The sequence below is a fragment of the Deltaproteobacteria bacterium genome, from assembly GCA_035063765.1.
Taxonomy (GTDB): Bacteria; Myxococcota_A; UBA9160; order UBA9160; family PR03; genus CAADGG01.
In genome coordinates, this window is the sequence record JAPSFT010000027.1 from 1 (window position 1) to 44,580 (window position 44,580).

At 72.9% G+C, this 44,580-nt stretch carries 42 protein-coding genes, 2 pseudogenes and 1 other annotated feature; of the genes and pseudogenes, 15 read left to right on the forward strand and 29 right to left on the reverse strand.

The genetic code is table 11. The features are described 5' to 3' along the window. The 7 genes and pseudogenes from OZ948_16990 to OZ948_17020 form a co-directional block, all read left to right on the forward strand. Window positions 1-383, forward strand: a 383-nt coding sequence (locus OZ948_16990) for a DUF1214 domain-containing protein (GenBank protein ID MEB2346424.1), incomplete at its 5' end; no start/stop codon positions are given. A gap of 239 nt (window positions 384-622) precedes the next feature. Further along, window positions 623-1,153 carry a hypothetical protein gene (locus OZ948_16995; GenBank protein MEB2346425.1) on the forward strand — a complete coding sequence of 177 codons (531 nt, stop codon included), beginning with the start codon at window positions 623-625 and terminating at the stop codon, window positions 1,151-1,153. Further along, a pseudogene (locus tag OZ948_17000) lies at window positions 1,146-1,409 on the forward strand (integrase core domain-containing protein). Before OZ948_16995 ends, OZ948_17000 begins: the two are co-directional and overlap by 8 nt. A gap of 237 nt (window positions 1,410-1,646) precedes the next feature. Continuing rightward, window positions 1,647-1,862, forward strand: a complete 216-nt coding sequence (locus tag OZ948_17005; protein ID MEB2346426.1) for a type II toxin-antitoxin system HicB family antitoxin — start codon at window positions 1,647-1,649, stop codon at window positions 1,860-1,862. After that, on the forward strand, window positions 1,859-2,050 hold the full coding sequence (locus tag OZ948_17010; protein ID MEB2346427.1) for an addiction module toxin, HicA family: 192 nt from the start codon (window positions 1,859-1,861) through the stop codon (window positions 2,048-2,050). The genes OZ948_17005 and OZ948_17010 overlap by 4 nt, the downstream gene beginning before the upstream one ends. A 307-nt stretch (window positions 2,051-2,357) precedes the next feature. After that, a pseudogene (locus OZ948_17015) lies at window positions 2,358-3,585 on the forward strand (IS3 family transposase). After that, window positions 2,636-2,752 (forward strand) — a sequence feature (AL1L pseudoknot). (Overlaps the previous pseudogene by 117 nt.) 30 nt (window positions 3,586-3,615) lie before the next feature. Next, window positions 3,616-4,341, forward strand: a complete 726-nt coding sequence (locus OZ948_17020; GenBank protein MEB2346428.1) for a class I SAM-dependent methyltransferase — start codon at window positions 3,616-3,618, stop codon at window positions 4,339-4,341. A 184-nt stretch (window positions 4,342-4,525) separates the two neighbouring features. Here the strand turns inward: OZ948_17020 and OZ948_17025 are convergent, their stop codons facing one another. The 11 genes from OZ948_17025 to OZ948_17075 form a co-directional block, all read right to left on the reverse strand. Beyond that, entirely contained in the window at window positions 4,526-5,299 is a 774-nt protein-coding gene (locus tag OZ948_17025) for an SDR family oxidoreductase (GenBank protein ID MEB2346429.1), read from the reverse strand. Between the two features lie 19 nt (window positions 5,300-5,318). Continuing rightward, window positions 5,319-6,464 (reverse strand): acyl-CoA/acyl-ACP dehydrogenase, encoded by a 1,146-nt coding sequence (locus OZ948_17030; protein ID MEB2346430.1) that lies wholly within the window; start codon window positions 6,462-6,464, stop codon window positions 5,319-5,321. Window positions 6,465-6,477: 13 nt separating this feature from the next. Next, window positions 6,478-7,383: an SDR family oxidoreductase gene (locus OZ948_17035; GenBank protein MEB2346431.1), complete on the reverse strand. Its 906-nt coding sequence runs from the start codon at window positions 7,381-7,383 to the stop codon at window positions 6,478-6,480. Next, window positions 7,383-8,537, reverse strand: coding sequence for an acetyl-CoA C-acetyltransferase (locus OZ948_17040; GenBank protein ID MEB2346432.1), 1,155 nt, complete (start codon window positions 8,535-8,537; stop codon window positions 7,383-7,385). Before OZ948_17040 ends, OZ948_17035 begins: the two co-directional genes overlap by 1 nt. Continuing rightward, window positions 8,537-9,595 (reverse strand): acyl-CoA/acyl-ACP dehydrogenase, encoded by a 1,059-nt coding sequence (locus tag OZ948_17045; protein ID MEB2346433.1) that lies wholly within the window; start codon window positions 9,593-9,595, stop codon window positions 8,537-8,539. The genes OZ948_17040 and OZ948_17045 overlap by 1 nt, the downstream gene beginning before the upstream one ends. 1 nt (window position 9,596) lies before the next feature. Continuing rightward, window positions 9,597-10,760, reverse strand: a complete 1,164-nt coding sequence (locus OZ948_17050) for an acyl-CoA dehydrogenase (GenBank protein ID MEB2346434.1) — start codon at window positions 10,758-10,760, stop codon at window positions 9,597-9,599. 96 nt (window positions 10,761-10,856) lie between these two features. Then, window positions 10,857-11,915 (reverse strand): esterase-like activity of phytase family protein, encoded by a 1,059-nt coding sequence (locus OZ948_17055; protein ID MEB2346435.1) that lies wholly within the window; start codon window positions 11,913-11,915, stop codon window positions 10,857-10,859. Between the two features lie 113 nt (window positions 11,916-12,028). After that, window positions 12,029-12,787 (reverse strand): enoyl-CoA hydratase family protein, encoded by a 759-nt coding sequence (locus tag OZ948_17060; protein MEB2346436.1) that lies wholly within the window; start codon window positions 12,785-12,787, stop codon window positions 12,029-12,031. Between the two features lie 10 nt (window positions 12,788-12,797). Beyond that, complete coding sequence (locus OZ948_17065) at window positions 12,798-13,856, reverse strand: nitronate monooxygenase (GenBank protein ID MEB2346437.1); 1,059 nt, start codon at window positions 13,854-13,856, stop codon at window positions 12,798-12,800. Window positions 13,857-13,858: 2 nt separating this feature from the next. Further along, window positions 13,859-14,644, reverse strand: a complete 786-nt coding sequence (locus OZ948_17070; GenBank protein ID MEB2346438.1) for a CoA-transferase — start codon at window positions 14,642-14,644, stop codon at window positions 13,859-13,861. Continuing rightward, window positions 14,641-15,498: an acyl CoA--acetate/3-ketoacid CoA transferase subunit alpha gene (locus tag OZ948_17075; protein ID MEB2346439.1), complete on the reverse strand. Its 858-nt coding sequence runs from the start codon at window positions 15,496-15,498 to the stop codon at window positions 14,641-14,643. Before OZ948_17075 ends, OZ948_17070 begins: the two co-directional genes overlap by 4 nt. A 423-nt stretch (window positions 15,499-15,921) precedes the next feature. On the opposite strand from OZ948_17075, the gene OZ948_17080 reads away from it, so the two are divergent. Beyond that, a complete protein-coding gene (locus tag OZ948_17080) occupies window positions 15,922-17,151 on the forward strand; it encodes a DEAD/DEAH box helicase (protein MEB2346440.1) in 1,230 nt (409 codons plus the stop codon). Here OZ948_17080 and OZ948_17085 read toward each other — a convergent pair. From OZ948_17085 to OZ948_17100, 4 genes are all read right to left on the reverse strand, one after another. Further along, window positions 17,148-17,516 (reverse strand): hypothetical protein, encoded by a 369-nt coding sequence (locus tag OZ948_17085; protein ID MEB2346441.1) that lies wholly within the window; start codon window positions 17,514-17,516, stop codon window positions 17,148-17,150. The genes OZ948_17080 and OZ948_17085 overlap by 4 nt on opposite strands. Before the next feature lie 68 nt (window positions 17,517-17,584). Next, a complete protein-coding gene (locus OZ948_17090; GenBank protein ID MEB2346442.1) occupies window positions 17,585-20,527 on the reverse strand; it encodes a hypothetical protein in 2,943 nt (980 codons plus the stop codon). Between the two features lie 18 nt (window positions 20,528-20,545). Further along, on the reverse strand, window positions 20,546-21,247 hold the full coding sequence (locus tag OZ948_17095) for a hypothetical protein (GenBank protein MEB2346443.1): 702 nt from the start codon (window positions 21,245-21,247) through the stop codon (window positions 20,546-20,548). A 207-nt stretch (window positions 21,248-21,454) separates the two neighbouring features. Then, window positions 21,455-22,081: a helix-turn-helix domain containing protein gene (locus tag OZ948_17100; protein MEB2346444.1), complete on the reverse strand. Its 627-nt coding sequence runs from the start codon at window positions 22,079-22,081 to the stop codon at window positions 21,455-21,457. A 124-nt stretch (window positions 22,082-22,205) separates the two neighbouring features. Between OZ948_17100 and OZ948_17105 the strand changes: the two genes are divergently transcribed. The 3 genes from OZ948_17105 to OZ948_17115 are packed head-to-tail and all read left to right on the forward strand — an operon-like array spanning window position 22,206 to window position 24,325. After that, window positions 22,206-22,658: an OB-fold domain-containing protein gene (locus OZ948_17105; GenBank protein MEB2346445.1), complete on the forward strand. Its 453-nt coding sequence runs from the start codon at window positions 22,206-22,208 to the stop codon at window positions 22,656-22,658. Beyond that, window positions 22,655-23,845 (forward strand): lipid-transfer protein, encoded by a 1,191-nt coding sequence (locus tag OZ948_17110; protein MEB2346446.1) that lies wholly within the window; start codon window positions 22,655-22,657, stop codon window positions 23,843-23,845. Before OZ948_17105 ends, OZ948_17110 begins: the two co-directional genes overlap by 4 nt. Window positions 23,846-23,860: 15 nt before the next feature. After that, window positions 23,861-24,325 (forward strand): nuclear transport factor 2 family protein, encoded by a 465-nt coding sequence (locus tag OZ948_17115; protein MEB2346447.1) that lies wholly within the window; start codon window positions 23,861-23,863, stop codon window positions 24,323-24,325. Between the two features lie 42 nt (window positions 24,326-24,367). Here OZ948_17115 and OZ948_17120 read toward each other — a convergent pair whose 3' ends face one another. The 7 genes from OZ948_17120 to OZ948_17150 all read right to left on the reverse strand — a co-directional run bounded on the left by OZ948_17120 (window position 24,368) and on the right by OZ948_17150 (window position 30,772). Further along, on the reverse strand, window positions 24,368-25,153 hold the full coding sequence (locus OZ948_17120; GenBank protein ID MEB2346448.1) for a nucleotidyltransferase domain-containing protein: 786 nt from the start codon (window positions 25,151-25,153) through the stop codon (window positions 24,368-24,370). A 46-nt stretch (window positions 25,154-25,199) separates the two neighbouring features. Then, window positions 25,200-25,622, reverse strand: coding sequence for a GFA family protein (locus tag OZ948_17125; protein ID MEB2346449.1), 423 nt, complete (start codon window positions 25,620-25,622; stop codon window positions 25,200-25,202). 258 nt (window positions 25,623-25,880) lie between these two features. After that, window positions 25,881-26,300 carry a cytochrome c gene (locus tag OZ948_17130; protein ID MEB2346450.1) on the reverse strand — a complete coding sequence of 140 codons (420 nt, stop codon included), beginning with the start codon at window positions 26,298-26,300 and terminating at the stop codon, window positions 25,881-25,883. Further along, entirely contained in the window at window positions 26,297-28,180 is a 1,884-nt protein-coding gene (locus OZ948_17135; GenBank protein MEB2346451.1) for a hypothetical protein, read from the reverse strand. The genes OZ948_17130 and OZ948_17135 overlap by 4 nt, the downstream gene beginning before the upstream one ends. Further along, complete coding sequence (locus OZ948_17140) at window positions 28,180-28,626, reverse strand: putative lipoprotein (protein ID MEB2346452.1); 447 nt, start codon at window positions 28,624-28,626, stop codon at window positions 28,180-28,182. Before OZ948_17140 ends, OZ948_17135 begins: the two co-directional genes overlap by 1 nt. A 54-nt stretch (window positions 28,627-28,680) precedes the next feature. Beyond that, the gene (locus OZ948_17145; GenBank protein MEB2346453.1) at window positions 28,681-29,151 is read right to left on the reverse strand and encodes a gluconate 2-dehydrogenase subunit 3 family protein; all 471 of its coding nucleotides are present in this window, start codon (window positions 29,149-29,151) and stop codon (window positions 28,681-28,683) included. Between the two features lie 13 nt (window positions 29,152-29,164). Next, on the reverse strand, window positions 29,165-30,772 hold the full coding sequence (locus tag OZ948_17150) for a GMC family oxidoreductase (GenBank protein ID MEB2346454.1): 1,608 nt from the start codon (window positions 30,770-30,772) through the stop codon (window positions 29,165-29,167). A 346-nt stretch (window positions 30,773-31,118) separates the two neighbouring features. On the opposite strand from OZ948_17150, the gene OZ948_17155 reads away from it, so the two are divergent. The 3 genes from OZ948_17155 to OZ948_17165 all read left to right on the forward strand — a co-directional run bounded on the left by OZ948_17155 (window position 31,119) and on the right by OZ948_17165 (window position 35,030). Then, window positions 31,119-32,378 (forward strand): hypothetical protein, encoded by a 1,260-nt coding sequence (locus OZ948_17155; protein MEB2346455.1) that lies wholly within the window; start codon window positions 31,119-31,121, stop codon window positions 32,376-32,378. A 5-nt stretch (window positions 32,379-32,383) separates the two neighbouring features. After that, window positions 32,384-33,667: a hypothetical protein gene (locus OZ948_17160; protein MEB2346456.1), complete on the forward strand. Its 1,284-nt coding sequence runs from the start codon at window positions 32,384-32,386 to the stop codon at window positions 33,665-33,667. Window positions 33,668-34,670: 1,003 nt separating this feature from the next. Continuing rightward, window positions 34,671-35,030, forward strand: coding sequence for a hypothetical protein (locus OZ948_17165; GenBank protein MEB2346457.1), 360 nt, complete (start codon window positions 34,671-34,673; stop codon window positions 35,028-35,030). 30 nt (window positions 35,031-35,060) lie between these two features. On the opposite strand, the gene OZ948_17170 is transcribed toward OZ948_17165, so the two are convergent. From OZ948_17170 to OZ948_17185, 4 genes are all read right to left on the reverse strand, one after another. After that, on the reverse strand, window positions 35,061-36,215 hold the full coding sequence (locus OZ948_17170) for a DUF4143 domain-containing protein (protein MEB2346458.1): 1,155 nt from the start codon (window positions 36,213-36,215) through the stop codon (window positions 35,061-35,063). Window positions 36,216-36,272: 57 nt separating this feature from the next. Further along, the gene (locus OZ948_17175) at window positions 36,273-38,147 is read right to left on the reverse strand and encodes a carboxylesterase family protein (GenBank protein ID MEB2346459.1); all 1,875 of its coding nucleotides are present in this window, start codon (window positions 38,145-38,147) and stop codon (window positions 36,273-36,275) included. Window positions 38,148-38,308: 161 nt separating this feature from the next. After that, the gene (locus OZ948_17180) at window positions 38,309-39,538 is read right to left on the reverse strand and encodes a cytochrome P450 (protein MEB2346460.1); all 1,230 of its coding nucleotides are present in this window, start codon (window positions 39,536-39,538) and stop codon (window positions 38,309-38,311) included. 10 nt (window positions 39,539-39,548) lie between these two features. Next, window positions 39,549-40,229: a TetR/AcrR family transcriptional regulator gene (locus OZ948_17185; protein ID MEB2346461.1), complete on the reverse strand. Its 681-nt coding sequence runs from the start codon at window positions 40,227-40,229 to the stop codon at window positions 39,549-39,551. Window positions 40,230-40,400: 171 nt separating this feature from the next. Between OZ948_17185 and OZ948_17190 the strand changes: the two genes are divergently transcribed. Beyond that, entirely contained in the window at window positions 40,401-40,907 is a 507-nt protein-coding gene (locus OZ948_17190; protein ID MEB2346462.1) for a hypothetical protein, read from the forward strand. A 14-nt stretch (window positions 40,908-40,921) separates the two neighbouring features. On the opposite strand, the gene OZ948_17195 is transcribed toward OZ948_17190, so the two are convergent. From OZ948_17195 to OZ948_17205, 3 genes are all read right to left on the reverse strand, one after another. Next, window positions 40,922-41,818, reverse strand: a complete 897-nt coding sequence (locus tag OZ948_17195; GenBank protein ID MEB2346463.1) for a zinc metallopeptidase — start codon at window positions 41,816-41,818, stop codon at window positions 40,922-40,924. Window positions 41,819-41,906: 88 nt separating this feature from the next. Further along, a complete protein-coding gene (locus OZ948_17200; protein MEB2346464.1) occupies window positions 41,907-43,748 on the reverse strand; it encodes a hypothetical protein in 1,842 nt (613 codons plus the stop codon). Next, a partial coding sequence (locus tag OZ948_17205; protein MEB2346465.1) for a tetratricopeptide repeat protein occupies window positions 43,745-44,580 on the reverse strand: 836 nt, incomplete at its 5' end. The genes OZ948_17205 and OZ948_17200, both read right to left, overlap by 4 nt.

Here is a 44,580-nt window from a genome sequence, read left to right on the forward strand (position 1 = left end):
ACCTGGCGAACGGCGAAGCGCTTGACGGTAGCAAGCACGGCTACACGCTGACCTTTGCCAAGGGCGATCTGCCGCCTGTGAACGCGTTCTGGTCGATCACCATGTATGAAGGCAAGACCCAGCTGCTGGTCGAGAACCCGATCAACCGCTACCTGGTCAACTCGCCGATGCTGCCGGGGATGAAGAAGAACGCGGACGGATCACTCACCCTCTACATCCAGAAGGATTCCCCGGGCAAGGACAAGGAGTCGAACTGGCTGCCCGCACCAGATGGTCCGATCTACATGGTGATGCGCCTGTATTGGCCAAGGACTGAGGCGCCGTCGATCCTGCCGGCCGGCAATGGCACGTGGCAGCCGCCGGCAATCGTGAAGGTCAAGTGACCAGCTAACAACCGGTTGCAGCGGACGGCGCTCCGCGCCGCCGCTGAACCGGAGCGTTAGGGGGACAGATGGACCCTCGTCACCTGCCCGTAGATAGTCGCCTGATTGGCCAGTGCGTCTTCTGTGGAGCCGACCCCGGCACGAGCGAGCATGTCCCCTCCAGGATCCTGTTGGACGATCCTCTGCCTAGGGATGCCCCGACGGTGGAGGCCTGCGCCGCCTGCAACGCTAGCTTCTCTTTGGACGAGGAGTACTTGGCATGCTTTCTGGAGTGTGTCTTCTGTGGCACCGCCGACGCGGCGGCCGTTTCGCGCGATAAGGTCTCCCGTGCGCTCTCGCACAACCCGCTGCTCGCTGCCCGGATCCGGCTCTCATTGCGAGAGGGTGACGATGGGTCGCTGGTCTGGTTGCCTGAAGAAAGTCGGGTGCGCAGGATCGCTGTAAAGCTTGCTCGGGGTCATGCAGCGTACGAGTTGAGCCTACCGCAGATCGAGGAGCCGATCGAAGTATCAATCCTTCCCTTTGTCGCAATGTCCGATTCAGTGCGTGCGAGCTTCGAGAACGCCGGTACCGGTGAATTTCGCGGGTGGCCGGAGATTGGAAGCCGCGCGTTCCACCGGGCAGCCGGGGCTCATCCCTACGCGACACAACCCGGCCCGTGGATCACCGTGCAGCAAGGGCGGTATCGTTACTCAGTCGATCAGCCCGGTGGCGTATGTGTTCGAATGGTCCTGAGCGAGTACCTTGCATGTACGGTCGAATGGGAGTGAGTACACCTCGATCGCGTTCGGCTTGCGCTGTCGCGAGGCGAACATCCGGCCGTCTATGGGGAGCGTCGGCGACGCCTACGACAACGCGATGGCGGAAAGCTTCTTCGCAACGCTCGAGTGTGAGCTGCTCGATCGCCGGCGCTTTGCCACCCAGACCGAGGCGCGCTTCGGTGTCCTCGACTGGATCGAGGCGTGGTACAATCCGCACCGACGACACTCGGCGCTCGGCTATCTCTCACCGATCGAGTTCGAACGAGCGCATCGTGACACAGGGAAGGGCGGGGGCTCCGCCCCCGCACCCCCGCAGAGGATTGAGGGCTGGATCTCAGAATCCGGAGGTCAGGAGAGTCCCGGTCTCGAAAGCGCGCAACTGTCCACCGAACCGGGGTAACTCCAGGTGCACGGCGGGCGGCAGGTGAGCCGCAAGCCGTTGGGCGGCGAGAAGACGGAGCTCACCTTCGCTATTCTGGACCCGGTCCCGAGGAGCGACGCCTTGCACAACGAGTTCACCGCAATCATCGAACGTGATGGCGATTGGTTCATCGCGTATTGCCCCGAGATTCCTGGAGCGAACGGTCAGGGTCGCACGCGCGAGGAGGCTCGAGAGAGTCTTGGAGGCGCGATCTCGCTGATCCTGACTGACCGAAGAGAAGACGCCCTTCGCGGAATTCCGTCGGACGCCGAAAAAGACACGGTGACGATCGAGTGAACCGGGGTGCCCTCCTTCGGCACCTTCGACGGCACGGCTGCTTCTTGAAGCGCGAGGGAGCCGCGCACTCGCTTTGGTGCAATCCAGCGACCGGAGTCGTCGAGGCCGTTCCGCGCCACACCGAGATCGCGAATCGATTGGCGCGAAAGATCTGCCGAAGCCTCTCCGTCCCGGAAATCGGTGGCTAGGTTCGCTCGCCGCCCAACACCTATGAGGCCCCCTCCCGTCAAAAGCGCTCTCCTCCGGCCGCGGTCCTGGGCCGCGGCATCCGGCTGTGATCTCGTCCTTTGCGCTCCAACTTCGCTTCACTCGTCGGTGCAGCATCCGCTGGACCCTGCACCCAACACCTATCGAGGCTCACGCCCGAGCGCAGTGCGATCGAGGCGGGGAGGCTCGTCGCGCCTCCACGTCCTAGAAGCTCATCCGTGCCCTCGTATCGGCCTCCTGAACCGCCCCGGGATTGCCGGAGGCTCCATTCGTTGGGAGGATGGAGTGATGGCAGCCCGAAGCAAGTATTCGCAGGAGGTCCGTGAGCGGGCGGTTCGGATGGTCTTCGAGCAGGAGGGTCGGTACGGCTCTCGCTGGGAGGCGGTCTGCTCGATCGCGGGGAAGATCGGTTGCTCGCCGGAGGCGCTGCGCAAGTGGGTGCAGCGAGCGGAGGTGGACAGCGGCAAGCGAGCTGGCGTGACGAGCGATGAGCGGGCGCGACTCAAGGAGCTCGAGCGCGAGGTGTTCGAGCTTCGGCGTGCGAACGAGATCCTGCGCAAGGCGTCCGCCTATTTCGCCCAGGCGGAGCTCGACCGCCGACCGAAGTGATGGTCCAGTTCATCGACGAGCATCGAGAGACGTACGGGGTCGAGCCGATCTGCGCGCAGCTGCCGATCGCTCCGTCGGTCTACTACGAGGCGAAGGCGCGGGAGAAGGATCCTGGCCGCAATCCAGCGCGGGTTGCGCGCGATGCCGAGCTTGCGAGGCGATCGAGCGGGTCTGGAAGGAGAACTTCGGAGTCTATGGAGCGCGGAAGGTGTGGCTGCAGCTGAAGCGAGAGGGCATTCGGGTGGCTCGTTGTACGGTGGCGCGCTTGATGCGCCGGATGGGCATCCGCGGCGTCGTCCGCGGGCGGAAGACCTGGACGACGATACCGGCCGATCTGGCCGAGCGGCCGCGCGATCTCGTGCAGCGTCAGTTCCAGGCGAGCGGCCCGAATCGGCTCTGGGTCGCGGACCTCACCTACGTCGTGACCTGGCGCGGATTCGTCTACGTGGCATTCGTCACCGATGTCTTCTCGCGCAAGATCGTCGGCTGGCGCGTGTCGCGCTCGCTGCGCAGCGATCTCGCGCTCGACGCTCTCGAGCAAGCGCTCCACGATCGCAAGGATCTCGAGAATCTCGTCCACCACAGCGATCGAGGGGTTCAGGATCTCTCGATCCGCTACACGGAGCGGCTCGCTGAGGCTGGAATCGAAGGATCTGTCGGCCGCATCGGCGACTCGTATGACAACGCCCTGGCCGAGACCATCAACGGCCTCTACAAGGCGGAGCTGATCCGCCCGAACGGGCCGTGGCGAGGCATCGAGGAGGTCGAGTTCGCCACGCTCGAATGGGTCGACTGGCTCAACGACCGGCGGCTCCTCAGCTCGATTGGAGACGTTCCGCCGGCAGAGTTCGAGAAGATGTATTGGTCTAGACAACAGAGTCAGATCACGGAGGTCGGACTCAACTAACCAAGCCTCCGGAGAACCCGGGGCGGTTCAATGGAACTCTACGACTCGATCGGCCACCGGTATGGCGAACGGCGGAGGCAAGACCCTCGGATCGCCGAGCGAATCACCTGGGCCCTGGGGAGGTCCGAGAGCGTCGTGAACGTCGGCGCAGGCACGGGCTCCTACGAGCCGCGCGACCGCAAGCTCATCGCGGTAGAGCCATCCATGGTGATGATTCGCCAGCGGTCCCCCGATGCGTCGCCAGCGATGCGTGCCTCAGCAACGAACCTCCCCTTCCGTGACGAGAGCTTCGACGCGTCGCTTGCGGTCCTCACACTCCACCATTGGCCCGACCTCTCGCACGGCATCGACGAACTGCGCCGCGTTGCCCGGAGGACCGTCGTCATCCTCACTTTCGACACGTCCGTGGGTGGTTTCTGGCTCACGGACTACTTCCCCGAGATCTTGGAGGTGGATCGCCGTACGATGCCGTCGCTGTCGGCAGTCCAGCAGCATCTCGGCACGTCGAGGGTCTTCGATGTTCCCATTCCGCATGACTGCACGGACGGCTTTCTCGGAGCGTACTGGCGGCGTCCGCATGCATATCTCGACGCTGGCGTTCGATCGGCGATCTCGGTCTTCTCCCGGATCGAAAGCCTGGAACCCGGCCTCTCCAAGCTTCGAGCGGATCTCGAGTCGGGTGCTTGGCGCCGTCGATACGGCCACGCCCTCGATCGCTCTGAGCTCGATCTGGGGTATCGCCTGGTGGTTGCGTAGTCGTACGCTTCCTGAGTTCCCCGAACTTGTCATTCGAGAAGTCATCGTCCGGCCGTATCGCTTCTTCTACCGCGTCAGCGGAGACTTCGTGTGGGTTGTGTCGGTCTGGCATGGGGCACAGGTACCAGGGAAGCCGAGGCCAGGAACACGCCGTCCAACAAAGGCTGCACCTGACGCGGGCGGCTCAGTCGCCGCGCACCGCGGCCAGGAACGGCGGGCGCTCGCCGCCGCCGTCGAGGAGGAGGACGGCGCCGCTCACGTAGCTGGCGAGCGGTGAGGCGAGGAACAGGCACGCGTCGGCGACGTCGCGCGGGGTTCCGAGGCGGCCGAGCGGCACGGTGGCGGCGACGCGCGTCTGGGCGGCGGCGTCGCCGTAGTGGAGCTCCACCTGCTCGGTGCGGATCATCCCGGCGGCGACGGCGTTGACGCGCACCTTCGGCGCCCACTCCATGGCGAGCGTGCGCGTGAGCGAGAGGAGCCCCGCCTTGGCGGCGCCGTAGGCCGCGGTGCCGGGCGAAGGCCGCAGCGCCGACACGCTCGCGACGTTGACGATCGCGCCCCCTTCGGGCTGCTCCTGCATCCGCGCGTTGGCCTGCTGCGCGAAGTGGAGGGGCGCCATCAGGTTGAGCGCCACGATCTTCTCCGAGAAGCGGGGCGAGGCGGTGGCGGCGGGCGCTGCGGGCGAGCCGCCGGCGTTGTTCACGAGCAGGTCGAGGCGCCCGAAGCGCTCGTGCGCGAAGGCGATCACGCGCGCGATCTGCTCCGTCTCGCGGACGTCGGCCGCGACGAAGGACGCACGCCGGCCACCCATCGCGGGCAGCGCCTCGGGCTGGCTGCGCCCGCAGACCACGACCTCGGCGCCGGCCTCGAGGAGGCGCTCGCTGATCCCGCGCCCGACGCCGCGCGCGCCGCCGGTCACGATGGCGACCCGGCCGGCGAGGTCGATCGCGATCGTCACGCGCGGGGGTCCCGCGGGCTCACGCCGGCGCTCCGAGCCCGATCGCCCCGGCGATGCGCTCGCGGTGCCAGGCCGGGGTCCCGAGCCACGCCTCCATCGAGCGCGCGCGCTTGAGATGGAGGTGGACGTCGTACTCCCAGGTGAAGCCGACCCCGCCGTGGACCTGGAGCGCGTCGGCCGCGCAGCGGAAGTAGGCCTCGGAGCACCAGGCCTTGGCGAGCGAGGCGGTGCGGGCGAGGTCGTCGTGCCCCTCGGCGGCGGCGCAGCCGGCGTAGTAGGCGGCCGAGCGCGCGGTCTCGACCTGCACCATCAGGTCGGCGCACTTGTGCTTGATCGCCTGGAAGGAGCCGATCGGGCGCCCGAACTGCACGCGCTCCTTCGCGTAGGCGACGGCCAGGTCGAGGCAGCGCTGCGCGCCGCCGGTCTGCTCGGCGGCGAGCGCCACGGCCGCGAGGTCGAGCGCGCGCGCGAGGAGCGCCGCCCCCTCGTCCTCGGCGCCCACGAGCGCCGCCGCCGGGACGCGCACGTCGCGCAGCTCGAGGGCCGCGAAGCGGCGCGTCTGGTCCATGGTCGCGAGCGCGCGCCGCTCGACACCCGGTGTCGCGGCCGGCAGCGCGAAGAGCGCGCGCGGACCGCCGGCCGTCGCGCTCTCGGCCGCCACGATCACGAGCTCCGCCGCGGCGCCGTCGAGCACGAAGCCCGCGCGGCCCGCGAGCACGAAGCCCCCGCCCTCGCGCCGCCAGCGGACCGCATCCGCTCCCGGCCCGCTGCGATCGGCCGCGGCGCCCGGCGCGAGGGTCGCGATCGTCCGGCCCTCCGCGATCGCCGGCAGCCAGGTGCGCGCCGCGGCGCCGTCCGGCGCGCCGAGCAGCGCCGGCGCCGCCAGGCACAGCGAGGCGAAGAAGGGCGCGGCGAGCAGCGCCTCGCCCATCGGCTCGAGCAGGGCCACCAGCTCGACCATGCCGAGCCCGGCGCCCCCCAGCTCCTCCGGGATCGCGACGCCGGTCCAGCCGAGCTCGCCGCCGAGGCGCTTCCAGACCTCCGGCTCGTAGCCCGCCTCGCTCGCCATCGCGCGCCGCACCGCCTCCGAGGAGGCGTGCTCGGCCAGGAAGGCGCGCGCCTGCGCGCGCAGCTCCTCCTGCTCCTCGGTGAACGCGAAGTGCATGCGTCCGTCCGTCCTAGGTGCCGTAGACCTTCTGCGCGGGCACGGCCTTGCGGCGCAGCTCGTGCACGGCGGCGCCGATCTCGTCGGGCTCCCAGCGCGCGCCCTTGTCGAGCTCGGGGCCCGTGCGCCAGCCGTCGGCCAGGCTGATCTTCCCGCCCGCCACCTCGAAGGTGCAGCCGCTCACGTCGCGCGACTCGGCGCTGCCGAGCCAGACGACCAGCGGCGACACGTTCGCGGGGTCCATCGCGTCGAAGCCCGTCTCGGGCTTCTTCATCATGTCGGCGAAGACGCCCTCGGTCATGCGCGTACGCGCCGAGGGCGCGATCGCGTTCGCCGTGATCCCGTAGCGCGCGAGCTCCACCGCCTGGATCAGGGTGAGCGCCGCGATCCCCGCCTTGGCGGCCGCGTACGCGCTCTGCCCGACGCTCCCCTGGAGCCCCGCGCCGCTGCTCGTGTTGACGATCCGCGCGTCCACGGCCCGCCCCGCCTTCGACTCGGCGCGCCAGTGGTCGCAGGCGTGGCGCGTGAGGCAGAAGTGGCCCTTCAGGTGCACGCGCAGGACCGCGTCCCACTCCTCCTCGCTGCACGAGACGAACATCCGGTCGCGCACGAAGCCGGCGTTGTTCACGACCACGTCGAGGCGCCCGAAGGCGTCGAGCGCGGCGCGCACGAGCCGCCCGGTCTGCTCCCAGTCGGCGACGTCGGCACCGTCGGCGATCGCCTGGCCGCCGGCGGCCCGGATCTCCTCGACCACCTCCGCGGCCGGACCCGTGCCCCCGCCGCGCCCGTCGTTCTCGACGCCGAGGTCGTTCACCACCACCTGCGCGCCGGCGCGCGCGAAGGCGAGCGCGTGGGCGCGCCCGAGGCCGCGCCCCGCACCGGTCACGATCACCACGCGCCCGTCGCAGATCCCCGCCATCAGCCGAGCCGCTCCAGGATCGTGACGTTCGCCTGGCCGCCGCCCTCGCACATGGTCTGGAGGCCGTAGCGGCCTCCGGTGCGCTCGAGCTCGTTCAGCAGGGTCGCCATGAGGCGCGTGCCGGTCGCGCCGATCGGGTGGCCGAGCGCGATCGCGCCGCCGTTCGGGTTCACGCGCGCCATGTCGGGATCGAGCTCCTTCTGCCAGGCGAGCACCACCGACGCGAAGGCCTCGTTGATCTCGATGGCGTCCATGTCGCTGATCTTCATGCCGGTCTTCTCGAGGGCGTAGCGGGTCGCCGGGATCGGCGCGGTCAGCATGAGGATGGGGTCGTCGGCGCGCACGCTGATGTGATGCACGCGCGCCCGCGGGCGCAGGCCGTGGGTCTTCAGCGCGCGCTCGCTCGCCACCAGCATCGCCGAGGCGCCGTCCGAGATCTGGCTCGACACCGCGGCCGTGAGCCGCCCGCCGGGCGAGAGCGGCTGGAGCTTCGCCATCCGCTCGAGGCTCGTGTCGCGGCGCGGGCCTTCGTCGGCGCGCACGTCGCCGAGCGGGACGATCTCGTTCCCGAAACGGCCCTCGTCGGTCGCGCGGATCGCGCGCTGGTGGCTCTCGAGGGCGAAGGCCTCCATGTCCTCGCGCGTGATGCCCCACTTCTCGGCGATCTTCTCGGCGCCGCTGAACTGCGACACCTCACCCGGGCCGTAGCGGGCCACCCAGCCCTGCGAGGTCGAGAAGGGGTCCGGGAAGCCGAGCGGCTGGGCGAGGGTCATCGCCGAGGAGATCGGGATCGCGCTCATGTTCTGCACGCCGCCGGCCACGATCAGGTCGGCGGTGCCGCTCAGCACGCCCTGCGCGGCGAAGTGCAGCGCCTGCTGCGAGGAGCCGCACTGGCGGTCGATCGTGACGCCGGGCACGTGCTCGGGCAGCCCGGCCGCGAGCCAGCAGGTGCGCGCGATGTCGCCCGACTGGGGCCCGATCGTGTCGCAGCAGCCGAAGACCACGTCCTCGACGGCGCCGGGGTCCACGCCCGTGCGGGCCATCAGGGCCCGGAGCACGTGCGCGCCGAGGTCGGCGGAGTGGACCTGCGAGAGCCCGCCGCCGCGCTTGCCGACCGGCGTCCGCACCGCGTCGATGATGTACGCCTCCGCCATCACGATCCTCCTTCGAAGGTCCGGCCGGGTCCGATCGGCGCGCCGTCCGCCAGGACGAAGTCCGACACGCGCGCCAGGTGGAGCGGGGGGTCTCCCCACTCGAGCGCGAGCGACCACGCGCGCCGCATCCACAGGTGCAGGTCCTGCTCCCACGTGTAGCCGATCGCGCCGTGCGCCTGGAGCGAGCGGCGCGCCGCCAGCGCGGCGGCCTCGCCGGCCGCGAGCTTCGCGTGCGAGACGTCGACCGGGCGGCTCGCCGCGCCGGTCGCGACCGCCCAGGCCGCCTTGTAGACCACCGGCCGCGCGTACTCGACGCGCACCTTGGCGTCGGCGAGCTGGTGCTGGACGGCCTGGAACGAGCCGATCGGGCGCCCGAACTGCTCGCGCTGGCTCGCGTAGGCGACCGCGAGCTCGAGCATGCGGTCCGCCGCGCCGAGCGCCTGCGCCGCGGCGGCCAGCGCGCCGCGGTCGAAGGCGGCGGCGAGCAGGCGCTCGGCCTCCGCGCCCGACGCCACGCGCGTTCCCGCGCCGGGCTCCCATTCGACGCCGTGGAGCCGCCGGCCCGGGTCGCTCGCCGGCTGGTGCACGAGGCGCACCGCCGCGCGCTCGACGGCGTGGAGCTCCGGGCCGCGCGCGAGGAGCAGCAGATCGGCCAGGTGCGCGTCGGTCACGAAGGGGTTCGCGGGGTGCCCGACGACCGCGATCGCGCGGCCCGCGCCGAGGGCCGCGAGCCAGCGCTCGGCCGTCGCGCCGCCGAGCTCGCGCACGAGCGGCGCCGCCACCGCCGCGCACGCCGCCACCGGGCCGGGGAGCGCCGCGCGCCCCACCTCCTCGAGGAGCAGGACCAGGTCGCGCTCGTCGAGCCCCATGCCGCCCTGCGCCTCGGGGACGAGAGCGCCCAGCACGCCGAGCTCCGCGAGCTGGGCCCAGAGGCCGGGCGCGTGGCCGCGCGCGTCGGCCCACAGCGCGCGCACGACCTCGGGCGTGCACTCCTTGCGCAGGAACTCGCGGACGGCGCCCTGCAGGAGCTGCTGGTCGTCGCTGAAGGCGAAGCGCACCTCAGCCGCTCCGCGGCAGGCCGAGGATGCGCTCGGCGATCAGGTTGCGCTGGATCTCGTTGGTGCCGGCGTAGATCGGCCCCGAGAGCGAGAAGAGATAGCCGTCGAGCCAGTCCCCGACGCCCGCGGCGGCGGGCGCCTCCGGGAGCAGGTCCGCGCGATGGCCGAGCAGGCGCAGGGCGGTCTCGTGCATGCGCACGTCGAGCTCGGACCAGAAGATCTTGTTGAGGCTCGCCTCGAAGCCGATCTTCCCGCCCGCGAGCAGCCGCGACACCGTGCGGTAGGTCTCGAGCGTGTAGGCCTCGGCGTCCATCCAGCAGCGCACGACCTCCTCGCGCAGCGCCTCGCTGGCCGTCGCGGGGTTCGCGCGGCACAGCTCGACGAGCCGGCGCGCGGTGCTCTGGAAGCGCGCGGGGCTGCGCAGCATGAGCCCGCGCTCGAAGCCGGCGGTCGCCATCGCCACCTTCCAGCCCTCGCCCTCGCCGGCCAGCCGGTTCGCCACCGGCACGCGGGCGTCGTCGAAGAACACCTCGGCGAAGCCGGTCTCGCCGTCGAGCTGCGCGATCGGGCGCACCGTCACGCCGGGGGTGTCGAGGGGCACGAGCAGGAAGGAGAGGCCCTTGTGGCGCTCGCTCGCCGGGTCGGTGCGGAACATCCCGAAGAGCCAGTCGGCGAAGGCGCCGCGCGAGGCCCAGGTCTTCTGGCCGCGCAGGACGTAGTGGTCGCCGTCGCGGCGCGCGCTCGCCTGGATCGCGGCCATGTCGGAGCCCGCGTTGGGCTCCGACCAGCCCTGGGCCCAGACGTCCTCGCTGGAGGCGATCCGGGGCAGGAAGCGCGCCTTCTGCTCGGGCGTGCCGAACTCCATGATCGTCGGGCCGAGCAGGAAGATCCCGTTCTGGTTGATCCGCTTCGGGGCGCCCGCCCGGTAGTACTCCTCCTCGAAGATCAGCCACTCGAGGAGGTCCGCGCCGCGGCCGCCGTACTCGACCGGCCAGGGCACCATCGCCCAGCCCCCGGCGTGCAGGCGCTTCTCCCAGGCGCGGTGCTCGGCCGCGCCCTCGGCGGTGTCGAAGCTGCCGAGCGGCGCGGGCGGCACGTTGGCCTCGAGCCAGGCGCGCGCCTCGGCCCGGAAGGCCTGCTGGGCGGGGGTGTAGACCAGCTCCATCGGGCCCAACGATAAACGATACGGGTCGTATCGTAAACAGGCGTCTCCGGGCCCGGAGGCCGACGCCCACCGACGAGGCCGAAGGACCGGCCCCGTTCAGGCGCGGCGGCGGAGGGCCAGGGCGGCCAGGGCGGCGGCCAGCAGCGGTCCGGCCCCCGGCTCCGGCACGAAGCTCACCCGCAGCGGGTAGAGCGCCTGCGCCGTCGAGCCGTTGTCGTCGGCCGCGAGGAGCAGGCTCCAGCTCCCGTCGTCGAGGCGGGGGCCGAGCGCCAGGCCTTCGAAGTTCGCGGCCTGGGCGGTGGGGCCCGAGGCCCAGAGGAGCGTCTTCGCCACCGGCGCGAAGGAGGCGCCGGCGAGGGCGGCGAGCGCGCTCGTGTCGGACGCGCCGGCGAAGTCGACCTGGTAGATCCGCGCCTGGAAGAGGATCGAGCTCAGGCTGCGCTCCATCACCAGGAGCTCCCCGCTCGGGAGCACGAGGAGATCGACGACGCCGCTCGTCTCGTAGCCCCCGATCGCAGCGCCGGGGATGGGATCTGCGGAATAGGCCCACTGCCCGTCCGGAAGGCCGGCGGCGTCGAAGCGCTGCAGGCGGACGACGCTGCCGGCGGCGAACGAGGTCACGGGCCCGTCGGAGAGCAGCGCGTCCTCGTTGGCGGTCCACAACGCCCCGGACGCGGGATCGCGCGCCAGCGACTCGAAGCTGCGGTTGGCGCGCACCCCCGCGAAGACCGGGGGGATCGCGAGCGACGAGAGCAGGGCTCCCGACACCGGATCGTGACGGCGGATCGCGGGCCCGACCTCGTCGCTCGCGTAGACGCTCCCGGTCGAGGGATCCCAGGCGACGCCCTCGAGGTCGACGCCGCCCGCGAGCGTGACGGACGGGCTCGCGGCGGCGCCGGTCACGGCGCCGGTCGCCGGGTCGACGCCGATCGCGAGCGGAACCAGCGGGGCCCCGGTGTCGCCGACCGCCAGGTACTGGTCGCCGGCGACGCGGGCGAGCCCCGAGAGCTCCCAGGGGCCGCCGGTGAAGGCGAAGGGCCCGAAGCCGGGGTCCGTGATCGAGGCCGCCGCGCCCGGCCGGGCCGGCGCAAGGAGCGCTCCGAGAGCGGCGGCGAGGAGCAGGAGCCGGCGGGGGGAAGGGCAGCGGGGGTCCATGCAGGGGGCGATTCTGCCACAGGCGCCGACGCGCGGCGCGCCGGGGCGGGCGAGCCCCTCCCGCGACGGCCCGGGCGCGGCCGTGCCGGCGCGGCCGGCCCCGGCCCCGGGGCTCAGCGCGGGGGCTCGAACTTCGCCTCGCGCTTCTCGACGAAGGCGTCGCGCGCCTCCTGCGAGTCCGGCGAGGTGTAGAGCTCGAGCGTGAAGCCCTGCTCGAAGCGGTAGCTCTTCTTGATGTCGAGGGTCTCGATGCCGTTCAGCGACCACTTGGCGAGCCGCATCGCCTTCGGGCTCTTGCCGGCGATCTTCGCCGCGAGCGCGCGGGCGGCCGCGCGCAGCCCGGCGCGCGGCACCACGGCCTCGAGCCCGCCGCAGCGGTAGGCCTCGGCGGCCGGGATCGGCTCGCCGGTGTAGAGCATGCGCCGGGTCTTCTGCATGCCGAAGAGGCGCATCAGGTGGGTGGCCGCGCCGAGCGCGCCGCGGTCGATCTCGGGGAGCCCGAAGCTCGCGTCCTCCGAGGCGATCACCACGTCCGAGGCGCCCGCGATCCCGATCCCGCCGCCCAGGCAGAAGCCGTGCACCGCGCTGATCACCGGCACCGCGCAGTCGTAGATGGCGGCGAAGGCGTCGTAGCAGCCGCGGTTCACGGCGACGATCTTCGTGCCGTCGGCCGCCAGCTCCTTCACGTCGACGCCCGCGCAGAAGCCGCGCCCCTCGGCGGCGATCACCACCACCCGGACCGCCTCGTCGCGGCCGAGCCCGGCCACCGTCTCGGCGAGCGTCGCCCAGCCGCGCGAGTCGAGGGCGTTGACCGGCGGGTGGTTCAGGAGCAGCAGGGCGATGCCGTCCTCGACCTGGACCTCGATCGACACGGAAGTCCTCCTAGCCGCCCGCGAGCGCGGCGAGCGTCCGTTCCGCCTCGCGCACGATGCGCTCCACCAGCTCCGCGCAGGTGGGCACGTCGTCGATCGCGCCGGCCACGGTGCCGGACGGCAGGTAGCCGTGCACGGGGTCGCCGTCGCTCATGGCGGTGCGGGCCAGGATCGGCGCGTTGGCGGCCATCAGCATCTGGCTGCGCGTGAGCCGCTCGTGCCGGCGCATGGCGAAGCCGGCGGCCAGGAGCTCGCGGAGCGAGGCGCCCGTCTCGCGGCGCAGGGCGAGCGCGCTGCGCAGGGCGAGCGCGAGCCCGCCCACGCGGCCGGTCGCCTCGAGGCGCCGGACCAGCTCGTTGCGCACCACGCGCTGGGGCAGGCCGTCGATCTCGCGGGTCACGATCACGTCGTCCACCGCGGCGTCGAGGTAGCGCCGCTTCGTCGCCTCGGGCACGGGGCTCTCGGCGGTCAGCAGGAAGCGCGTGCCCATCGCGACGCCCGCCGCGCCGAAGGCGAGCGCCGCCACCAGCCCGCGCCCGTCGCGGAAGCCGCCCGCCGCGATCACGGGCACCCGCACGCGATCGACCGTCTGCGAGACCAGCAGCGAGGTCGGGACACTCCCGGTGTGCCCGCCGCCCTCCCCGCCCTGCACGACGATCGCGTCGGCACCGAGCTTCTCGGCCTTCTCGGCGTGCTTCGGGTGCCCGCAGGTGGGCACGCAGGCGACCCCGGCCTCCTTGAGCCGCGCGATCCGCTTCGCGTCGGGCGCGCGGTTGTAGCCCGCCGCACGCACGCCGTGGCGCACGATCGCCTCGGCGATCACGTCGGCGCCCGGTGCGTCCATCAGGAAGTTCACGCCGAAGGGCCGGTCGGTGAGCGCGCGCGTCCGCACGATCGCGTCGCCGACCTCGTCGGGCGGGATCGTCGCCGCCGCCAGGAAACCGAAGCCGCCCGCGTTGCAGACCGCGGCCACCAGCTCCGGCGTCGCCACCCAGCCCATGCCGGTCTGCACGATCGGCACCGGCATCCCGAGCAGGTCGCAGAGCGGCGTGTGGAGGGCGGGGTGCATGGCTAGGACGGGACTTCGCGCTCGCGCAGGCCCTCGGGGTCGATCCGCTCGCGGATCAGGCGCAGCTCGTCGGCGCTCGGCGCGCGCGTCTCGGCGAGCTCGTCGGCGACGGCCAGCTCGAAGCCGCTGGCGGCGCGCACCTCGTCGAGCGAGACGCCCGGGTGCAGGGAGACCAGCCGCATGCGGCGGTCGGGCGTCGCGAAGTCGAAGACGCCGAGGTTCGAGACGACGCGGCGGATCTCGTGGAAGCGCTGCGCCGAGGGGCCGGCGGCCGCCGCGCGGTCGTAGCCGACCCCGGACACCACGTCCACGGTCTCGACGAACACCTTGGGCGTCTGCGCGGGCACCCAGTAGCTGGTCGGGTGGCTCACCGTGTTGCCGGGCGCGCCGCGCATGCCGAGGAGCTGCGCCTTCGGCTTCGCGTGCGGCCCGATGCAGGCGAAGTTGTGGTTGCCGAAGCGGTCGATCTGGCTCGCGATCATGATCACGTGCCGGCGCCCGGACCAGAGCAGGTCGAAGACCGAGCGGAACGGGAGCCAGCCTTCGGCGACGGGCGCGCTGCTGGCGCCCGGACCCGACACGGGAACGACGTCGGCGGCCAGGCTCGCGATCCCGTCGGTCATCATCAGGTCCGGCTCGAAGGTGAGCCGCGCGAGCCGCGCGCCGATCGCCGGGATCGTGCCGAAGCAGGACGCCAGGATCTCGCCGTCGCCGCGGAAGCACTCGGCGACCGCGACGGCGCAGACCTCGGCGCGCGTGGGCCCCGGGCTCGCGGCGGCGGCCGTCACTTCCCCCTCCAGGCCCGCAGCGCCTCGCGGTACTCGTCCTCGCCGGCGAGGTCGAGGAAGCGCGCGCGGAACGCGGTCCAGGCCTCCTCGCCCTTCGCCGCGGCCGCGTACTCGCGCTGGAAGGCCTCGTCGCGCCCGTAGTCGGGGGGGCACTCGGTGAAGTGCGCGCCGCCGGGGGTCTCGACGACGCCGTCCACGAGCCCGCGATGGATGCGCAGCGTGTGGAGGGAGCCGGACTTCGCGAAATCGGCGGTCTCGACGAGCTGCTCGCAGGAGACGAAGCGCCGGCGGGCCGCGCCCAGGAAGAGGTCGTCGAAGTAGAGGTCGGGGCCCAGGTACTGGGCGTTGCCGCGGGCGTCGGCGCGGTTCTGGTGCACGATCGCGACGTCGAGCGGGAGCGCGGGCATCGCCACGAGCTCCTCGCCGTCCGCGTAGGGCGAGCGCACCGTCCGCAGCTCCGGGTGCAGGCGCAGCACGTCGGAGCCGAGCCCCGCGCGCGTCGGCAGGAAGGGCAGCCGGATCGAGGCCGCGTAGAGCCCGAGCTGGAACATGCCCTCGTCGAACTCGACGGCCTCGATGGCGCCGGTCTCGCGGGCGCGCCGGAAGTGCGGGTCGAGCGGGATCGAGTCGAGCGAGACGAAGCCGTAGACGAGCTTGCGGACCTTCCCGGCGGCGCAGAGGAGCCCCACGTCCGGGCCGCCGTAGGACACGACGGTCAGGTCCTTCACCGGCGAGCGCAGGATCTCGCGCACCAGCGCCATCGGCTTGCGCCGCGAGCCCCAGCCGCCGATCCCGAGCGTCATCCCGTCGCGCAGCTCGGCCACGACGGCGGCGGCGGTGGTGCGCTTGTCCATCGACCCTCCCGCGGAGCCAGGCCGGGACGATAAACGATACGCAGCGTTCCGGAAAGCGGGCCGCGGGGGGCCGCGAGCGCCGGGCGCGGCCACCCGCTAAGGTGCGGCCGCTCGCAAGCCGATGCCGGCGACGAAGGTTCGCCGACGGGCCATGCCACCCAGTGACCACGTCACCAGGATGGCGAGGCCAGATCGGCCCCAGCAAGGCTTTCTCCGATCCGATCTCCTCGAGCCCCGACCCGGCCCATCCTGCCGGTCCCCCTTCGGGCCCCTCTTCCGGTCGATCGTTCCGTGGAATGCCGACGGACCCGGCGCCTCGAGCGCCGCCGGTCCGCGATCCGGGTGCCGCACGCGCCGGCCGGGTGGCCGGCGCGCAAGCCACCCCTGCAGCCTCGAACGGCTGCTCTCGAAAGAAGGACATCCTTGATCCGTTTCGAATCCCTTTCCCTCGACGCCGCGCTGCTCTCGGCGGTGCGCGACGCGGGCTACACCACGCCGACCGCCATCCAGGCGCAGGCGATCCCGCTGGTGCTCGCCGGCCGCGACGTGCTCGGCTGCGCCCAGACCGGCACCGGCAAGACGGCGGCCTTCGCCCTGCCGATCGTGCAGCGGCTGGCGGCCGCCCTCCCCGGTGCGGGCGCACGCCCGATCCGCGCCCTCGTGCTCTCGCCGACCCGCGAGCTGGCGACCCAGATCGGCGACGCCTTCGCCGCCTTCGGCGACCGCCTCGGCATCCGCCATGCGGTCGTGTATGGAGGCGTCTCGGACGCCCCCCAGCGGCGCGCGCTGCGGCGCGGGGCCGACGTGCTGGTGGCGACTCCCGGCCGCCTCGAGGATCTCGCCGGAGATCGCGAGGTCGACCTGCGCCGGGTCGAGGTGGTCGTGCTCGACGAGGCCGATCGCATGCTCGACCAGGGCTTCTGGCCCGCGGTGCGCCGCATCCTCGCCACGACCCCCCGCGCGCGCCAGACCCTGCTCTTCTCGGCGACCATGCCCGACGAGGTCCGCCGCCTCGCCGGCTCGCTGCAGCGCGATCCGGCCGAGATCCGGGTCGCTCCGGTGGCGACCCCGGCCGAGCGCGTCGAGCAGGCCGTCTTCTTCGTCGCGAAGCCCGACAAGCGCGAGCTGCTGGCCCACCTGCTCGCCGATCCCGCGGTGACCCGCGCGCTGGTCTTCACCCGCACCAAGCGGGGCGCGGACCGGATCGCGAAGCACCTGAGCGCCGGCGAGCCGGTGCACGCGATCCACGGCAACCGCTCCCAGGCCCAGCGCGAGCGCGCGCTCGAGAGCTTCCGGCGCGGGACGACGCGGGTGCTGGTGGCCACGGACCTGGCCGCCCGCGGCATCGACGTGGACGGCATCTCCCACGTCATCAACTTCGAGCTGCCCGACGACTCGGAGAGCTACGTGCACCGGATCGGCCGCACCGGGCGGGCGTCCGCCTCTGGTGTCGCCTACACGCTCTGCGACGCCGACGAGCGGCCCCAGCTCGCGCGCATCGAGCGGCTGATGCGGCAGGCGATCCCGGTACGCCACGAGCACCCCTGTGCGGGCCGCGCCGCCGGGAGCGCGCCCGCCCCCGCGAGGGGCCGCGGGCGGCCGCCGCGGCACCGCGGGCGCCCCGCCTTCGCCGTCGCGGAGCGCGGGCGCTAGCCGAGCGGCCGTCCGGGTCGCGGCCACCGCCGGGCAAGGAGCTCGGCGCCGGCCGCCGCGGCGGCGAGCAGCGCCACCGTCGCCGCGGCGTCGGCCGTGCCGCGCACCTCGAGGCGCGGCCATCCCCCGAGCGGGACCGTGAGGATCGGCAGCGCGAAGCAGGCCGAGAGGACGGCGGCGAGGGCGAGCGTTCCCCAGGCGGTGGCCTCGGTCCCGCGCCGGCGTCGCCAGAGCCGGCAGGCCGCGCCGGTCGCGATCAGCGCCGGGAGGACGCCGCGCGCGAACACGACCGCGGCGTGCACGGCGAGGCCGACCGCCTGATCGAGCGCGACGGGGCGCGACCAGCCCCCCGCCACGCCGAGCACGGCGCCGAGCAGGAGGTAGGCGAGCGTCGTTCCGACGAGCGCGTAGAGAGCCGCCAGCAGGAGCCGGATCAGCGCCGCCTCCGAAGCCTCGCGAGCAGCGGGAGGAGGAGGGCGAGCTCGGCGCCCAGGCCACAGCTCCCCTTCTCGCCGACGTCGTGCCAGGCCTTGGCGCAGTTCGGGTCGGGCACGGCGCCGCCGGCGCCGCCGTCCCAGTCGATCTTCCCGTCGCCGTCGTCGTCGAGATCGTTGTCGCAGGACGGATTCTCGCGGGTCGCGGCGGCGTTCTTGCAGCCCGGGTCGGCGAGATCCACGAGCCCGTCGCCGTCGCTGTCGATCCCGTCCGCGCAGGCGACCGGCAGCGTGCTCACCACGCGGAGCTGGAGCGTCCCGCCGAAGATCCCGCTGCGCACCACCGTGCGCGCGCCGGTGCCCGGGTCGACCTGGGCGACGAGGCCGCCGCTGCACGCACCCTCCGCGTCGCAGGTGCCGGAGTCGGCGACGTAGACCGCGCCCCCGGCGCCGACCGCGACGCTCTCGGGCCGGATCCAGGCCGCACCGGTGGAGAGCGCCGTCACCGCCCCGCTCGGCACGTCGATGCGGAAGACGCCTTCGCCGAGGGTGTAGTGGGTCCCGACCGCGAGCAGGCTGCTCGCCGACTCGCGGGCGAGGTCGCGCCAGAAGTGGGTGAGGTAGCCGGGGGTCACCTTCGCAACGCTCGGCGGCGGGGCCAGCTCGGCGCGGAAGACGCCGTCGCCGAGCAGCCCGACGCCGATCGTGTAGGCGGTGTCGTCGTCCTCGAGCACGAGCGAGTAGCCGAGGAAGATGTGGAGCTGGCCGGGGTTGCCGCCCACGGGCACTGTGAGCGGCGTCGTCGTGGTGCCCGTGCCGTTCGGGTTCCAGGTGACGCGATGGATGCCCGCCAGATCGAGCGCGAGCAGGTCGCCGGTCGAGGTGGCCACGAGCGGCAGTCCGCCGCCGGAGACGAAGCCGCCGCTGCTGCGGCGCGACTGCGCGCCGGTCGCGAGCGCCACCTCGAAGAGGCCCGCCGGGCTCGACAGCACGAGCCTGCCGTCCGGCCGCTGCGTGAGCCCTTCGGGCTGGACGAGCTGCGCGCCCTCGGAGAGCACCTGCTCGGCGCCGCTCACCGGGTCGATCGCGTAGAGCCGGGCCTGCGCGCGGTCCGCCACCAGGAGGTCGCCCACGGCGAGCTGCGCGGGCGCTTCGACGCTGTAGAGCGCGCCGGGGCACTGCGCGTCGGCCGGGAAGTCGGCCGCGAGGTCGCCGTCGTTGTCCACGCCGTCGCTGCACTCGGGGGCCTCGGCCACGTCGGCGCTGCTGCGGCAGCGCGGGTAGGCGGCGGGGTAGTCGGTGCGGCCGTCGCCGTCGTTGTCGACGAAGTCGAAGCAGGCGGGATCCTCGGACGCGTCGCTCGCGCTCGTGCAGTCGGGGTCGGCGGGGAAGTCGACGAGCCCGTCGCGGTCGTTGTCGGCGCCGTCGCCGCAGTCGAGGCCTTCGCTCGTGTCGCTCGCCGCGAGGCAGCCGGCGTCCGCGAGATCGATCGCGAGGTCCGAGTCGTTGTCGGTGCCGTCGTTGCAGGCAGGCACCTCGCTCTGGGACGCGGAGGTCTTGCAGCCCGGATCGGCCGGGTGGTCGAGGAGGCCGTCGCCGTCGTCGTCGATGCCGTTGCCACAGTCGGCGAGCTCGCTCAGGTCGGCGGCGCTCGTACAGTCGGGGTCGGAGGGGAAGTCGACCGGCCCGTCGCCGTCGTTGTCGAGACCGTCGGCGCAGTCGGCCTCCTCGGAGCGATCCCCGGGCGCGGTGCACTCCGGATCGGCGGGGTAGTCGACGAGCAGGTCTCCGTCGCCGTCGACGCCGTCGTTGCAGTCCGTGGGCGAGAGGATCGCAACGAAGCCTTCGGGGTCGCCCGCCGGGTTGGTCCCCGCGCCGACCACGGTGAACTCACCGAAGGCATTCACGCCGGAGATGCCGGTCGCCTCGTGGAGCTGCCAGCCGCCGAGCTCGAGGCCGTACTCGTCCGCCAGCACCTGCGCGAGCGAGCGCATGCCGTTCGTGGCATCCCACAGGAAGGCGACGTCCTCGCCTGCGAGGTTCCTCGTGGTGCCGACGACCAGGCTGCCGTCGGGCGTGACGTCGAGCGCCTGGCCGCGCGCGCTCGTCTGGCCCGGCAACGCGCCGAGGAGCTGGATCACGCCGTAGCTGCCCCCCGTCCAGCGCACCGGCTCCGGAGCGCTCGTGCTCCCGGGAGCGGTGTTGGCCTCGCCCACGATCGTCGTGGCGTCGTCGGAGATCGCGAGCGCGCTCGTGCGATAGGCCGCGCCGGGGACGCCCGGCAGGCCGTGCATCGAGCCGTTCCAGTAGAAGCCGGTCGGGCCCGCCGTGGCGTCGGTGTCGCCGACGATCACCGAGCCGCTCGTCGTGGCGTCCTGCGCCATCCCGGCCTGGCCACCACCCGGCAGATCCCCGAGATCGCTGATCCCGGTGCCCCCGCCGGCCCAGCGCGCGGCGTTGACGCGCGCCGAGCCGAAGAGCGGCACCTCGAGCCCCGACCCGACCACCACGAGGCCGTTGCCGGAGATCCCCTCGCCGGTGGCGGCGCCGCTGCAGAGCGAGCAGAAGAAGACGCCGAGCGTCTGGAAGCCGCCCGCCTCGGTCCAGCGGAACGCACGGCCGCCGTTGTTCGTGGTGGCAGTGCCGGCGATCACGGCGCCGTTCGCCGACACGCCGTTCGCCCGGCTGAAGGGAACGTCGGCGGCCGGCTGTCCGAGGCCCTGGAGGCCGCCCGCCTCCGTCCAACGCACCGCCTGGGTGCCCGTGGCTCCTTCCGCGTACCCCACGACGGTCGTGGCGTCGGTCGAGACCGCGGTGGCCGTGCTCCCGGCGCTGCCGCCGGGCAGATCGCCCAGCCCGTAGAAGGCGGGAGCGTTCTGCCCGGCGGCGGCGTGCGGCAGGGCCAGCGCCGCGCACAGCGCGACCCAGCGGGAGACCCTCATCGCCGGCGTCCGTGGCGCCTAGGGAAGACCCGCGATGTAGGCGACGCAGTCGTCCAGCAGCGGGTCGACCGGCGGCGTGTCGGTGCTGGCCAGGGTCAGCGTGCCCGTCACGTGGACCGTCCCGAGCACCGGTACGGGCCCGAAGGTCGCATCGACGTCCTGGCTGATGGCGAGGCCCCCACCGGTGCCGCCCATGATCGCGAGCATGTCGCTCAGGCTGATCGGGACGACGGCCGCGATCTCCTGGGTGAAGGCCTGCGGGCCGCCGAGCATGGCGTTGAAGGTCGGGTCCGTGAGGCCGAGCCGGGTGTTCAGCGACATCTCGAAGGCCGCCGTCCCGAGCAGCAGGTTGAAGGCCGCGGAGCCCGAGCTGGGCACTGCCGGATCCTGGAAGACGCAGACGGTCCCGGTGTTGACCAGCCCCCCGAAGACCGGGATGGCCGTACCGGCGATCAGGACGTCGTCGATCTGGATGTCGGCCGGGAGCGCCTGGCCCACCATCGCGCCGAGCAGCCGGAGCAACCCGAGATCGGCCACGATCGTGGTCTCGACGCCGCCGACGAGCGAGGTGCTCGCCGGACCTTCCGGCAACACGAGCGACAGCTCGCTCGGCTGCTCGAGCGCGAGATCGACGGGAATCGAGACGTCACCGCAGCCCGAGCCGAGCCCGATGAAGGCCAGCAGGGCGGCGAAACCGTACAAGGGGCGCACGCGTCGCATCTACGTTGTCCTCCGAAGGGTCGAAAGGCTTCCCCGCCGGCCCTTCTACTGCGAATCCGCCGGCAAATGGAAGATTTTCTTTTGCAAAATCCTTCGGAACGAGGATTCCTGCGGACGGCCAAGGGGTTGGAGAATTGGAACGGAAGCGTTCTGCCGGCTCCTGCGCGCGTGGTTTTCACGACAGGGGCGGCACAGAGCACGCGGCGATCAGGCCCACACCCGGCGCAGGAAGGCGCTGAGCCGCGGCTGGAGCGAGGCCAGCTCGTCCGCACGCCCCTCGGCGACGTAGCGCGAGGCGAGGCCGAGCAGCCCGAGCAGCAGCACCTCGATCACGAGGGGATCGGGCTCGCGGGGGATCACGCCCTCGCGCCACTCGCGGTCGAGCTCGCGCTCGACGCGCACCGAGACCTCACGCACGTAGTGGCGGAGCAGCTTCTGCACGCGACCGCTCGCGCTCTCGCCGAGCTTCTCGAGGTCGAGTGGCGTCCCCGCAAAGGCCGCCAGATACGCGCCGAGCCCCCGCTCCACCCGCGCGACCGGGTCCTGCTCGCAGGCGAACACCCGCTCGAGCTCGACGAGGATGTCGCGGCCGGTCTCGTGGATCAGCGCGAGCAGCAGGTCCTCCTTGGACTGGAAGTGGTCGTAGAAGGATCGCGACGACATGCCGGCGGCACGCACCACGTCGGAGACGCGCACGCTGCCGAAGTCGCTGCGGCGCAGCTCCGCGCGCGCGGCCTCGAGCAGGCGCTGGCGCTGCTGCTCGGGCGGAATCGGGGGCCGCCCGCGGCGACGGGCCGGCTCGGCGGGCGGCTGCTTGCGGCGCGAGGGGTCCACGACGCGAAGTGTTCGGGAGGGCCGCCGGCCGCGCCAACCGCCGGACCCATCCGTCCCGGGCTGGCGACGCGCCCGAGCGAGCGGGACACTCCGGCCTCCCGTCCTCCTGCTCGCGGAGATCCCCTTGCCCACACCCGAATCCGCCGGATCGAAGCCCCGCAAGCCCGCGCTTGCGGGCTGGCTCACCGAGGACCAGGACGCCCCGGCCCTGCTCGGCAGCCACTGCCGCGACTGCGGCGCCTGGTTCTTTCCGAAGGAGAGCTTCGCCTGTCGCAATCCCCGCTGCGGGTCCTCGCGGCTCGAGGAGGCCCCGCTCTCGCGGCGCGGGCGGCTCTGGTCGTTCACCGACAACCGCTATGCGCCGCCGCCGCCCTACCCGGCCGGCGATCCCTTCGAGCCCTACGCGATCGCCGCGGTCGAGCTCGAGCGCGAGAAGATGGTGGTGCTCGGCCAGGTGGTGCGCGGCGTCGGCGCCGACCAGCTCGAGGTCGGCCGGGAGATGGAGCTCGTGGTCGAGCCGCTCTTCGAGGATGCCGAGGCGCAGCACCTCGTCTGGAAGTGGAGGCCCGTGGCATGAGTCGGCACGAAGTCGCGGTCCTGGGCGTCGGGATGCATCCGTGGGGCAAGTGGGGGCGGAACTTCGTCGAGTACGGCGTGCACGCCGCGCGCGCCGCGCTGGCGGACGCCGGCCTCGCCTGGACCGACGTGCAGTTCGTGGCCGGCGGCGACACGATGCGCAACGGCTACCCGGGCTACGTCGCAGGAGCCAGCATCGCGCAGGCGCTCGGCTGGTCCGGCGCGCAGGTCGCGAGCACCTACGGCGCCTGCGCCACCGGCGCGCAGGCGATCGACGTGGCGCGCGCACGCATCCTGGCCGGCCTGTGCGACGTGGCGCTGGTCGTCGGCGCCGACACCACGCCGAAGGGCTTCTTCGCGCCGACCGGGGGCGAGCGCCAGCAGGACCCCGACTGGCTGCGCTTCCGCCTGCTCGGCGCCACGAACCCGGTCTACTTCGGCCTCTACGCGCGCCGGCGGATGGCACTCTACGGCGCGACGCGTGAGGACTTCGCGCGCGTCAAGGTGAAGAACGCCCGCCACGGGCTCGGCAACCCGAATGCGCGCTACCGCAAGGAGGTGACGATCGAGGAGGTGATGGCCTCGCCGGTCGTGTCGGACCCGCTGCGCCTGCTCGACATCTGCGCCACCAGCGACGGCGGCGCCGCGCTCGTGCTCACGAGCCTCGCCTTCGCGCGCCGCCACACGACCCGGCCGGTCACGATCGCCGGCGTCTCGACCGTCACGCCGCGCTATCCCAACACGGTGATCGAGATGCCGAACTTCGCGACCGACTCGGCCGTGGGCGTGGCGGCTCCCGACGTGCCGTTCCGCGACTCGATCGCACGCGGCGCCTACGAGCAGGCGGGCCTCGGCCCCGAGGACCTCGACCTCGCCGAGGTCTACGACCTCTCGACCGCGCTCGAGCTCGACTGGTACGAGAACGTCGGCCTGTGCAAGCCGGGCGGCGCCGAGGCGCTCGTGCGCGACGGTTCGACGGCGCTCGGCGGCCGCATCCCCGTGAACCCGAGCGGCGGCCTCGCGAGCTTCGGCGAGGCGGTGCCGGCGCAGGCGATCGCGCAGGTGTGCGAGCTGGCCTGGCAGGTGCGTGGCCAGGCGCAAGGCCGGCAGGTCGAGGGCGCTCGGGTCGGGCTTGCCGTCAACCAGGGCCTGTTCGGGCACGGCTCGTCGTTGCTGGTGAAGGCGTGAAGCCAGGAGCCTGCGATGGCGCAGCGCGACCTCTCGATCCGCGAGCTCTCCGATCGCCTCGCGATCCAGGACCTGCTGGTCCGCTACACGCGGGCGATCGACACGCGGGACTGGACGCTCCTCGACACCTGCTTCCTGCCCGACGCGAAGGTCGACTACACGGCGACCGGCGGGGTCGCGGGCTCCTACCCCGAGGTGCGCGCGTGGCTCGCGAAGGCGCTCGCGCCCTTTCCGATCACCGTCCACTACGTGACCAACTCGGAGGTCGAGCTCGACGGCGACCGCGCGCGTGCCCGCACGCGGGTCCTGAACCCGATGTTCTTCGCGAACGCGGACGGCTCGCTCCACGACTTCACGGTCGGCGCCACCTACGTCGACGAGCTGGTCTGGACCGATGGCGGCTGGCGCATCGCGAAGCGCTCCGAGGAGGCCGGCTACCTGCAGGGCCAGCTCCCGAAGGCGCTCCGGATTCCGCGCTAGCCGCTCGGACCCCGTGCCCTGCGCGCGACGAGCCGGGATCGCCTACAGGTCCTCGACGGAAACCGGGCCTTCCAGCCAGCCGAGCTCGCTGTCGCGCATGAACTGGACGTTCCAGGGCGTGTCGGATCCCTCCCAGACGCGGAAGTTCGTGATGCACGCCCAGAGGCCGAGAAGGCTCGCCTGCGAGGGCTCGACGTGCACGGCGGCGATCCGCTCGAAGAGGTCGCCCGGCCGATCGGGTACGGATCCGAGCACCCGCATCACCCACTTGTGGTACGGGTAGAGCCGTTCGTTGTGCGCGAGCAACATGCGCGCCGCGAAGAGCAGCGTGCGGGCGACGGCGGCGCCCAGGAGGTAGCGGTCGCCCTGCTTCAGAGCTTCGTGTGCGTACCAGTGCCACGCCTCGAACTGCGCGCGGAAGCGGCGAATGCGCGCAACCTTCTCCTCGACCGGATAGCGCGTGATGGCGGCGAGGCGCTCCCCGAGATCGCCCACCCGCGAGAAGAGCACCCGTGCGTCCTGGAAGGCGAAGCGCGCGGGCTCGCTCCCGCGCTGCGCCACCTGATCGAGGAAGGCCAGCGAGACGTACTTGCCCTCGGCGTAGCCGCCGGACCAGCCGCAGCCCTCGTCGGTCCAGTAGTGCACGCGGCCCTCGCGCTCGCGCGCCGCGTGCTCCGCGTCCGAGACCACGATCAGGAGATCGACGTCGGAGTCGGGCCGCTCGAAGCCGTGGGCGATCGAGCCGCCGAGGAGCAGCGCGTGCACCTCCGGCTCGGCGCGCAGGAGCTCCGTCACGTGTTCGACGGCGGCCTGGTGGTGCGGGTGCATCGCAGGCCGGTACTCCTCGGGGCCCGGGCAGCAGAGGGCGCTCCCGCTATTCGGGCAGCATCTCGCCCGAGCCACCGAACTCCTTCGGGAAGTCCCGGAACTTCGGCAGCCCGTCGCGCATCGCGACGACCTTCTCGCCGTAGTGGACGTGCATGGTCGGATGGAAGGCGACGCCCGGCAGCACGACCGAGGGCACGTCGGTCATGCCGATCGCCGGGTGCAGGACCAGGACGCGCCCGCCACAGCGGGTGCAGTGCTGGCGGTGGCTCGCCTCGGTCTTCTTGAAGGTGCCGAGCTCCCCGCGCAGCAGCTTCACGTTCGCGCTCGGCCACAGGGTGGCGCCGTGCACCGGCGCGCTGAGCCAGGTGCGGCAGGACTCGCAGTGGCAGAACACCATCACGGCAGGGGCGCCACTCGCTTCGATCTCGACGGCCTTGCAGAAGCAGGTTCCGCGATGGGTACCCGGCATCGGTTGCCCTCCTGTCGCACCGACCATACCGCGCTGCGGCCAGGAGGGAAGGCGCGGCGCCCGGGTGGATCGCTGGTGCAGCGTTCGCCTGCATTCGATCGCGGCTACGGGGCCGCTCGCCGCGTTGCGCTTCCTCCCCATGGCGACGGCCGTGGCTCTGCCGTGCGCCCTGCGAGCGGCCCGCAGGCGCGATCTCGGTGCACACCCCGGCGGCAGCGACGGCTCGAGACCTCGCCGGCGGACGTCCGACGCGGGACCCTAGCGCTGCAGCGTCTCCAGGTAGGTCAGGATCGCGAGGATCTCGCCGCGCGTCATCTCGTCGGGCTCGACGCCGGGAGCGATCGGCTGGCCGAGCCAGCGGCCCCAGACCGGCATCTCGCGGGTGCCGTGCGCCTCCGGCACGAAGCGGCCGTCGACGTAGGCGGCGATCTCGTCGCGCGGGAAGGTGCCGCCGCGGCGAGCGGCGATGCGAGTGAGGTTCGTGGGAGGGACCGTGAGCACGCCACGGAAGGGGCCGTCGCCGGTGGCGGAGCGGCCATGACACACGGCGCAGTGTCGGACGTAGAGCGCCTTGCCGGAGGCGGCGAGCGGCGACGCCGGCGGCGGCTGGTCGGCGGCGGCGGTGACCGCGGCGGCGAGCAGCGATACGGCAAGGGCAGCCAGGACCCGGAGCGTCACGGTGGCGAGCTTGCCGCAGCGCGCGGCCCGGCGAAAGCGGCGGCCGTCTCCGCCTGCGAGAACGTCGGCGCGCCGACCACCCGGGGGAGCGGCCCGTAGCGCATCCTGCCCTTGCGGAGGCTCACGAACCCAAGCTCGGGAAGGCTGTAGACCGCGCTCTCGAGGCCCTGGCGGAGCATGGCGCCGCGATCGAAGGGCAGCCGCACGATGCCGAGTGCGGACCAGCCGAGCGCGCCGGCGAGGTTGGCCGCGCCGAGCAGCGGCCGCAGCCACGGGGCGTCGTCGCTGAAGAAGAGGAAGAACCCGTCGTCGCGATCGCGCCGGTACAGGGTGGAGGTGAGCGTGTTGGACTCGCGTAGCCGGACGCGCAGATCGTTCTCGGCGGCGTAGAGCGCCGCGAGCCGGGCGCGCCGGTAGGCCGGCGCCTCCCACTGCGCGGCGACGGGCCAGCTCCCGAGCACCGCGTCGAAGGAGACGAAGGGCACGAAGCGCAGCGCGCCCGGCGGCGCAGCGGGGCCGCCCGCGCGGGCGAGCGTCGCGAAGAGCTCCGTCACGCAGTTGCGCGTCACGAGGTGGTAGGCGAAGGCTTCGCGCAGCGCGGCCCCGTAGGCACGCTCGCGCGCGCGGGCGGTGGCCACGGCGCGACGCAGCGAGGCGCTTCCGACCCGTGGCTCCGCGAGCCCTTCGAGCACGGCCGCCGGGGCCGGGATCCGCTCGCCCTCGTGGAGTCGGAGCGGCCGGCCGCGGGTCAGCGCGGCGTCGAGCTCGAGCCAGGCGTTGCCGGCCTCCTCCAGGGTGTCGTAACCGACCTCGTCGAGCGGCTCGGGCGCCGCGAGCCGCGCGCGAGCCCGCTCGAGCCGCAGCGCCGCGTGCGCGCGCAGCTCCTCGAGGTAGGGATCGCCCGCGCGTGCCACGTGGGCCTCGGCGCCGGCCGGAAGATCGTCGAGCAGGACGAGGCGCCCGGCGGCCAGGCTGCGGCGCACGGCGTCGAGCCGCGCCATCCCGACCAGGAGCGCGAGCCCACCGTCCACGCGCTTCGAAGCCACCAGCTCGACGAGCGAGGTTTCGAGCCGCCGGGCCCAGGCGACGAGGCCGGCCCTCTCGGCCGCATCGAGCACCGGCGCGCCGGCACCCTCGTCGCGCAGCACGCCATCACGCAGCGGCGCGGCGCGCGCGAGCGCGCGCAGCCCCGCGATCCACTGGACCAGGTCGCGCCGGCGCTCCGCGAAGCCGTACTCCCGGGCCGGCAGGCGCTCGGGGTCGACGAGCGGAGGCGGTGCGGGCCCGGGAGCGGGTGCGAGCGCAGCGAGGCGCGTCTCGAGCGCGTGCAGGCGCACGGCCAGGTAGCCCGGGCCGTAGCGCCTCGCGATGCGCTCGCGCAGGGCGCGCGTCGATGCCGACTCGCCCGCGCCTGCCTGCCCGGCGAACAGGCCCGTTCCCTCGATCGGCGGCAGCGCGGCCTCGGCCCTGCCCGCGCGGCGCGCCCGCAGCGCCTCCAGGAGCTCGCGGTCGGCCCGCAGCGCATCCCACACCTCGAAGTGACGATCCCAGGCGAAGAAGCGCGCATCGAAGCCGCGCCGGACGAGATCGAGGTCCGCGGGCTCGAGCTCGACGCGGGCGGCGTGGATCGTGCGGTTGCCGCGCACCGCCGTGCGGTAGCGGAACTCCGCCCAGTCGCTCCGGCGCAGCCGTAGGGTGTCGCCCTCGCCGTGCTGGAAGTCGAAGACCCGCTCGCCCAGACGCAGCGCCACGTGGCCGCCGCTCGACCCGCCGGTATTCGCCTCGACGTACAGGTAGTCGAGCGCGGCGGCACGCGATCGACCCGGGGCGGACAGCGCCAGGACCGCCGCGAGCGCGAGGGCGACCCGCCGCATCGGCATCAACGCGTGCTGTGGGATCCGAAGCCCTGCTCGAGGAGCGCGCGCCGGCGCGCATCCTGCGGCGCGAGCTGGCCGGACCACTCGCTGAAGCGCCGCTCGTCGAGGCCAGCCTGTGCGAAGCCCTTGCCCAGCTCGAGCCAGGTGCCGTCGTCGCGCTCCCAATCGAGCATTCCGTGGCTGCGCGCGAGCGCGCCGAGATCGCGCTCGAGCACTGCTACGTCGGTGCCGTCGCTGGCGAAGCTCGCGGCGTAGCTGCGCACGTCGCGGCGGAAGGCGGCCTGCCGCTCACCGCTCGAACGCGAGGAGCTCTCGGAGGAGTGTGCGATCGAGTCGGAGAGCGCGTTGCTCGAGCGCCCGATGCTGGTCGAGCTGTCGCTCAGGCTCGTGCAGCCCGCCGCGAGCACGAGCGAGCCGGCGACGGCGAGGATCGCGACGGTGGATTGCATGGTTCCCTCCGGGCCGCGGGATGGCGGCGGCGGCCGGAAGCTACCCGAAGCGGCTCAGCCGGCGCGATGGAAGGGCGGGCGCCCGCGCACCTTCGCGAGCAGCGCCGCGTCGAAGGGGGGCAGCTCGAAGCCCTGCGGGAAAGGCGGCCGGGCCTCGCGGCCGAGCGCTACGAGCACGCGTGGATCCTGGTAGTAGGCGGCGAAGCCGAGGAAGGCGAGCGTGGGCAGGCAGGCGGGCGCACGGGCGGCCAGCTCGTCGAGCACGGCACGCCGCTCGGCGGGCGGAAGCGCGCCGAGGGTCGCCGCAGCCCGCGCGCGCAGGCTCGCGGCGAGCGCCGCGAGGCCGGGCGCGATCGCGGGCCGCAGCTCGGGCTTCTCGCGCAGTGCACGCAGCAGCTCGTCCGCCAGCCCGAGCGCGCCCGCCCCGGGGAGCGTGCCGTCGGGGCGCGCCGGCAGGAGCTCGTCGAGCAGGCCCGGGAGGGCCGCCTCGGCCGCGGCGTCGAGCCCGCTTTCGTCCACGGTCATCGCGCAGGTCTCCTCAGTCGAAGAGGTTGCCGAGGTTCTTCTGGATCCGGTCCGCGACGTGGAGCGCGAGGCCCTGGATCGTGCAGGTCGGGTTCACGGCGCCGGCGGTGACGAAGATGCTGCCGTCGATCACGAAGAGATTGCGCACGTCGTGCGCGCGGCCCCACTCGTTCACGACCGAGCGCTCCGGGTCGGTACCCATCCGCGCGGTGCCCATCAGGTGCCAGCCCGCCACCCCGAGCGGCGCCTCGACGAAGGTGCGCCGCGCGCCCGCCGCGCGGAGCACCTCGGAGGCGCGCGCCGCCCCGAAGTCGAGCATGCGGCGGCTGTTCTCGCTGAGCTGGTACTCGATCCGGGGTGCCGGGATCCCGTGCGCGTCGCGGAGCTCGGGATCGAGGGTCACGCGGTTGTGGGGCTCGGGCAGGTCCTCGCAGATCGCGAGGAGGCCGGCCGTGTGGTCGAGCAGCTCCGCCTGCGCGCGGTGGTGGCCTTCGCCCCAGGGCACCAGGCCCTTCCCGAACCCCCAGAGCGCCGTCGACAGCGGACCGAGGCCGCGCATCAGCTCGAAGCTGAAGCCGCGCACGAAGCCGCGCGCGCGGTCGGTCTCGTAGAACTCGTGGCTCCACAGGCCACAGCCGGTGGGGCCGCGCGAGCTGTCGAGGTTCTCGTCGAAGACGCCGAGCACCATCGCGTAGGGATGGAACATGAGATTGCGACCGACCAGCCCGCTGCGGTTCGCGAGCCCGTCCGGGAAGCGCTTCGAGGTCGAGTTCAGGAGGAGCCGCGGCGTGCCGACGCCGTTGCACGCGAGCACCACGATCTCGGCGCGCTGGCGGCGCTCGACGCCGTCGGCGTCGTAGTAGACGACGCCGTCCGCCATGCCGTCCTCGCGCAGGAGGATCTCGCGCACGCGGGCGCGCGTCTGGAGGCGGACGCCGCGGCGGATCGCGGCCGGCCAGTAGGTGAGATCCGTGCTGGCCTTGGCACCCTGCGCGCATCCGGTCAGGCAGGTGCCCAGGTTGAGGCAGGGCGCGCGGCCCTCGTAGGCGCGCGTGGCGATCGCGCTGTCGGAGGGCCACCAGTGCCAGCCGAGCGCGTCGAAGCCGCGGGCGATCGCCTCGCCGGTGCGGCCCAGGGGCACCGGCGGGAGCGGCACCTCCTTGGGCGGATAGGCCGGATCGCCGGCCAGGCCCGCGACGCCCATCATGCGGTCGTTCTCGGCCCAGTAGGGCGCGAGGGTGTCGTAGTCGATCGGCCAGTCGTCGCCGACGCCGTCGAGCGAGCGGGTGCGGAAATCGCTCGGCTTCATGCGCGGGAAGTGGCCGGCGTAGAGGATCGTGCCGCCGCCCACGGCGTTGAAGTTCGAGATCGAGATCGGCGAGGCGGCGTCGTTGACGGGATAGTCCGCGGCGCGCCGGCGGACGTTCGGGGAGAGCGCGAAGTCCCCCTGTCCGCGGATCTCCCAGTCCATGCCCGTGGCCGGGTACGCGGCCGGGTTCATCCAGTCGCCCTGCTCGAGGCACAGGATGTCCATGCGCGTCCCGGCCAGGCTCCACGCGAAGGCCGCGCCGGCCGCGCCGGCGCCGACGATCAGCACGTCGACGGGATCCCCTTCCGCCATCGCTCCTCCTCGGGCGCGCGGATCCTACCGCAGCCCACGCCGGCCGCCGGCGGCGGCCCCGCGCCGAAGTCGGGCGCCGCGCTCGCCGGACCCGCTGAATGGTCGGGAAGCGCGAGGGCAATGGTGATGTCCCTGGTCGATCGTGCGTGGTCCTACGCATTGGAGTGGAGGACGAGGAGGGGACCCGGACACGAGCAGCGAGGGAGAGAGCTTCGCGGTCGTCTCCGGCAACGGGCTCGGCGGGGATCGTCCCGAGGGGCTCGGTTGGCCTCAAGGTGCCGCTCGAGCCACCCGATCGGAGCTTCACGATCGCGCCCTCCGCGCCCTGAGGAGGATCGTCCCGGGAATGCGTCTCCGATTCGTATCGATGGTCATGCTGGCGCTCGGTACCGCAGCTCCATCGGTCTCAGCGGCGAGCTGGCGCGAGGTCGCACCCCTGCCCGAGCCGCGCTGGATGCACGTGGCCGCCTGCGACCTGGAGGGGCGTGTGTATGCCTATGGCGGTTACACGGCACCCGTACCCGGTGGCCGCAAGTACGGGATCGGAGACCGCGCGCTCGACATCTTTGATCCCGAGAAGAACGTGTGGAGCCGCGGGCCTGGGGTGAAGGCCTACCGTGCGCTCCATCGCAATACGCGCCGCGTGCGCCGCGCTGGCGACATCAAGTCCCCCCCGATCCGGGAGTGGATCGATTGGCGGGAATACGACGGCCGGCTGGGCTACGAGAAGCCGTCGGGCGCCGCGGGGCGGGACGGGAAGATCTACTGGTTCGGAGAAGCAGCTCCAGTGTTCTTCGATCCCGAGAGAAAAGTGTGGGACCAAGCGTTCCTGCCCATCTCCGACAACGACACCAAGAGATGGCTTCCGCCAGTGCCGCGAATGATCCGAATGTCGGGTGTGACCGCCACGGCCCCGGACGGCAGGATCTATCTCGTCGGAGGGGTCGGTCATGCGCTCCACCGCGGGGAGCGTGAGCTGGGAGAGACGTGGGAGCTCCTGGCGAGCATGGAGGTCTACGATCCGGCGAAGAATGACTGGCAGGAACGCCGTCCGATGCCGCGGCCGCGGCAGGAGTCTGCGGGCGCTTTCGGTCCGGATGGCAAGCTGTACGTATTCGGTGGGTTCGATCGAGAGTTGGTGGTCCGCAGCGAGGACTTCGAGACGGACGAGGAGTTCGAGGCCGCAGGCCGCGAGATGCTAGAGGCTGCAGACAAGCCTCTGCGGGCTGTCGCCGTCTACGACCCGGCGACGGATACCTGGAGCGAGCGCTCGCCCATGCCCGAAGGCCGCCACGCAATGGGCGCCGCGCTCGGTGCGGACGGAAAGATCTACGTGGTGGGCGGCGCGGTGTCCTACGGCCGGCCGATCGGAAGCCGCACGGTCTACATCTATGACCCGAGGCTCGACCGCTGGAGCGAGGGGCCGCCGCTGCGCCATGGCCGCTTCCACCACGCCGTGGCGGTGGGCCCGGCGGGACGCATCTACGCGGTGGGCGGCATCGTGAACGAGAGCCTGTACCAGCGCCGCGGCACGGCATCGGTCGAGGTGCTCGACACGGCAACCTCGGCGCCGCCTGCGGTACCCGCACCGCCCGATCGCGGATGACCCGCATGCCGAGCCTTCGAGAGGTGGCCGCGACCACCGCCGCAATCTTGATCGGCGTCTCGCTCTCCGGCGTGGCGGCCTCTCCCTCGGCTGGCACCTGGCAGGAGGTCGCGTCGCTCCCCGAACCGCGCTGGATGCACGTTGCGGCCTGCGACCTCGAAGGGCGCGTGTACGCCTTCGGCGGTTACACCGCACCCGTACCCGAGGGGCGCAAGTACGGGGTCGGGGAGCGCGCGCTCGACATCTTCGATCCCAAGGCGAATGCCTGGCGACGTGGGCCAGGTATCACGAGACAGCGCGCCCTCGAGCGGAATCCGATCCGATGGCGGCGCGCTGGGGACAAGGATCTCCCGCCGATCAGCGAGATCCGGTGGCGGGAGTACAAGGTGGGCCTTCGCTACGAGAAGCCGCCGGGCGCCTCGGGGCGCGACGGACGGATCTACTGGTTCGGCGAGGCGGGTCCGGTGTACTTCGACCCAATGCGTGGCGTTTGGGATCAGGGGTTCCTGCCTCGCTCCGACATCGAGACGCGGGCATGGCTACCGCCGGTGCCGCGGGTCGTGCACGCTGGCGGAGTCACCGCGACCGCGCCCGACGGCACGATCTACCTCGCCGGAGGAACGGGCTATCCGCTGAACCGGCACGAACGCGATCCACGGTCGTGGCACCAGTGGGAACTGCTCGCTGTGGTCCAAGTCTACGAGCCGGCGACTGGAGAATGGAAGGAGCGGCGACCGATGCGCCGGGCGCGGCAGGAGTTCGCGGGCGCGTTCGGAACCGACGGCAAGCTGTACGTGTTCGGTGGCTACGGCCACAAGGGGTCGGTGCACCAGGAGGACTACGAGACCGAGGAGGCCTTCCAGGCCGCAGCCCGCGAGATGCGGGCATACGGGAAGGAGGCGTTGCGCTCGGTGGAGGTCTACGACCCGGCGACCGACACCTGGAGCGAGCGCTCGCCGATGCCCGAGGGCCGTCACGCGATGGCCGCCGCGCTCGGTGCGGACGGGAAGATCTACGTGGTGGGCGGCGCGGTGTCGTACTCGGAGCCGGTGGGAAGCCGCTCCGTCTTCGTCTACGACCCGGAGACCGATCGCTGGAGCGAGGGGCCGCCGTTGCGCCACGGGCGTTTCCACCACGCGGTGGCGGTGGATGCTATGGGGCGCATCTACGCGGTGGGCGGGATCGTGAACGAGAGCCGCCACCAGCGCCGCGGTACGGCCTCGGTCGAGGTGCTCGACACCGCGAGCGGGGCGCCCCGGCCCGTTGTCGCACCCCCGGATCGCGGATGAGCGGGCGTCGGGTCCACTCCACAGGCGGGCGACGGCGTGGTGCCGGTCTCGAGCGCGCAGGGGGAGAGCACCCTCGACCGGCGCGTGTGGTGCCCGCGTTGACCCGCCGGCGCACCAGCGCGCAGGTCTTCGATCACTTCCGAGCCGGCACCGACGCGACCGCGCAGGGCGAGGACTGCCCGTGAGCGGTTGGCTACCCGGATCACTGCTTGTGGCTTTCGTTGCGGCTCCTGCGCTTGCTTCGACGTGGACTTCCGTGGCGCCCATGCCTGAACCACGCTGGTTTCATACACCAGGCGTCGGCCTCGATGGGCGGCTCTACGTCTATGGGGGCGAGGTTCGCCCGGACCGTCGATCCAACCAACACGGAGTCGGCATCTTTGCATTGGTGATCTACGACCCTGGATCCGGAGCATGGAGCCGCGGTCCGGAGCTTTCGTCGATTCCTATGCGTGGTTACGAGAGACACGTAGTCGATCGGATCGACAAGAGCGGAGTGATGGAGAGGACGGTCGTCGGCAAGGAAGTCAGCAGCGCGGAGCGAGTACACCACGAAGTACAGGCGGGTCGTGCGGATCCGGCGGGCAAGCCGCGCTGGTACGGCGTGTCGTATTGGATTCCGTTCGATCCGCTCGCTCGGGCCTGGGGCGAGGTCGAAGCCGCAGTCACGGCGCCTGATCTCGAACCGCAAGGCGGGCCGCCCGTGGAGGCACGCTGGATCGCGACGGGGCCCTCGCTCTTCAGATTCACACCTACCACTGCTACGTCGAAGAACCTGGTCTACATCACTGGAGGCCTTGCGAGACCATATCGAGACCGATCTGCTCGACCGATGCCAAGCGCGTCGATGGAGGTAGGGGACGCCGCTACAGACGCGTGGCGCGAGCTCTCGCCCATGCGCACGACTCGCTACCTCCACGCTGCCACGATCGACCGCCGGGGGCGTCTGTTCGCCTCGGTGGACGTCTGAAAAGCGGCCATGGGCGGACGCCCAGGAGAGGTGTTGTTCGAGCGGTCCGTCGTCGCGGGCGGCGGCCTCGTGTACTACGGGCCGATCGCGCACCACCTGGGCCTGCTGGCGTCGACACGCGGACGTGTGGACGACGCCCTTCGCCGCTTCGAGCAGGCGCTGGCTGCGGAGGCTCGGGCCGGAGCCCGCCTCTGGGTGGTTCGGACGGGGGTCGCACAGGCCCATGCGCTGCTCGCCCGCGAGGCGCCGGGCGACCGCGCCCGGGCGGCGCAGGCCCTGGCCAAGGCGCGCGAGCACGCGCTGGGGCGCCCGCTCCCCGAGCTGGAGCGCGAGCTCGACTCGCTCGAAGCGACCCTCTGGGCCGGCTCCAGCAGCTCGACCTCGACGGCATGACCGAGCGCGGCACGCGCGCCCGGGCTGGGATCAGAGCTCGCCGCCCCAGAGCCTCCGCACGAAGGTCGCGACGGGGAGGATCTCGATGCCGTCGTCGGTCGTGCGCGCCCGCGGCTCCCGGCACACGACGATGCGGCGTCCCACGCGCGGGTGGTCCTCGGCCAGGCTCCGCAGCCCCTGGAGGTGGTCACGGGTGATCCGCTCGCTCGACTTCGCCTCGATCGCCACCTGCATGTCGCCGACGATGAAGTCGACCTCGATGCCGCTCGCGAGCCGCCAGTAGGAGAGCTGCCTACCACCCTCGCCGCGGTAGCTCACGAACGCGGAGAGCTCGTGGAAGACCCAGTTCTCGAAGGCCTTGCCGTAGAGCTCGGAGCCGGCGCGCAGCTCGCCGCGCCGTGCCAGCCGGTTCACGACCCCCACATCGACGAAGTAGAACTTCGGCGCCCCGATCACCCGGCGCTTCGGTCGCTTGCGATACGCCGGGAGCCAGCGCCCGAGGAGCGTGTCCTCGAGGATCTCGAAGTGGCTCCTGGTCGTGTGGCTCGAGACCCCGCATTCCCGGGCGATGTTGGAGAAGTTCACGAGCTCGCCGTCGGAGAGGGCGGCGACGTCCAGGAAGTCGGAGAAGGTGGGGAGATTGCGTACCAGCCCTTCGGCGGCCACCTCCTCCTTCAGGTAGTCGGCGATGTAGGCGTCGAGCATCCGCGCGGGCCGGCTCGCCTCGTAGATCCGCGGCAGATAGCCGTGGTTGAGCAGGCGATCGAGATCGAAGTCGCGGCCGAGCTCGCTGGCGGTGAGCCCGTGGAGCTCGTAGCGGATCGCGCGGCCGCCGAGGAGGTTTGCGGCGCCGCGCCGCACCTTGCGCGCGCTCGACCCACAGAGGGCGAAGTGGAGTCCGCGGTTCTCGATCAGCCAGTGCACCTCGTCGAGGAGCGCCGGCAGCTTCTGGATCTCGTCGATCACGATCTGCTCGCGAGGCCCAGGGGGCTCGGCCTCCAGCTCCTGGCGCAGCCGCTCGGGGCGGGCCAGGTAGCGCCGGAACTCCTCGGCCTTCAAGAGCTCGACCCAGCGGCCCTGGCCGTAGCGCTCGCGCAGGAGCGTGCTCTTGCCCGTCTGCCGAGGCCCCCACAGGAAGAAGGTCTCGACCCCGGGCTCCGGGAGGGTGAGAGAGCGCTTGAACATCTACTTCAAATTATCATGATAATTTGAAGTAGTCATCCATGGGGCGCCGACCTCCCGTCAGCGCGCGTCCGCCGCCGCGACGTCGGGCCACGGGTACGCGTCGAGCGCGTAGTCCGCGCACGCGCCCCCGCCCGCGCTCGCGTACTGGTCGCGCGGCAGGTCGTCCGAGAGCGCCATCGCGCGCAGCACCGCGCAGCGGGTGCGGTCGTCGTGCACGCGCGGGTCGGCGAGCAGCTCGGCGACCACGCGCTCGAGCGTCCAGGTCTCGCTGGCCATGCGCACGCCGCCGCCGGCCGGCGTGTCGAGCACGGCGTACTTCGGTGCCTCCGGGCTGGAGGCGTCCCACGGCTGCCACTCGGGCAGTTCGCCGTTGCGGCCGCGGCCGGGCGCGCCGGTCGCCGCGAACTGCGCCCAGTACGACAGCATCGCCGCCGAGAGCGCCTCGCGGCCCTCGCGGTTCCAGCGCGTGAAGAGCCGGCTCGACTCGGGCCCCAGGTCCCAGTGCCCGAACACGAAGGGGATCTCGAAGCCGTGCGATGCGCCGAGCATGGCCGGGCCGTCGTAGAGCCAGGGCAGGCTCGGCTCCTCGTCCCAGTCGAAGCGATAGCCGTAGACCGTCGGGCCCTGGACCGCGCGCATGCGCCGCGCCGGCTCGTCGACCGCCCGCGCCTTCCAGGCGCGCGCCGAGGCGTCGGCCTGGGCGGCGTAGCGCCCCGGATCGCGCGGCTGCGGGAAGAGCCCGAAGCGCCAGCGCGCCAGCTCCGGGTCGAAGGCCATGAACAGCTTGTTCTCGTCGCGGTTGGTGCCGAGGAGGGTCGGCACGTGGTGGTAGCGGCCGGCGGCGAGCAGCGCGAGCGGCTCGGCGTCGGGGATCACGTGACCGTCGCGGAACACGCTCGGGAACCAGAGCATGCCCTCGCTGTGCTCGGTGTAGCCGGCCAGGAGCTGCGCGGGCGTGCGGCTGCGCAGCCAGGCGGCGAGCTCGGCAGCAGGCATTGCCGACAGCTTCGCGCGCGCCTCGGCGCCGTCCGGGGCCGATCCCTCCGAGACCATCATCTGGACGATCGCCTCGTTGGCGCTGTGCGGGTGGCCGGGCGGCGTGTCGTCGTGGAAGCGCTCGGCGTAGCCCGCCACCACGGTGTCCATGCCGGGGCTCTCCAGGATCGCGCGGTGGAAGAGGCCGGCGCCGGAGGGCGCGAGCAGCAGGGCCAGCACGTTGGTGCCGCCCGCCGACTCGCCGAAGATCGTGACGTTGCCCGGGTCGCCGCCGAAGGCCGCGGCGTTGTCGCGCACCCACTCGAGCGCGCGGATCGTGTCGAGCGTGCCGAAGTTGCCCGAGCGGTCCTCGGGGGTCGTCGCGGTGGCGCGCAGCGCCTCGTGGCGCAGCCAGCCGAGCGGCCCGAGCCGGTACTGGGCGGCGACCACCACGACCTGCCCGGTCCGTGCCAGGTTGCCGCCGTCGTAGAAGGCCGTGCCGCCGATCGAATGGCCGCCCCCGTGGAACCACACCATCACCGGCAGGCGCGCGGCGGCGGCCGCGGCCGGCTCCATGGCCGGTGCCCACACGTCGAGCACCAGGCAGTCCTCGTCGCCGGTCACGCCCTCGGACCCGCGCGGCAGGCCCGCGTACACGCTCGCGTACTGGGGGCAGGGCGCGCCGTGCTCGAGCGCGGCCCGCTCGCCGTCCCAGCGCGGGGCCGCCGCGGGCGCCCGCCAGCGCCGCTCGCCGACCGGCGGCGCCGCGAACGGGAGGCCCAGCCAGACGTGGGAGCCGTAGCCGCCCGTGAAGCCGACGACGTCGCCGGCCGGCGGGCTGCGGCGGGTCGCGGGATCGGCGACCGGGAGCGGCTCGGCGGGGCGCCCGCAGGCGAGCCCTGCAGCCGCGAGCGCCAGCCAGGAGAGTCCGAGCACCACGACACGCGGAGACGACATGGCGCGGCTCCTCCGGCCGCCATGGTCGCACGGTCCAGCGCCACGGCCACGCGGGCCAGCAGCCGCCCTGCCCCGCCGGCGATTCGTCGCGCGGCCGCCGGCCGGAGGGCTACGGGGGGTCCATGACCCCCGGCGCGAAGGGATCGCAGGCGGGCCTCGCCTCAGGCCTCCGGCGTGAAGCGCACGCGCATCCGGGTGCACGAGCGGACCAGCGCCGCGGGCACGATCACGGCGCCTTCGGCGTCGGCGAACTCCATGTCCGGAAGCCGGCGCAGGAGCTCCTCGAAGGCCACCCGCATCTCCATGCGTGCCAGGTTCGCACCCAGGCAGAAGTGGGGGCCGAGCCCGAAGCCGAGGTGCACCGGATTGCGCTCGACCCGGAAGGTGTCGGGGTCGTCGAAGGCGTCGGCGTCGCGGTTCGCGGAGGGGTAGAGCATGAGCACGCGCTCACCCTTGCGCAGGCGCTGGCCGCGCAGCCCGGTGTCCTCGGTGACGGTGCGCGAGAAGGTCTGGACCGGCGACACCATCCGCACCATCTCCTCGCAGGCGGAGGGGATCAGCCCGGGGTCCTCGATCAGCTTCTTCCGCTCGTCGGGATGTTCGATCAGGAGCTGCATGCCGCCCGAGATCGCGTTGCGGGTGGTCTCGTTGCCGGCCACGAGCAGGATCACGAGCAGCATGATCAGCTCGTCGTTGGCGAGCTGGACCTGGTCCTCGCCGAGCCCCGTGCGGTCCTGCTGCTGGTCGAAGGTCGTGAGCACGCCGGCGTCCTTGGCGCCGACCAGGATGCTGACCAGGTCGTCCTGCGGGTGCTTGCGGCGGTCCTCGATGATCCCCCGCACGTAGGCCGAGTAGGCCAGGAAGGCCTGGCCGGCGGCCGCCATGATCGCCGGGTCGCCCTGGTTGCCGTCGCCGCGGATCATCGCGTCGGACCACTCGTGGAACTTCTTCCGGTCCTGCTTCCGGATCCCGATCATCTCGGCGATCAGCGAGAGCGGCAGCGGCACCGCCACCTCCTCGACGAAGTCGGCCTCACCGCGGGCGGCGATCGCGTCGATCGCCTCGGTCGTGATCTCGCGGAAGGCCACCTCGAGCTTCTTCACCATGCGCGGCGAGAAGCCCTTGTTGATCAGGTTGCGCAGCCGGCCATGGCGCGGCTCGGCCTCGTCGATGAGCCCGATCTTCGGCCCGTCGATCCCGCGCACGCCCTGGCCCGAGGTGAAGAGCTCCTGGTGCTTCGAGACGTAGGCGACGTCCTCGAACTTGGAGACCACCCAGCAGCCGTCCTTGCGGGACCAGTGCACGGGCGCGTGCTCGCGCAGCCAGCGCATGCGCGCGTGGATGTGGCGGTCCCAGGTGGCGGGCTCGAGGAAGGCGACGTCGGCGTCCATCGGAAACTCCTCAGCGGGGTTCGGTCGAGGTGTCGGTTGCGGAATCGAGGGCCGGGGTGAGCGCCTCGCTGAGCTGCCGGAGCAGCTCGGTCTGACGGGCCAGCATCGGCGCGGCGAGGAGGTCGATGCCGGTGAGCTCGCGGTAGAGCGGCGCGCTCGCGAAGAAGCCGACCACGACGTGGTACATGGCGAGCACCAGCAGCGCCGCCTGCTCGGGCTCCGGCCGCGAGCCCGCGCCCCGTTCCTCCACGAGCGCCTGCGCCCGGGTGAAGGTGGGCGCCATCCATTTGCGGAGCATCGGTGTCAGGCGCTCGCCGCCCGCGAGCGTCTCGTGCAGCACCAGGCGCGGCAGGTTCGGGCGCTCCGCCAGGAGCTGCATCACGGACGCGATCACCCGCCGCGGGTCGTTGCGCTCGGCCTCCGGCGCCCGGGCCAGCGCGGTCAGCAGCTCGACGACCGGGCCGATCCCACGCGCCAGGACGGCGGCGTAGAGCGCGTCCTTGCTCGGGAAGTGGTTGTAGAGGCTCGGGATGCGCAGCCCGACCCGGAGCGCCACGTCGCGCAGGCTCGTCCCGCGGTAGCCGCGCTCGGCGAAGAGCTCCTCGGCGGCGTCGAGGATCCGCGCGGCGGTCTCCTCCCCCCGGCGGGCCGGGCGGACGAGGGGGAAGGCGGTGTCGGGATGCGGACTCAAAGGGCGCTCCAGGGAAACTAACGATCGTTAGTTTTCCAGCGGGTCAGCTCCCGGTCAAGGGGAGGAGTCCGAAAGGCCTGCTTCGGGTGTGATCCAGATCTCAGGATCGGTGGCCATCCGGCCGAGACGGGATCGGACCGCGGGGCGACTCATCCGGTAGGAGAGTCCCCGATGGCCCCCTGCTCCACCCGCCTCGCCCTGCCCGTCCTGGCGGCCGCCCTCGCGCTGCTTCCGGCCTTCGCCGCGGCGGACCCCGCGCTGCTCGCGATGCGCGTCCAGGTCCCGGCCGACGCCGCGATCGCCGAGATGAACGCGCGCGCCGGCGAGACCTCCGATCTGTGCGGACCCGGCGAGCGGCTGCGCCGCGACGGCGGCCGCTGGGTGTGCGAGACGGAAGCCGTCCGGCTCGCTGCCTCCGGCGGCGAGACCTACCAGACCTTCGAGATGGGCCGCGCGACCCCTGGCGCGGCGAGCCGCTTCGCGGCCACCTGCCTCGGCCGCGAGGACCGGGTGCTCGGAGGGAGCTGCGTGCGCCGCGCCGGCGGCGGCTACGTGTCGTTCGCAGGCCGGGTGACCAGTGCCAGCGGCAGCGACGCCGTCGAGTGTGCCCTCGACGGCGCGGACGCCAGCCCGGCGGTCGGCATCGCGATCTGCCTCGACGTTCCGCCGCGGCGCTGAGCTCCCGATCGCCCTCAGCTCGCTCCGGCCGAGAAGGTGTCGCAGGCCTCCATGTCCCCGGTCTCGAGTCCGCGCCGGAACCAGGTGACGCGCTGTGCCGAGCTGCCGTGGGTGAACGACTCGGGGACCACCGTGCCCTGGGTCTGGCGCTGGATGCGGTCGTCGCCGATCGCGGCCGCGGCGTTCAGGCCTTCCTCGACGTCGCCCTGCTCGAGGATCTGGCGCGTGCGATCGGCGTGATGGGCCCAGACGCCGGCCAGGCAGTCGGCCTGCAGCTCGAGCCGGACCGAGAGCTGGTTGCCCATCTCCGGCGACACCCGCTCGCGTTGCTTCTGCACCTGCTGGGAGATCCCGAGCAGGGTCTGGACGTGGTGCCCCACCTCGTGGGCGATCACGTAGGCCTGGGCGAAGTCGCCGGGCGCGCGGAAGCGCTGCCGGAGGTCGCGGTAGAAGCCGAGGTCGATGTAGACCTTCTGGTCGAGCGGGCAGTAGAAGGGGCCCATCGCCGCCTGCGCCATCCCGCAGGCCGAGCGCACGACGTCGGTGAAGAGCACGAGACGCGGCGGCTGGTACGCCTGGCCCGACGCCGCGAAGATCTCGCCCCAGGTGTCCTCGGTGTCGGCCAGCACGACCGAGACGAACTCGGCCTGCTCGTCACCGGCTCCGCCCGCCTGGGGCGCCGGCGCCCCGCCCGCGTAGCCGCCCGGATCCACCTGCGTGAGGTCACCACCGCCGCCGCCGCCGGCCAGCATCCCGAGCAGCGCCATCGGATCCGCGCCGAGCAGCCACAGGACGAGCAGCAGCAGGATCATCCCGCCGCCCCCGATCCGGAGCCCGCCGCCGCCCAACGGCATCCCCGCGCCGCGCCGGTCCTCGACGTTCTGGCTGCGCCGTCCCTCACGCCACCGCATCGCACGCCCTCCGCGGCCTGCCCCCCTGGCCGGCCCCCGGGCAGCTTAGCCAGCGCCGTGCGCGGAGGTACCGCGCCGTGGCGCGGGCTCAGGGCGCGAGCACGCCGGCGTGGACGAGGAGGATGCGCCGCAGCTCCTGGATGCCGGGCGCGCTCATCTGCACGGAGTGGCCCGAGTCCACGATCCGCTCGGACTCGACCCCGCCGACGTGCGCGCTCTCGAAGCGCACGACGCCGTCCCCCCGGCCCTCGGGCGGCGGCCCGCCGCGCACCGCGATGATCGAGTTCGCGACCACGCCGGGTGCGATCGGCAGCTCCGCGAGCGCGCGCAGGAAGGGGTTGTTCGAGGCCATGTTGTCGAGGCTCGTCGGCATCCGGTCGAGGCTGCGCAGGAGGAACGCGTCGCTGCCCGAGGTGGCCAGGTCGAGCATCGTGCTCGCGATCGTGGTGGGGGCCTTCACGAGCCGCGAGATCCAGCTCACGACCCGGAAGTCGGAGAGGTAGCTGCCCCGGTGCGGCGTGGACAGGAAGACCACGCGCGTGACGAAGGGCAGCGGCTCGAAGAAGAGCGAGCGGCGCAGCAGCGCGGCGGACGCGGGCGCGAGGTCGAGCTCGTCGAGCGGCCGGCGCGAGACGCCGCGCCAGAACGCGTCGCCGCTCGCGACGACCGTGAGCTTCGTGAGGAGCCCGCCCTGGCTGTGCCCGGCCACGACCATCCGCTGCAGCGCCGGGTCCCGGCCCTCCGGGTCGAGCTCGGCGACGACGCGCCGCAGCGTCTCGGCCAGGATCCCGCCCGAGTACCCGATCGGGTTGCCGGTGTTGTAGAGGAACAGCCAGAACTGGTAGCGGCGTCCGATCTCGGGGTCGTTGTCGAGCTCGTTGATCATCTCGGCCCAGGTGGCCGGGCTCGAGAAGGTGCCGTGGACGAGCACCAGCGGGATCCGCCCCGGCTCGTAGGGGCGCAGCATCACGAGCCGCTCGCGCTGGCCGCCGGGCAGGTAGTCGCCGAGCCGGAAGCCGGCGAAGCCGAAGTCCCAGATCGGGGCCCCCTCGAGCATGTAGGCGAGCGACGAGCTGCGCTCGAGCTCGAGCGGGACGGCCTGGCCGCCGACGGCGAGCTCGGGCCGCTCCTCCTCGGAGAAGGTCTCGAGCCGCCCCACCACGTGCCCGCGCGCGATCTGCGCGCGCACGTCGTCGATGCGCAGGAACGCGGTCACCGGCACGCGCAGGCGCTCGGGGACGTAGCGGGCGCCGGGGGGGAGCGCAGCGCCCGCGGGCCGCGCGAGGCCCGCGGCCAGCGGCGCGCCGAGCCCGGCCCGGCGGTAGCGGTTGCGCAGCCCGCGCACCCGGAGGTCCGCCGCCGGCACCGCGCGCTCGAGCTGCCAGCCGAGCCAGTCCGTCGCGTCGGGCTCGGCGACGACGTCGAGCCCGCCGAAGGGCAGCGCGTGGCGGCTGCTCGCGATCGCGAAGTGCTCGCGCCGCTCGTCGGCGAGGCCGAGCGTGAGCCCGCGGTTGTAGAGCTGGCGCGCGACCTGGATGCGCGGATCGAAGGCCTGGAGCGGGGGCCTGCCGTCCTCGAACAGGAAGGCGTAGGCGTAGACGGCAGCCGCGAGCGCGTGGTCGCGGCGGCCCCTGCGTTCGGCCTGGAGGAACGACAGCTCGGCGAGCGCGTACAGGCGGTCGCGATCGCCCTCCGCCGCCAGGCCCGCGTGGAGCTGCGCGATCGTCGCGTCCGGCTCGCGGGCGAAGGCCTCGAGCAGGTCGAGGCGGGTCAGGAGCTCGCGGGTCGGCGCGCTCGGCTGGTCGCCGCCGAGCGCGCTGCGCACGAGCTCGCGGTGCACCTCGCGCGGGCTCGCGCGCTCGACACCGACGGGAGTCGCGCAGGCGGCCAGCCCGAGCGCGAGCGCGGCGATCGGGAGCAGCCGGCTCATCGGGCGGAGCCTCCATCGGCTTCGAGCTGCGCGAGGAGCGCGCGGGCCTCGGGATCGTCGGGCGCGGCGCCGACCAGCGCGCGCGCGTAGCGGATCGCCTCCTCCCGCCGGCCGGCCTGGAGCGACAGGCTCGCCAGCGCCGCGAGCAGCTCGCGATCGCCGGGGCGGCGCTGGTGGGCAGCGGAGAGCACCTCGAGCGCCCGCTCGCCCTGCCCCGCGTCGTGGAGCGCGACCCCGAGCACGTAGGCGAAGTGCGCCTGCGCGGGCGCCAGCGCGACCGCCCGCTCGAGCTCGCCGAGCGCCTCCTCGCGCCGGCCCGTGCGCACGAGCGCCAGGCCGAGCGCGTGGTGGAGCTCGGCGGAATCGGGCGCGCTCGCGAGCGCGCGGCGCAGGAGCGCCTCGGCGGCCGCCTCGTTGCCCTCGGCGCGTTCGAGGTCGGCGAGGTTCGCGGCGGCCGGCACGAAGTCGGGCGCGAGCCGTAGGGCGGTCTCGTACTCGCGCCGCGCCGCCGCGGGCTCGCCGAGCGCGAGGTCGAGGAGCGCCAGGTTCAGGTGGGCCTCGGGCCGGTCGGCCTGGACCTCCTGCGCGGCGCGGTACTCGGCGAGCGCGCCCGCGAGCGCCGCGCGCTCGGCCGGACGCCAGAGCGGGGCCGGCACGTCCGCGAGGGCGCGCCCCGCCTCGCTCCGCACCGCGAGCCGCGGATCGCGCAGGAGCGGCTGCAGGGCGCCGAGCCGCTCGGCCGGCGCCGCGCGCGCCGCGGCCTCGAGCGCGCCGAGCCGCACGAGCGGGTCGGGGTCGGCAGCGGCGCGGCGGAGCGCCGCGGCGCCCGGGC

What these genes read in the sequence shown, in the direction of transcription:
- OZ948_17095 (MEB2346443.1), bottom strand. Translation starts at nt 21,247, where the DNA reads ATGCGACGCGTGCGCCCCTTGTACGGTTTCGCCGCCCTGCTGGCCTTC.
- OZ948_17110 (MEB2346446.1), top strand. Translation starts at nt 22,655, where the DNA reads ATGAGTCGGCACGAAGTCGCGGTCCTGGGCGTCGGGATGCATCCGTGG.
- OZ948_17055 (MEB2346435.1), bottom strand. Translation starts at nt 11,915, where the DNA reads ATGGACCCCCGCTGCCCTTCCCCCCGCCGGCTCCTGCTCCTCGCCGCC.
- OZ948_17175 (MEB2346459.1), bottom strand. Translation starts at nt 38,147, where the DNA reads ATGTCGTCTCCGCGTGTCGTGGTGCTCGGACTCTCCTGGCTGGCGCTC.
- OZ948_17115 (MEB2346447.1), top strand. Translation starts at nt 23,861, where the DNA reads ATGGCGCAGCGCGACCTCTCGATCCGCGAGCTCTCCGATCGCCTCGCG.
- OZ948_17135 (MEB2346451.1), bottom strand. Translation starts at nt 28,180, where the DNA reads ATGCCGATGCGGCGGGTCGCCCTCGCGCTCGCGGCGGTCCTGGCGCTG.
- OZ948_17020 (MEB2346428.1), top strand. Translation starts at nt 3,616, where the DNA reads ATGGAACTCTACGACTCGATCGGCCACCGGTATGGCGAACGGCGGAGG.
- OZ948_17050 (MEB2346434.1), bottom strand. Translation starts at nt 10,760, where the DNA reads ATGGAGCTGGTCTACACCCCCGCCCAGCAGGCCTTCCGGGCCGAGGCG.
- OZ948_17180 (MEB2346460.1), bottom strand. Translation starts at nt 39,538, where the DNA reads ATGGACGCCGACGTCGCCTTCCTCGAGCCCGCCACCTGGGACCGCCAC.
- OZ948_17090 (MEB2346442.1), bottom strand. Translation starts at nt 20,527, where the DNA reads ATGAGGGTCTCCCGCTGGGTCGCGCTGTGCGCGGCGCTGGCCCTGCCG.
- OZ948_17150 (MEB2346454.1), bottom strand. Translation starts at nt 30,772, where the DNA reads ATGGCGGAAGGGGATCCCGTCGACGTGCTGATCGTCGGCGCCGGCGCG.
- OZ948_17160 (MEB2346456.1), top strand. Translation starts at nt 32,384, where the DNA reads ATGCCGAGCCTTCGAGAGGTGGCCGCGACCACCGCCGCAATCTTGATC.
- OZ948_17145 (MEB2346453.1), bottom strand. Translation starts at nt 29,151, where the DNA reads ATGACCGTGGACGAAAGCGGGCTCGACGCCGCGGCCGAGGCGGCCCTC.
- OZ948_17170 (MEB2346458.1), bottom strand. Translation starts at nt 36,215, where the DNA reads ATGTTCAAGCGCTCTCTCACCCTCCCGGAGCCCGGGGTCGAGACCTTC.
- OZ948_17075 (MEB2346439.1), bottom strand. Translation starts at nt 15,498, where the DNA reads ATGGACAAGCGCACCACCGCCGCCGCCGTCGTGGCCGAGCTGCGCGAC.
- OZ948_17030 (MEB2346430.1), bottom strand. Translation starts at nt 6,464, where the DNA reads ATGCACTTCGCGTTCACCGAGGAGCAGGAGGAGCTGCGCGCGCAGGCG.
- OZ948_17035 (MEB2346431.1), bottom strand. Translation starts at nt 7,383, where the DNA reads ATGGCGGGGATCTGCGACGGGCGCGTGGTGATCGTGACCGGTGCGGGG.
- OZ948_17155 (MEB2346455.1), top strand. Translation starts at nt 31,119, where the DNA reads ATGCGTCTCCGATTCGTATCGATGGTCATGCTGGCGCTCGGTACCGCA.
- OZ948_17190 (MEB2346462.1), top strand. Translation starts at nt 40,401, where the DNA reads ATGGCCCCCTGCTCCACCCGCCTCGCCCTGCCCGTCCTGGCGGCCGCC.
- OZ948_17065 (MEB2346437.1), bottom strand. Translation starts at nt 13,856, where the DNA reads ATGCACCCCGCCCTCCACACGCCGCTCTGCGACCTGCTCGGGATGCCG.
- OZ948_17120 (MEB2346448.1), bottom strand. Translation starts at nt 25,153, where the DNA reads ATGCACCCGCACCACCAGGCCGCCGTCGAACACGTGACGGAGCTCCTG.
- OZ948_17040 (MEB2346432.1), bottom strand. Translation starts at nt 8,537, where the DNA reads ATGGCGGAGGCGTACATCATCGACGCGGTGCGGACGCCGGTCGGCAAG.
- OZ948_17140 (MEB2346452.1), bottom strand. Translation starts at nt 28,626, where the DNA reads ATGCAATCCACCGTCGCGATCCTCGCCGTCGCCGGCTCGCTCGTGCTC.
- OZ948_17125 (MEB2346449.1), bottom strand. Translation starts at nt 25,622, where the DNA reads ATGCCGGGTACCCATCGCGGAACCTGCTTCTGCAAGGCCGTCGAGATC.
- OZ948_17195 (MEB2346463.1), bottom strand. Translation starts at nt 41,818, where the DNA reads ATGCGGTGGCGTGAGGGACGGCGCAGCCAGAACGTCGAGGACCGGCGC.
- OZ948_17200 (MEB2346464.1), bottom strand. Translation starts at nt 43,748, where the DNA reads ATGAGCCGGCTGCTCCCGATCGCCGCGCTCGCGCTCGGGCTGGCCGCC.